This is a genomic window from Rhizobacter sp. P5_A1, assembly GCF_056400745.1.
Genome location: NZ_JBFUKR010000031.1, coordinates 1 through 55,309 on the forward strand (window position 1 = coordinate 1; position 55,309 = coordinate 55,309).

48 protein-coding genes and 1 pseudogene are annotated in these 55,309 nt (G+C 68.4%); 29 read left to right on the top strand and 20 right to left on the bottom strand.

Annotated elements, in window-relative coordinates:
* The 8 genes from AC1DTW_RS23890 to AC1DTW_RS23925 all read left to right on the top strand — a co-directional run.
* The coding region (locus AC1DTW_RS23890) for a serine/threonine-protein kinase (RefSeq protein ID WP_477983897.1) at positions 1-984 on the top strand (984 nt) is incomplete at its 5' end.
* Between the two features lie 32 nt (positions 985-1,016).
* The gene (locus AC1DTW_RS23895) at positions 1,017-1,799 is read left to right on the top strand and encodes a Stp1/IreP family PP2C-type Ser/Thr phosphatase (protein ID WP_477983943.1); all 783 of its coding nucleotides are present in this window, start codon (positions 1,017-1,019) and stop codon (positions 1,797-1,799) included.
* 51 nt (positions 1,800-1,850) lie between these two features.
* Positions 1,851-2,528 (top strand): FHA domain-containing protein, encoded by a 678-nt coding sequence (locus AC1DTW_RS23900; RefSeq protein ID WP_477983898.1) that lies wholly within the window; start codon positions 1,851-1,853, stop codon positions 2,526-2,528.
* Between the two features lie 117 nt (positions 2,529-2,645).
* Positions 2,646-4,925: a CHASE2 domain-containing protein gene (locus tag AC1DTW_RS23905; RefSeq protein WP_477983899.1), complete on the top strand. Its 2,280-nt coding sequence runs from the start codon at positions 2,646-2,648 to the stop codon at positions 4,923-4,925.
* Positions 4,922-5,716 carry an MBL fold metallo-hydrolase gene (locus AC1DTW_RS23910; RefSeq protein WP_477983900.1) on the top strand — a complete coding sequence of 265 codons (795 nt, stop codon included), beginning with the start codon at positions 4,922-4,924 and terminating at the stop codon, positions 5,714-5,716. The genes AC1DTW_RS23905 and AC1DTW_RS23910 overlap by 4 nt, the downstream gene beginning before the upstream one ends.
* Positions 5,717-5,896: 180 nt before the next feature.
* Positions 5,897-6,400, top strand: a complete 504-nt coding sequence (locus AC1DTW_RS23915) for a pilin (RefSeq protein WP_477983901.1) — start codon at positions 5,897-5,899, stop codon at positions 6,398-6,400.
* A gap of 96 nt (positions 6,401-6,496) precedes the next feature.
* Positions 6,497-8,182: a Wzy polymerase domain-containing protein gene (locus AC1DTW_RS23920; protein WP_477983902.1), complete on the top strand. Its 1,686-nt coding sequence runs from the start codon at positions 6,497-6,499 to the stop codon at positions 8,180-8,182.
* A 215-nt stretch (positions 8,183-8,397) separates the two neighbouring features.
* On the top strand, positions 8,398-8,898 hold the full coding sequence (locus AC1DTW_RS23925) for a pilin (protein WP_477983903.1): 501 nt from the start codon (positions 8,398-8,400) through the stop codon (positions 8,896-8,898).
* Between the two features lie 17 nt (positions 8,899-8,915).
* On the opposite strand, the gene AC1DTW_RS23930 is transcribed toward AC1DTW_RS23925, so the two are convergent.
* Positions 8,916-10,502: a capsular polysaccharide export protein, LipB/KpsS family gene (locus AC1DTW_RS23930; RefSeq protein WP_477983904.1), complete on the bottom strand. Its 1,587-nt coding sequence runs from the start codon at positions 10,500-10,502 to the stop codon at positions 8,916-8,918.
* A 34-nt stretch (positions 10,503-10,536) separates the two neighbouring features.
* Positions 10,537-11,574 carry a phytanoyl-CoA dioxygenase family protein gene (locus AC1DTW_RS23935; RefSeq protein WP_477983905.1) on the bottom strand — a complete coding sequence of 346 codons (1,038 nt, stop codon included), beginning with the start codon at positions 11,572-11,574 and terminating at the stop codon, positions 10,537-10,539.
* Positions 11,575-11,695: 121 nt separating this feature from the next.
* Here AC1DTW_RS23935 and AC1DTW_RS23940 point away from each other — a divergent pair, with 121 nt between their 5' ends.
* Complete coding sequence (locus AC1DTW_RS23940; RefSeq protein ID WP_477983906.1) at positions 11,696-12,400, top strand: class I SAM-dependent methyltransferase; 705 nt, start codon at positions 11,696-11,698, stop codon at positions 12,398-12,400.
* Positions 12,401-12,404: 4 nt separating this feature from the next.
* Here the strand turns inward: AC1DTW_RS23940 and AC1DTW_RS23945 are convergent, their stop codons facing one another.
* The 11 genes from AC1DTW_RS23945 to pseB are packed head-to-tail and all read right to left on the bottom strand — an operon-like array spanning position 12,405 to position 23,833.
* Positions 12,405-13,694 (bottom strand): hypothetical protein, encoded by a 1,290-nt coding sequence (locus AC1DTW_RS23945; RefSeq protein ID WP_477983907.1) that lies wholly within the window; start codon positions 13,692-13,694, stop codon positions 12,405-12,407.
* Between the two features lie 55 nt (positions 13,695-13,749).
* Positions 13,750-14,697: a UDP-glucuronic acid decarboxylase family protein gene (locus AC1DTW_RS23950; protein WP_477983908.1), complete on the bottom strand. Its 948-nt coding sequence runs from the start codon at positions 14,695-14,697 to the stop codon at positions 13,750-13,752.
* A gap of 32 nt (positions 14,698-14,729) precedes the next feature.
* Complete coding sequence (locus tag AC1DTW_RS23955; protein ID WP_477983909.1) at positions 14,730-15,563, bottom strand: glycosyltransferase family 2 protein; 834 nt, start codon at positions 15,561-15,563, stop codon at positions 14,730-14,732.
* Complete coding sequence (pseI, locus tag AC1DTW_RS23960; protein WP_477983910.1) at positions 15,563-16,609, bottom strand: pseudaminic acid synthase; 1,047 nt, start codon at positions 16,607-16,609, stop codon at positions 15,563-15,565. The genes AC1DTW_RS23955 and pseI overlap by 1 nt, the downstream gene beginning before the upstream one ends.
* Before the next feature lie 12 nt (positions 16,610-16,621).
* The gene (gene pseG / locus AC1DTW_RS23965; protein WP_477983911.1) at positions 16,622-18,091 is read right to left on the bottom strand and encodes a UDP-2,4-diacetamido-2,4,6-trideoxy-beta-L-altropyranose hydrolase; all 1,470 of its coding nucleotides are present in this window, start codon (positions 18,089-18,091) and stop codon (positions 16,622-16,624) included.
* Positions 18,081-19,367, bottom strand: a complete 1,287-nt coding sequence (locus AC1DTW_RS23970) for an aminotransferase class III-fold pyridoxal phosphate-dependent enzyme (protein WP_477983912.1) — start codon at positions 19,365-19,367, stop codon at positions 18,081-18,083. The genes pseG and AC1DTW_RS23970 overlap by 11 nt, the downstream gene beginning before the upstream one ends.
* Positions 19,364-20,047, bottom strand: a complete 684-nt coding sequence (locus AC1DTW_RS23975) for a class I SAM-dependent methyltransferase (RefSeq protein ID WP_477983913.1) — start codon at positions 20,045-20,047, stop codon at positions 19,364-19,366. The genes AC1DTW_RS23970 and AC1DTW_RS23975 overlap by 4 nt, the downstream gene beginning before the upstream one ends.
* Entirely contained in the window at positions 20,044-20,805 is a 762-nt protein-coding gene (locus AC1DTW_RS23980) for a cytidylyltransferase domain-containing protein (RefSeq protein ID WP_477983914.1), read from the bottom strand. The genes AC1DTW_RS23975 and AC1DTW_RS23980 overlap by 4 nt, the downstream gene beginning before the upstream one ends.
* Positions 20,802-21,662 carry an aldo/keto reductase gene (locus AC1DTW_RS23985; RefSeq protein ID WP_477983915.1) on the bottom strand — a complete coding sequence of 287 codons (861 nt, stop codon included), beginning with the start codon at positions 21,660-21,662 and terminating at the stop codon, positions 20,802-20,804. The genes AC1DTW_RS23980 and AC1DTW_RS23985 overlap by 4 nt, the downstream gene beginning before the upstream one ends.
* A gap of 11 nt (positions 21,663-21,673) precedes the next feature.
* Positions 21,674-22,819 (bottom strand): UDP-4-amino-4,6-dideoxy-N-acetyl-beta-L-altrosamine transaminase, encoded by a 1,146-nt coding sequence (gene pseC, locus AC1DTW_RS23990; RefSeq protein ID WP_477983916.1) that lies wholly within the window; start codon positions 22,817-22,819, stop codon positions 21,674-21,676.
* Positions 22,820-22,828: 9 nt separating this feature from the next.
* Positions 22,829-23,833, bottom strand: a complete 1,005-nt coding sequence (gene pseB, locus AC1DTW_RS23995) for a UDP-N-acetylglucosamine 4,6-dehydratase (inverting) (RefSeq protein WP_477983944.1) — start codon at positions 23,831-23,833, stop codon at positions 22,829-22,831.
* Positions 23,834-23,949: 116 nt separating this feature from the next.
* Between pseB and AC1DTW_RS24000 the strand changes: the two genes are divergently transcribed.
* The 6 genes from AC1DTW_RS24000 (at position 23,950) to AC1DTW_RS24025 (ending at position 29,232) form a co-directional block, all read left to right on the top strand.
* Positions 23,950-25,083, top strand: coding sequence for an MraY family glycosyltransferase (locus AC1DTW_RS24000; RefSeq protein ID WP_477983917.1), 1,134 nt, complete (start codon positions 23,950-23,952; stop codon positions 25,081-25,083).
* A gap of 96 nt (positions 25,084-25,179) precedes the next feature.
* Positions 25,180-26,964: a PglL family O-oligosaccharyltransferase gene (locus AC1DTW_RS24005; protein ID WP_477983918.1), complete on the top strand. Its 1,785-nt coding sequence runs from the start codon at positions 25,180-25,182 to the stop codon at positions 26,962-26,964.
* A gap of 67 nt (positions 26,965-27,031) precedes the next feature.
* Positions 27,032-27,244 carry an AbrB/MazE/SpoVT family DNA-binding domain-containing protein gene (locus AC1DTW_RS24010; RefSeq protein ID WP_477983919.1) on the top strand — a complete coding sequence of 71 codons (213 nt, stop codon included), beginning with the start codon at positions 27,032-27,034 and terminating at the stop codon, positions 27,242-27,244.
* Complete coding sequence (locus AC1DTW_RS24015) at positions 27,244-27,621, top strand: type II toxin-antitoxin system VapC family toxin (RefSeq protein ID WP_477983920.1); 378 nt, start codon at positions 27,244-27,246, stop codon at positions 27,619-27,621. The genes AC1DTW_RS24010 and AC1DTW_RS24015 overlap by 1 nt, the downstream gene beginning before the upstream one ends.
* Before the next feature lie 122 nt (positions 27,622-27,743).
* Entirely contained in the window at positions 27,744-28,679 is a 936-nt protein-coding gene (locus AC1DTW_RS24020) for a hypothetical protein (RefSeq protein ID WP_477983921.1), read from the top strand.
* A gap of 13 nt (positions 28,680-28,692) precedes the next feature.
* Positions 28,693-29,232, top strand: a complete 540-nt coding sequence (locus AC1DTW_RS24025; RefSeq protein WP_477983922.1) for a nuclear transport factor 2 family protein — start codon at positions 28,693-28,695, stop codon at positions 29,230-29,232.
* A gap of 21 nt (positions 29,233-29,253) precedes the next feature.
* On the opposite strand, the gene moaC is transcribed toward AC1DTW_RS24025, so the two are convergent.
* Positions 29,254-29,760, bottom strand: coding sequence for a cyclic pyranopterin monophosphate synthase MoaC (gene moaC / locus AC1DTW_RS24030; protein WP_477983923.1), 507 nt, complete (start codon positions 29,758-29,760; stop codon positions 29,254-29,256).
* 75 nt (positions 29,761-29,835) lie between these two features.
* Here moaC and AC1DTW_RS24035 point away from each other — a divergent pair, with 75 nt between their 5' ends.
* The 3 genes from AC1DTW_RS24035 (at position 29,836) to pbpC (ending at position 39,484) form a co-directional block, all read left to right on the top strand.
* Complete coding sequence (locus AC1DTW_RS24035; RefSeq protein WP_477983924.1) at positions 29,836-31,410, top strand: M48 family metalloprotease; 1,575 nt, start codon at positions 29,836-29,838, stop codon at positions 31,408-31,410.
* Between the two features lie 68 nt (positions 31,411-31,478).
* Positions 31,479-37,373 carry an alpha-2-macroglobulin family protein gene (locus AC1DTW_RS24040; RefSeq protein ID WP_477983925.1) on the top strand — a complete coding sequence of 1,965 codons (5,895 nt, stop codon included), beginning with the start codon at positions 31,479-31,481 and terminating at the stop codon, positions 37,371-37,373.
* Entirely contained in the window at positions 37,370-39,484 is a 2,115-nt protein-coding gene (pbpC, locus tag AC1DTW_RS24045) for a penicillin-binding protein 1C (RefSeq protein ID WP_477983926.1), read from the top strand. The genes AC1DTW_RS24040 and pbpC overlap by 4 nt, the downstream gene beginning before the upstream one ends.
* On the opposite strand, the gene AC1DTW_RS24050 is transcribed toward pbpC, so the two are convergent.
* Positions 39,485-39,838 (bottom strand): phage holin family protein, encoded by a 354-nt coding sequence (locus AC1DTW_RS24050; protein WP_477983927.1) that lies wholly within the window; start codon positions 39,836-39,838, stop codon positions 39,485-39,487.
* Between the two features lie 185 nt (positions 39,839-40,023).
* On the opposite strand from AC1DTW_RS24050, the gene AC1DTW_RS24055 reads away from it, so the two are divergent.
* The 9 genes from AC1DTW_RS24055 to AC1DTW_RS24095 all read left to right on the top strand — a co-directional run bounded on the left by AC1DTW_RS24055 (position 40,024) and on the right by AC1DTW_RS24095 (position 46,874).
* The gene (locus AC1DTW_RS24055; RefSeq protein ID WP_477983928.1) at positions 40,024-40,788 is read left to right on the top strand and encodes an energy transducer TonB; all 765 of its coding nucleotides are present in this window, start codon (positions 40,024-40,026) and stop codon (positions 40,786-40,788) included.
* A gap of 14 nt (positions 40,789-40,802) precedes the next feature.
* On the top strand, positions 40,803-41,564 hold the full coding sequence (locus AC1DTW_RS24060; RefSeq protein WP_477983929.1) for a MotA/TolQ/ExbB proton channel family protein: 762 nt from the start codon (positions 40,803-40,805) through the stop codon (positions 41,562-41,564).
* Between the two features lie 11 nt (positions 41,565-41,575).
* On the top strand, positions 41,576-41,998 hold the full coding sequence (locus AC1DTW_RS24065; RefSeq protein ID WP_477983930.1) for an ExbD/TolR family protein: 423 nt from the start codon (positions 41,576-41,578) through the stop codon (positions 41,996-41,998).
* Positions 41,995-42,207 carry a hemin uptake protein HemP gene (hemP, locus tag AC1DTW_RS24070; protein WP_477983931.1) on the top strand — a complete coding sequence of 71 codons (213 nt, stop codon included), beginning with the start codon at positions 41,995-41,997 and terminating at the stop codon, positions 42,205-42,207. Before AC1DTW_RS24065 ends, hemP begins: the two co-directional genes overlap by 4 nt.
* Positions 42,208-42,334: 127 nt before the next feature.
* Complete coding sequence (locus AC1DTW_RS24075) at positions 42,335-44,641, top strand: TonB-dependent receptor (RefSeq protein WP_477983932.1); 2,307 nt, start codon at positions 42,335-42,337, stop codon at positions 44,639-44,641.
* Between the two features lie 26 nt (positions 44,642-44,667).
* The gene (locus AC1DTW_RS24080; RefSeq protein WP_477983933.1) at positions 44,668-45,357 is read left to right on the top strand and encodes a Fe2+-dependent dioxygenase; all 690 of its coding nucleotides are present in this window, start codon (positions 44,668-44,670) and stop codon (positions 45,355-45,357) included.
* A 46-nt stretch (positions 45,358-45,403) separates the two neighbouring features.
* Entirely contained in the window at positions 45,404-45,679 is a 276-nt protein-coding gene (locus tag AC1DTW_RS24085) for a PepSY domain-containing protein (protein WP_477983934.1), read from the top strand.
* A 7-nt stretch (positions 45,680-45,686) separates the two neighbouring features.
* Positions 45,687-46,253, top strand: coding sequence for a cytochrome b/b6 domain-containing protein (locus AC1DTW_RS24090; protein ID WP_477983935.1), 567 nt, complete (start codon positions 45,687-45,689; stop codon positions 46,251-46,253).
* A gap of 213 nt (positions 46,254-46,466) precedes the next feature.
* Entirely contained in the window at positions 46,467-46,874 is a 408-nt protein-coding gene (locus AC1DTW_RS24095) for an SWIB/MDM2 domain-containing protein (RefSeq protein ID WP_477983936.1), read from the top strand.
* A gap of 87 nt (positions 46,875-46,961) precedes the next feature.
* Here AC1DTW_RS24095 and AC1DTW_RS24100 read toward each other — a convergent pair whose 3' ends face one another.
* The 3 genes from AC1DTW_RS24100 to AC1DTW_RS24110 form a co-directional block, all read right to left on the bottom strand.
* Positions 46,962-47,567, bottom strand: a complete 606-nt coding sequence (locus AC1DTW_RS24100; RefSeq protein WP_477983937.1) for a 2-hydroxychromene-2-carboxylate isomerase — start codon at positions 47,565-47,567, stop codon at positions 46,962-46,964.
* Positions 47,568-47,630: 63 nt separating this feature from the next.
* The gene (pal, locus tag AC1DTW_RS24105) at positions 47,631-48,161 is read right to left on the bottom strand and encodes a peptidoglycan-associated lipoprotein Pal (RefSeq protein ID WP_477983938.1); all 531 of its coding nucleotides are present in this window, start codon (positions 48,159-48,161) and stop codon (positions 47,631-47,633) included.
* A 48-nt stretch (positions 48,162-48,209) separates the two neighbouring features.
* Complete coding sequence (locus AC1DTW_RS24110) at positions 48,210-48,716, bottom strand: MarR family winged helix-turn-helix transcriptional regulator (protein WP_477983939.1); 507 nt, start codon at positions 48,714-48,716, stop codon at positions 48,210-48,212.
* Between the two features lie 152 nt (positions 48,717-48,868).
* On the opposite strand from AC1DTW_RS24110, the gene AC1DTW_RS24115 reads away from it, so the two are divergent.
* Entirely contained in the window at positions 48,869-50,047 is a 1,179-nt protein-coding gene (locus AC1DTW_RS24115; protein ID WP_477983940.1) for a cation:proton antiporter, read from the top strand.
* Positions 50,048-50,217: 170 nt separating this feature from the next.
* A complete protein-coding gene (locus AC1DTW_RS24120; RefSeq protein WP_477983941.1) occupies positions 50,218-51,345 on the top strand; it encodes a YbdK family carboxylate-amine ligase in 1,128 nt (375 codons plus the stop codon).
* A gap of 10 nt (positions 51,346-51,355) precedes the next feature.
* On the opposite strand, the gene uvrA is transcribed toward AC1DTW_RS24120, so the two are convergent.
* The gene (gene uvrA, locus AC1DTW_RS24125) at positions 51,356-54,274 is read right to left on the bottom strand and encodes an excinuclease ABC subunit UvrA (RefSeq protein WP_477983942.1); all 2,919 of its coding nucleotides are present in this window, start codon (positions 54,272-54,274) and stop codon (positions 51,356-51,358) included.
* Positions 54,275-54,373: 99 nt separating this feature from the next.
* A pseudogene (locus tag AC1DTW_RS24130) lies at positions 54,374-55,309 on the bottom strand (hypothetical protein); the annotation flags it as partial.

A 55,309-nucleotide genomic window follows, 5' to 3' on the forward strand; every position in this document is an offset into this window, starting at 1 on the left:
GCGCCGGCCCTGACCGCCGCCGCGCCGGCGCTGCGCCCCGACCGCGCGACGCTCGGCCGCTACCGCATCGAACGCGAGCTCGGGCGCGGCTCGATGGGCACGGTCTATCTCGGTCACGATCCGCAGATCGGTCGCCCTGTCGCGATCAAGACGATGGCGCTGTCGCGCGAGTTCGAGGGCAGCGAGCTCGCCGAGGCGCGGGCGCGCTTCTTTCGCGAAGCCGAGATGGCCGGGCGGCTGCGCCACCCCGACATCGTGACGATCTTCGACGCCAGCGAGGATCAGGGCCTGGCCTTCATCGCGATGGAGTTCGTCGGCGGCCACGACCTGCTGCGCTACACGCTGCCGGGCAAGCTGCTGCCGGTGCCGGTCGTGCTGCGCACGCTGGCGCGCGTCGCGCAGGCGCTCGCGCACGCGCATGCGCAGGGCGTCGTGCATCGCGACGTGAAGCCGGCCAACGTGATGATCGATCCGTCGGCCGGCTCGGTGAAGGTCACCGACTTCGGCATCGCGCGCATCGCCGACGCCTGCCGCACCCGGACCGGCCTCGTGCTCGGCACGCCGTCGTTCATGTCGCCCGAACAGATGGCGGGGCGCCGGGTCGACGGCCGCACCGACCTGTACTCACTCGGCGTGATGCTGTTCCAGCTGCTCACCGGCGCGCTGCCGCACCGTTCGGAGTCGATGGCCGAGCTGATGAACCAGATCGTCAACGCGCCGGCCCCCGACGTGCGCAGCCTGCGGCCCGAGCTGCCGGAGGCGCTCGCCAACGTCGTCGCGCTCGCGCTCGAGAAGCGGCCCGAGGTGCGCTACGCCGACGGCCACCAGATGGCTGCCGACCTGCTCGCGGTTGCCGCGCTGATGGATTCGATGCCGCCGCCGCGACCCCCTCAGACCGGTGTGACCCACGAACCCGAAACGCCCGGATTCGAGGCCACGGCGAAGCTTGCCCCCGTCGATCCGAGGCACAATGCCGAGCTCTGAGCAGAGGTCTCATGCCTGCAAACGCCCCGTCCATGACACTCGAGTTCTTCTGCGCCACCGACACCGGCCGCGCGCGCAACAACAATGAAGATTCGGTCGCGGTGGACGAAGCCACCGCGCTCGTCGTGCTCGCCGACGGCATGGGCGGCTACAACGCCGGCGAAGTCGCCAGCGGCATGGCGACCTCGTTCATCAAGTCCGAACTCGGCCGCTGGCTCGCCGAGGCCTCCGACAGCGCCACCGACACCGATGTGCGCCGCGCGATGGACATCTGCGTCGACAACGCGAACCGCGCGATCTTCAACGCCGCCAACTCCAACCCGCAGTACGCCGGCATGGGCACGACGCTGGTCGTCGGCGTGTTCCGCGATTCGCGGCTGCTGATGGGGCATGTCGGCGACTCGCGCGCGTACCGCCTGCGGGCCTCGCGCCTGACCCAGATCACGCACGACCACTCGCTGCTGCAGGAGCAGATCGACTCCGGCCTGATCACGCCGGAGCAGGCCGCGTTCTCGGCCAACAAGAACCTGGTGACGCGCGCGGTCGGCGTCGAAGACACGGTGCTGCTCGAGACGCACCTGCACGAGGTGATGCCCGGCGATACCTACCTGCTATGCTCCGACGGCCTGTCCGACATGCTCGACGACGAGAGCATCGCGCAGCTGATGGCGGGCGTCGAGACGCTGCCCGAGGCCGCCAATGCGCTGATCGACGCGGCCAACGACGCGGGCGGCAAGGATAATATTTCGGTGGTGCTGGCGCGTGTCCGAGGGAGCGTCGGGCCGAGCCGGTCCTGGTGGCCGTTTCGCCGCTGAGGGGCGCGTACCGAATAGCGGGCAAAGACTTAGACACAAGAGGTCAAAAGCATGGGCAAACTGGTCGTATCGCTCGATGGTGTGGTGATCAAGGAAGTGCAGATCACCAAGGACAAGACCACGCTCGGCCGCCGTCCCTACAACGACATCGTGATCGACAACCTCGCCGTCAGCGGCGAACACGCGGTGCTGCAGATGGTCGGCGCCGATGTCTTCATCGAAGACCTGAACAGCACCAACGGCACCTACATCAACGGCAAGGCCATCAAGAAGCAGCTGCTCAGCCACAACGACACGGTCGAGATCGGCAAGTACAAGATCAAGTTCATGGTCGAGGACGGCACCGACTACGAGAAGACCATGATCATGAAGCCCGGTCAGCGCCCGCCGGCGCCTCCCGGCCAGCCGGGGCAGGCGCAGAACACCGGCTTCGGCGCATCGGGCTTCGGGTCGCTCGGCGCCTCGACGATTCCCGCATCGATCCGCGTGCTCAACGGCGCGGCCGCCGGGCGCGAGGTCGCGCTGACCAAGGTCGTCACGACGGTCGGCAAGCCCGGCGTGCAGGTCGCCTCGATCACGAAGCGGCCGGGCGGCTACGTGCTCGCGCACGTCGAAGGCGCGCTGCAACCCACCGTCAACGGCAACCCGGTCGTCGGCGAAACCGTGCACCTGAAAAACGGCGACGTGATCGAGCTTGCCGGCACGCAGATGCAGTTCGTGCAAGCCTGAGCAATGACGGCCCCTGGGCACCTGCGGCGCCGTCCCCCGAGGGGAGCTCAGGCCGCTTGGGGCGGCCCGGCGCTGGCCTGAGACGACCCGGGTCCGGGTCGTGAGCACCGCCGGCCAATGACCTCGCGCTCCGGCCTGTGGCGCGCACTGCGCGCGCTGCTGCTGCTTGCGGTGCTGCTCGCCGCGCTGGGCCACGCCACCGGGCTGCGGCCGCTGCGCTTCGTCACCGAGCTCGACCTCGCGGTCGCCGATGCGCGGTTGCGCGCGTTCATGCCGCGCAGCGCCGACCCGCGCATCGTCATCGTCGACATCGACGAGAAGAGCCTCGCCGAAGTCGGCCGCTGGCCCTGGAGCCGCGACCGCATGGCGGCGCTGGCCGACGAGCTGTTCGCGAACCAGCACGCCGCGATCGTCGGCTTCGACGTGCTGTTCGCCGAGGCCGACACCAGCTCCGGGTTGCCGGCGCTCGAGCGCCTCGCGACGAGCTCGCCGGCGATCGCCGCCGCGCTGACGCCGCTGCGCGCCGAACTCGACTTCGACGCCCGCTTCGCGCGCGCGCTGCAGGGCCGCAACGTGGTCCTCGGCTACTACCTCGCGAACGCCCGCGATGGCCGCCGCACCGGGGTGCTGCCGCCGCCGGTGTTCGATGCCGCGCTGCTGCGGGGCCGCCACATCGCGTTCACGCGCTGGGATGGTTTCGCCGCGAACCTGCCGGTGTTCGCGAATGCCGCGCCGATTGCCGGCTACTTCAACAACATGCCCGACCCGGACGGCCTGGTGCGCGCGGTCCCCATGATCAGCGAGTTCGACGGCCGGCACTACGAGCCGCTCGCGCTCGCGATGTACCGCGTCTACACCGGCGGCCCGGCGGTGTTGCCGGGCTTCCCGTCCGAAGGCTGGCTGCCGCGCGACTACAGCGCGCTGCAGCGCCTGCTGCTGCGGCAGGGCGCTGCGTCGCAGGCCATCGCCGTCGACGAACGGGTGCGCGTGCGGGTGCCTTTTCGCGGCCCGGGCGGGCCGCATGGCGGCTCGTTCGAATACGTCTCGGCGACCGACCTGCTGCAGCACCGCATCGCGCCCGATCACCTCAAGGACAAGCTCGTGCTGGTCGGCAGCACCGCGCCCGGCAACTACGACCAGCGCTCGACGCCGGTCGACGACGTCTATCCCGGTGTCGAGGTGCATGCGAGCCTGCTGTCGGGCCTGCTCGACAACCGCCTGCCGGTGCAGCCCGACTGGGCCAGCGGCTTCGAGGTGCTGCAGCTGCTGCTGATCGCGACGGTGCTCGTCTGGGCGCTGCCGCGGCTGCCGGCGGTGCGCGGCGCACAGCTCGCGGCGTTTCTGAGCGCGCTGCTGATCGCGACCAACCTGTGGGCTTATCGCGTCAACGATCTGCTGCTGCCGCTCGCGTCGGCGCTGCTGCTGACCGGGCTGATCTATTTCGGCACGACGATCTGGGGCTACATCGTCGAAGGCCGCAGCCGGCGCTCGCTGGCGCGGCTGTTCGGCACCTACGTGCCGCCCGAGCTGGTCGCCGAGATGGCGCGCGACCCGGGGCGCTACAACATGCGCGCCGAGAACCGCGAGCTCACGGTGATGTTCTGCGACATGCGCGACTTCACCCGCGTCTCCGAGCTGCTGCCGCCCGAAGACGTGCGCGGCCTCGTCAACAGCTTCTTCTCGACGATGACCGCGGCGATCCGCGCACAGCGCGGCACGCTCGACAAGTACATCGGCGACGCGATCATGGCCTTCTGGGGCGCGCCGCTCGACGACCCGGCCCACGCCGCGAACGCGGCCCGCGCGGCGCTCGCGATGACGCAGCGCCTGGCGGCGCTGAACAGCGACCTGCGCGCCCGCGGCCTGCCCGAGATCGGCCTGGGGATCGGCCTGAACACCGGCATTGTCTGCGTCGGCGACATGGGCTCCAGCATGCGCCGCAGCTACACCGTGATGGGTGACGCGGTGAACCTCGCGTCGCGCATCGAGGGGCTGACGCGGCACTACGGCGTCGATATTCTGGTCGGCGAAGCCGCCCGCGACGCCGCGGCCGAGCCCGCGCCGCTGGCGGCCGGCGAGGTCTGGCGCTGGGTCGAGGTTGACCGGGTTCGAGTCAAGGGCAAGCGCAAGCCCGTGACGCTTTTCACGCCGGCGTCGATACCCGCCGAGCGTGCCGCGCGGTTCGACGAAGAAATGCGACTTTGGCTGCTTGCGTTGGCCGCCCACCGGCTGCAACATTGGGATGCGTCGCAGACCCGCTTGCAGGGGCTGCTGACGGCGTATCCTGAGTCGCCCTTCGCCGGTCTGTACCGGCAGCTCGGCGAACGCACCGATCACTACCGCGCCACGCCTCCGCCCGCCGACTGGGACGGGGCCCACACCTTCGAGAGCAAATGATCCTCAACGTACTCGGATGCTCCGGGTCCATCGCCGCGGGCTGCAAGACCACGGCCTTCCTGCTCGACGGCGACGTGCTGATCGATGCCGGCACCGGCGTCGGCGACCTCGAGCTCGAGGCGCTGGCGCGCATCGACCACATCCTGATCAGCCATTCGCACCTCGACCACGTGCTGTCGATCGGGCTGCTCGCCGACGGCGTGATGCGCCTGCGCAGCGCCGCCGGCCGCGGGCCGATCCAGGTCCACGCGCTGCCCGAAACGATTGCGGCGCTGCGCACGCACATCTTCAACGGCGTGATCTGGCCCGACTTCACGCGCCTGCCCAGCGCCGAGGAGCCGATCCTCGAACTCGTGCCGTTCGCGGTCGGCGAGCTGCTCACGCTGGCCGGCAAGCGCATCGAGGTGCTGAGCGCCTCGCACACCGTGCCGGCGGTCGGCTTCGCGGTCGACATGGGCGAGGACCAAGGTCAAGCGCGCGGCTGGTGGGTCTTCACCGGCGACACCGGCCCGAACCCGGCGCTGTGGCAGCGGCTGCGCCAGCTGAAGGTCGCCCACCTGGTCATCGAGACCGCCTTCAGCGACGAAGAACGCCAGCTCGCGCGCATCAGCCGCCACCTGTGCCCTGCGGCGCTCGGCGTCGAGCTGGCGCAGCTGCCCGGCAGCGTCGACGTGCACATCACGCACATCAAGCCGGGCGAGATGGAAGCGGTGATGACGCAGATCGGGCAGCTCGGCAGCGCGCATCGGATTCACGCGCTGGCGACCGGGCAGGTGATGCGGCTGGGTTGATGCTGCAGCGCACTGTGACCTTTTGTGTCACCTGTGACGGCGATCGAACCAGCGGCAATGCCTGTGTGACTCTTTGTGTCAGGTCTGGAGCCGAATCACACGGCTTTTCGGGGGATTCGGGGTGGCACGGGCTCTGCATCCATGCTCCCTGCCTCACCCCCAAACCCTCAGGAGTCAACCATGAAGCGTCGCGTTCAAGCAGGTTTCACCCTTATCGAATTGATGATCGTCGTCGCGATCATCGGCATCTTGGCAGCGGTTGCGCTGCCGGCGTACCAAACCTACACCAAGAAGGCCCGCATGTCGGAAGTCATCTTGGCCGCCTCGCAGTGCCGCACATCCGTCAGCGAGGCGGTTCAGACGATGAACACCTCGTCGATCGGCTCGGCCAACGGCTGGGGCTGCGAAGCAAACGTAGGCGGTGCTGGCAGTGCGCCGACGAAGTATGTGTTGAGCGTTGAGACCACCGCAAACGGCGTCATCACGGTGAAGACGACGAGCGGCACCTTCGGCGACGCGACGCTCGACGGCAAGTCGATCACGCTGACACCGTACGCCGACGTCGGCGGCGTGACCGCCATCAAGGTCGACACTGCAAGTAACCATCAAGGGTCGCAGATCGCGATGTGGAAGTGCGCTACGGTCGACGTGCCTGCGCAGTTTCTCCCGGGCTCCTGCAAGTAAGCAGCGTCAGCGCGGCCGCTTGACGGTCGCGCGTCGCAAAAGGGCGCCAATGGCGCCCTTTTGCACTTTCGAACTTCTCGCGGAGCTAGAACCCCGGTGCAAGCACGTCGTTCCGTTCTCCCGCAGTCCGTATTTCTGCTCGGCTGTTTGACCCTCGGGCTGTCCTGGCAGCTGCCCGGGCACTATCCCCCCTGGGTCGCATTCCAGCAGGAGTTGTGCGCTGCAGCGGGCGGAGCACTGATTGCCTGGGCGGTCGCAGCCATGTCGCCTCGAGTCATTTGGCCACGGCTCGCGATGCTCGCGCTGGGCATCGCTAGCGTGCCGCTGCTGCAGCGTGGGTTCGGGCTCATACCTTTCAATTCGACGGCAGTGCTTGCGGCCTTGTACTTGCTTGGCTTCGCGCTCGCTTTGGTGACCGGCGCAAGCCTCGCACGCTTGGGTCAGGATCGAGCGCTGGTGCCGTCGATCATGACCACACTGGCCGTTGGCGCGTGTGTCGCCGTCGCGCTGGCTCTGATGCAGTGGCAATCGGTCGGAATGCCCAATCTTTGGATCGCCGACCTGTCCGCGGACGCCCGACCATTCGCCAACTTCGCTCAGCCGAACCACTTGGCGACCTTGCTTGCGTTCGGTGTCACAGGGTTCGTGTTTGCCTATGAAACCCGACGAATCGCGGGCTTGGCCGCAGGCTTGGGTGTCGCGTTGCTGGCCTTTGGTCTAATCATGACGCAGTCACGCACCGCTTGGTTGTTCGTCGGCGTCGCCATTGCCGGTAGCCTCCTCATGCGCCGGCGAGTGGGATTGCGCACGTCGTCCGCGGCGCTGGGCATCGCCGCCGTCTTGTTCGTGCTTGGGGTGGCTCTCTGGGGTCCGTTGAACGACTTGTTGTTGCTCAGCGGCAGTCCCTCGCTTCAGCTGGGGCGGGGCAGTCGCCGCGAACTGTGGCCCATGATGTTGGCCGCTACTTGGTACAGGCCATGGTTCGGCTACGGGTGGACCCAGTCTGGCCAGGCGCAACTCACGACAGTGCTGGACTTTCCGCCGATCCACGAATACGACAAGAGTGCCCATAACGTGGTGCTTGACCTGCTGTTGTGGAATGGTTGGCCGCTGGGCCTGCTCATAGCGGCGGGACTCGGGTGGTGGTTTGTGTGTCGGCTGCGGTCCTGTAGCGGAGGCGCGAACTGGGCGGTTCTGCTTGCCGTGGCCACCGTGTGGTTGCACGCGCTGGTGGAGTACCCACTCAACTACGCCTACTTCCTGATTCCGGCTGGGATCCTCATGGGCATTGCCGAAGGCGGCGAATCGGCTGATCCGTTGCCGGCTGCCCCGCGCGCGACCCTCATGTTCCCCCTCGCGATCGCTTGCGCGGTGATGGCATGGGTGACGATGGAGTATGTTGAGGTCGAAGCGTCCACCCGCGTGCAGCGATTCGTCGCTACACGCGTCGGACTCGATAAGGTCAGCAGCGCACCGCGTCCGCAGGTTCAACTTCTGGATGCGGAGCTTGCGCTACTCGACTTCGGGACGGCGCAGCCCCGTACCGGCATGAGCGAAGCGGAGCTCGATGTCATGAGGCGCGTGGTCGAGGCGAATGCGTTTCCGGGAGCCCTCTTTCGCTACGCGTCTGCGTTGGCGTTGAATGGGCATTCAAGAGAGGGCGTCATCATCTTGGAGAAATTGTGTGGGCTCCATTCGCCGAAGTACTGCATGGAGGCAAAGGTTGCTTGGCAGGCCTTGCAGCAAATTCACCCGGAACTCGCGTCCGGAGATTCGCGTTGACGACGTGCGGACGGGGATTGGGCGCGCAGCCGCGAGCGGCCGGTATGGCAGATCAAGTCACTTCGCCGCGATGCGCCTGCCCGCGCCCCGCGGCAAACGCTAGATTGTGACAATTTGCGTCGGGTTTTCTGGCGAAAGTCGCGCGGAAATGCAATCCACTGCTCGGCACGGCCTTCGCGTGTGAAAGCACACTCCAGTACCTAGAAGGAATCTTCATGAAGCGTGCTCAACAAGGTTTTACGCTAATCGAGTTGATGATCGTCGTCGCGATCATCGGCATCCTGGCGGCGGTTGCGTTGCCAGCGTACCAAACCTACACCAAGAAGGCCCGCATGTCGGAAGTCATCTTGGCCGCCTCACAGTGCCGCACGTCCATAACCGAGGCGGTCCAGACAATGAACACGAGCTCAACCGGATCTGTCAACAACTGGGGCTGTGAGGCCAACGCCACCGGTGCTGGCAGCGCGCCGACGAAGTATGTGCTGAGCGTGGCCACCGACGCAAACGGCGTCATCACGGTGAAGACAACGACGAACACCTTCGGCGACTCGACGCTCGACGGCAAGTCGATCACGCTGACGCCGTACGCCGACGTCACCGGCGCGACCCCGATTAAGGTCGACACTGCAAGCAACCATCAAGGGTCGCAGATCGCGATGTGGAAGTGCGCTACGGTGGATGTGCCTGCGCAGTTTCTCCCGGGCTCCTGCAAGTAGACGGCAAGGTGCGAAAGCTATCGACTGCCCACCGGCCACAAAGACCGCAGCTGACCGATAGATCGAGCCCACCACCGCCGGCGCAGTGGCGACGACACCGCGCGCTCCGGCGTGGACGTTTGAGCGGCAGTCAACAGAGCGGCCCAGTCGCGCTGCGCGATCTGCGCCAGAACGGCATCTTCTTCGCTCGTACTCGGCGCGAAGCTCGCATCTTCGGCCTCCAAAGTCTGGCTACGCAGCAAGCGCTCGATCTTGTCCGCATCGCCCCCGCCAGGGTAAGAGAAATCCACCGCAGAGGTGCTCAGAACATGGGAGGTGAATTGAGGGGCGCGCCCCACCATGCAGTAGCCAAAGCGCAGTGCGCGGCGGGCGATCTCGTCGCTGGTCGCTGCACGTTCGAAAGTGGTCTGCAAGGCGTTCATCGCCAGGCCGGTCACCCCCGCCACCGAATAGGCGCGATCTGCATAGCCGGCCGCCTGATACCAGGAAGGCCCAATGGCAATGACTTGCTTGCCTAGTACGCCGGCCTCGAGCCCTGCGCTGCTCCCGTTCACCACGACCGCGTCTGCCTCCTCGATCAATCCCAGCGTGCTGGCGGGGTCGGCGCTCGCGACGACGTGGACGCCGCGGTCGGTTGCCCACTCCGTGTAGTAGCGTTCCGGCCGTTCGCCACTGGCGTGGCCAATACTCTCACCCCAGTTCGGGTGGCAGCGCAGCACGCAATCGGTGGCCCTGAGATTCAGATGCGACATTACGGCGTCGAGTGCAGCCGTTGGTTCTGTCCAGGCCGTTGCCCAATCCGGGTGACCGTGAAACTCGTTTCGGCTGCTTGGCAGCATCAGTACACGGGGTCCGCTGCCGCGGCGGGGCCAAGGTGTGCGCATGGCCTGCTGGTTGTAGGCGCGCCATTCGGTGGTGTTGACGCGCAAGAAGCGCGAGGCCACATGACGTGCAATGCGCGCCGCCTGGGGCGCCGTCAGCGGCAACTCGCTGTATTGAGCCACCAGCCGGTCGATTGACTGCAGTCCGAGGCAATCTTCGCCAGGCAGCAACTGGATGCCGTCTCCAAACCAAGAGCGTTCGACTGAGACATAAGGAATGCCGGCGTCGCGTGCTGCTTCGAGAACGGCGCGGGTAACGTCCATGCGGCCGTTGAACAGGTACACGCCATCAAGGCACTCACGCTCGATCCAGCGGAGCGCCGCCGCGTACGTCCGTGCGATGGCCGGCACCAGCGCGTCGGCAGTGCGCTGTGCCTGCTCGCCAGCGAACTCGGCGGGAGTCTCGAAGCGCCATAACGTGTTTGCGCTTGAACGCGCCCACGCTGCGAATCGCGGTTCAACTGACGAGCGGCGGTCGGCGAGAGCGCCGATGCCTGTGACGCCGTGAGCCGCAAATGAACGGCTGGCGCCAGCGCGGCACTTCAGGCATTCCCACCAGGCCGCGTTGTCGGGCCGCATCTCACGCGAGTAGCAACTGGGCAGGTCGCCGTCGCAGGCGAGAAAGCGAACCTCATGACCCGCCTGCTGCGCCAGCAGCGCCAGGTAGTGCATGTGTTCCACGTGCGGTCGCCACGCGTAGAGGCTTGCGAATCCGATGCGCATGTCGACGGTCAGGCTGTGAGATGAAATCGTCTACTCATGCGGAGGAGCCGCCGGCATCGTCAGCGAATGAGAAGCGCGTGTAGTACCCCGGGCATGCCGATGCCTGCTCGCGCCAAAAGTTGCTGACGGGCACACGCAATGTCTGATAGCTCTGCCCGAACAGTGCGGACGTGTATTCGAGTTGCAGGATCAATCGGTAGCCGCTCTTCAGGGGTTTGCCTTTGTGGAAGCCGGAGGTGTCGACCGCCATTCCCACACCGCGGGCAGCGCAGATCTCGACCTCACGCGCTGAATCGTGCTGCGACAGGACTGCAAAATCGCTGTGGCGCCCGTCCTTCCAGAGCGCTGTCGGACGGTCTCGATGGCTCGCACGGATGTAGCAGTGCGGCCCCGTTTCCGGTGTCACATCGGTCAGGTAGAAGAAGACCTTCAGGAACTGTGGCCGATCCATGTCGAAGTGATAGAGCTGCGCCGCTTCCGAGTTTGCCGGACCAGGAGCCGGAGCGCTCCACCACATGGCGATGAGATCGTTGACAGGTTCGCAGCCCAAGTAGCGACGTGCCAGCTCGCGCAGCGACGAGTCCGCGAGCAGACGCTGCACGATCGGATGCTCTACCAGGCGATATTCCGGCAGGTTGTACTTCACGGCCCTCGGGGCGGCTGGATCGAACTGCGCCAGCAATGGGCCGCTGACGGGTGTTGGAATCAGGTTCCCAGGGGTTGCGAGCGCGAACGCGGTCAGCTCGTCGCATTCCGCCTCGCTCAGTAGAGAGCCGAGGACCACGAAGCCGTCGCGTTCCAAGTCAGTGATGCGCGAGCTGAGCTCGGCGTGTGGGAGGTGGCCCAAGACGCCGGGCCACTCCGTCGCGACGGTGGATGTCTTCCCCAGCAAGCGGACAAGCAGCCGGTTCGACCGTCCCCGGGTGATGCAGTAGAGTCGCCTCATGGCCCAGTACGAGGGCCATGGCGTCTTTCCAGTCGCACGGAAGACCAGCACGCCCAGCGCCAACAAGGGCCAGTGCACCAGCCACCCACACGCGCGGGTGTAACTCAGATCGCGCATCCACTGCATTGAGTTTTCCGGCCCATCCGTTCAAACCAGAACGATAACGCACGGCACATCGAACGAGCCAACGAACCGTATGCCAAATCCAAGTCAAGTTCGGCGCGTGAAGGGCCTGTTGCGACACACCTTGGACCAGTTGCTGCTGGTCGACCTGATCCGGTATGCCGTGGTTGCTGTCCGCTACCTGTGGTTTGTGCAGCTGCGTCATCGGCTGGCGACGTACGACCCGAATACCACCGTCAGCTCCCCAGTGGCGTCGAACACCGTGTCCCACAATCTGAAGGGCTTGCGAGACTTGGCGGTGAATCGCTCACATCTGTTGGTGCGGCCGCTGTCGGTGATCGAAGCCCTGCCGGTCGAGGCGCGCGTGCTCTCGATCGGGCCGCGCACAGAGGGGGAGCTGTTCAGCCTCGCCGCACACGGCTTCGTATGGCGGCAGATCACCGGGCTGGATCTGATCTCTTATTCTCCGCGGGTGCGACTCGGCGACATGCACGACACGGGACTCAACGCCGATCACTTCGACGCAGTGATTCTCGGCTGGGTGCTGGCCTACAGCGAGGACCCCCGCCGCGCCGCTCAGGAGGTGGTCCGCATTACGCGAGCCGGCGGCGTTGTCGCGATCGGAGTCGAATACAGCCCCCTATCGCAGGAGGAAATCATCCGCGACGTGGGCTATCTACCAGGCGCAAGGCATCGGATCGCATCGTGCGATGAGATTCTCGGTTTCTTCGGTGCAGCCGTGGGTCATGTGTACTACAAGCATGAAGTTGCTTCGAGCGACCAGGGCCAAGACGGGGCCCTTTGCGTAATCTTCTCGGTATGCAAGTGAACCATCAGCCGCGCACGGCCGCGGCTTCGGCCGCCGCTCGGCGGGTGGCCTGCATCACCGAGGCCGCGCTGGCACCGTGCGAAGCGAAAGCGCTGGCCATCGCGAGCCATGCCAGCGACAGCGACGTGGGAGCCGACGCAGTCGCATGTAGATAGAGTCCGTATCCCACGAGAACCGCGAGAAGCGCCGAAGCCTGGCCCGCAAGCAGGGTCGACTCGCGCTCGATCACGATCAGCAGGCTCGACCAGAAGTCGGCCAGGCGGAACAGGCTTGCAAGTAGCAGCGGCAGCATCAATGGTAGAGCGGCGCTGTACTGCGGCATCCACGATTCGACGGCGTAGTTGAGCATCCACAGTACCGGCGCGAGTGCCGTCCCGCCGGTCAGAAGCAAGCCGAAAGTCAACAACCGCGTCAACCGGTAGGCGCTGGCTTCCTGGCCGTGCGCCCGCCGCTGCGCGAGCAGTGGCAGCAGGCTTGAGTTCAGCAGGCTCTGAAACGATTGAGCGACCACAAGCGCGAGCCAGGCGAAGGCGTACTGCCCGAACGCCGGCTTCGGCAGAACCTCTGCGGCGATCCAGCGGTCCACGTTTAACGACAGGAAGATGGCGATCGTGCTCGCCAGAAGCGTCAACGCGCGCGTCCAAGGCATGGGCGCGGCATCCACTCGCGCGGCGCCAAAGAGCCAACCCCAAGTCAGGTTCGCGAGCCGCAGTGCACGCTGCGCGGTCAGCGCTACGAACAGCATGGTCAGGAGAATCTCGACCAGTGCGATGCCCGTTGCGCCGGCTCCGAGGCCGGCTGCGGCAGCGCCGGCAAGTGCCACGGAGGCACTGCGCGCCAGCATGTCGCGAGCGTAACGCGTCATGGCGAGCCGACTGCGGCTCTCGAAAGCCGCGAGCAGAAACAGCTGCTGACTCCAACCGTGAACGAGGCCCAGAGCCAGCTCCTGAGGTGACAGATCGAACATCCGTGTTCCCAGTAGGACCGCCACTAGCCCGATGGCCGCGACCAACGTCGTCAGAGCCGCCGTGCGAGCCAGCAGCCACAAACCTCTTCGCGCGCGGCCACGAGCGAAGAGGGCGGGCAGGTCGCGGCTTGCCACGGCCTGCAGGCCGAGGCTGCCAACCATTCCAAAGGCCGTCGATACGAGCAACATCTTCGACAGTGACCCGAATGACTCGACGCCGGTCAGCTGTGCATAGATGAGGAGCTTGGCAAATGACACCAACGCGGCCAAACCGAGCAGCGGGACATACGAGAAGTGGCGCGCGCCACGTGAGAGAGTCGTGCGCATCAACTGCCAGGACCCCGGCTCAATGGAGAGAGCTGGCCCGCGTCAACCACGACGCTCAGGCGGCCAGCCGCTTGCGAAAGTAATCGATCGTCTCGCGCAGCCCGTCCTCCAGCTCGACTTTCGGTGCCCAGCCGAGCGCCTGATGGGCCAGCCCGATATCGGGCTGACGCTGGCGCGGGTCGTCGGCAGGCAGTGGCTTGAAGCTCAACTTGGAGTGACTCCCTGCGAGGCGAATCACCGTCTCGGCCAGTGCCAGCATCGTGAACTCACCCGGATTGCCGATATTGAGTGGGCCTGTGAATTCGGCGGGTGTGGCCATGAGGCGCACCAAGCCGTCGACCAGATCGTCCACATAGCAGAAAGAGCGAGTCTGCTGCCCGTCGCCGTAGATCGTGATGTCTTCACCACGCAGCGCCTGCACGATGAAGTTGCTGACGACGCGGCCATCGTTCGGATGCATGCGCGGGCCATAGGTATTGAAGATGCGCGCTACCTTGATCTCGAGCCGATGTTGTCGCCAGTAGTCGAAGAACAAGGTCTCCGCGCATCGCTTGCCCTCGTCGTAGCAACTGCGAATGCCGATCGGATTGACCCGGCCCCAATAGTCTTCTGTCTGCGGGTGCACCTCAGGGTCGCCATACACCTCGGAGGTGGATGCTTGCAGGATGCGCGCCTTCAGCCGCTTGGCCAACCCCAGCATGTTGATCGCACCATGCACGCTGGTCTTGGTGGTCTGCACCGGGTCGAACTGATAGTGTACGGGGCTGGCGGGGCAGGCGAGGTTGTAGATTTGGTCGGTCTCCACGTACAGCGGAAACGTCACGTCATGGCGCATCAGTTCGAAGCGCGGCTGTCCGATCAGGTGTTCGACGTTGCGGCGCGTGCCGGTGTAGAAATTGTCGACGCAGACCACGTCGCGCCCCTCGCGCAACAAGCGCTCGCACAAGTGCGAGCCGAGAAAACCCGCACCCCCGGTCACGAGACTCGAATCGCCTTCACGCATGGTGCATGGTCCAGGTTAAGAGCTGGCTCGCCTCACAGGCGGCCGCGCCATACGCGCAGGTATATGGCTTGAAAAGCGTAGCTTGCCATGAGCATGGGCGCCGCCAGCGGAAACAGCCACATCTGCCTGCGTCGCGAAAAGTGCCGCCGCAAGGCTCCCATTGCGCGCCGCGCCATGCGGAGCTTGCGCGCCGACAGCGAGCTGGGGAGCCGCCGGTAGTCGACCAGCGGCAGCTCGATCTTCACGACCTTTGCTCCGCGCTCGATCAGCCGCAGCCACAGGTCGTAGTCTTCGACAGCGACGAGCTCGCGCGTTGTGTCGAAGCCGCCTGCTTCGGCGATGAGAACTCGCCGGCACAGCACGCTCGAGCCGGGAATGATGTTCTTGCCGAGCAGGCGCCACAGCCCGATACGCTCGACGCACAACCGGCGGGTGGGGTCTACCGGTTGATATGGTGCCGGTGGCCGCGGCGGCGCGAAATCGCGGATCGCCGTGCACACGAGGTCGGCCGATTCTGCCTCGGCGACGCGCAACTGCAGTTCCAGCTTTTGTGGATGCCACAGGTCGTCGGCGTCGCAGAACGCGACCCATGTCGTTCGCGCCTGCGCCAATGCGAAGTTGCGCGGACCGGCCGGCCCACCGCTGTTCGCGGGCAGCCGCAGATGGCGGATGCGCGTGTCACGCGCCGCGAACTCGGCGATGATGCGCGCGGTGTCGTCGGTCGATGCGTCGTCGGCGACCAGCACCTCGGTCGCCGCATGCGTCTGCGCCTGTATCGATTCCAGCGTCTGCGCGATCCACTCGGTGGCGTTGAAGGCCGGCACGATCACCGTCACGTCCGGCAGGGCTGAAGCGGTGACGCCCATCAGCCCAGCAGCTCCCAGGCCAGGGGCGTGCCCGCGTCCACGTCGCGATTCACGCGCCGGCCGAGCACCTGCCCCAGGTGCTTCGGCGGCAGGCCGAAGCCGGGCCGCACGGCCCGAACGTTCTCGCTGGTCAATAGGTCACCGGCTTTCACGTCGCGCGCGATGTACAGGCTGCGCCGGAACGCCTTGGACTTCTCTTCGGCCACGGTCGTACCGTAACGCACCTGTCCGAGACCTTGCCAGGCCCGTTCCGTCTCGATGCGCAGCGAAGCGAACTCGTCCGGCTCGAGCGAGAAGGTCGAATCGACCCCGCCGTCGGCGCGGCGCAGCGTGAAGTGCTTTTCGATCACCGTGGCGCCGCAGGCGACCGCCGCCACCGCCACGCCACAGCCCATCGTGTGGTCCGAGAGGCCGACCTCGCAGCCGAACAGCTCGCGCATGTGGGCGATGGTGCGCAGGTTGGAGTTCTCCGGCGTGGCCGGGTAGGTGCTCGTGCACTTGAGCAGCACCAGCTCGCGGCAACCTGCATCGCGCGCCGCACGGACGGCTTCATCGATCTCGGCCACACTCGCCATGCCGGTGGAGATGATCATCGGCTTGCCGGTGGCGGCCACGCGGCGAATCAACGGGAGATCGGTGTTCTCGAACGATGCGATCTTGTAGGCCGGCACGTTCAGCGATTCGAGGAAATCGACTGCGGTCTCGTCGAAGGGCGTGCTGAAACAATGCACCCCGAGCGCCGCTGCGCGCTCCATGATCGGGCGATGCCACTCCCACGGCGTGTGTGCCTCTCGGTAGAGTTCGTGCAGTTGCCTGCCGGCCCACAGGCTGCCTTCATCCTCGATCACGAAGCCGGGCTTGCGCACGTCCAGCGTCATGGTGTCGGCGGTGTAAGTCTGCAACTTGATCGAGTCTGCGCCGGCCTGTGCGGCGGCCTCGACGATCTGCAGCGCGCGCTCCAATGATTGGTTGTGATTGCCCGACATCTCGGCGATGAGATAGGGGCGGTGATCAGGGTCAACGGGACGGGACGCGATGGTGATCATGCGAGTAATACCTCAGACCAGCCGCTTGGTCAGCCGGGGTGCGTCGCCATCGTACCCGGCGTTGCGGAACATCCGAAGGGAAGCCGTGTTGCTTGGTACAACGTCGGCCTCGATCCACGTGGTCGCCGGCCAGGCGACCTGCAGCGCCGCCTGGCCACAGTCGAGCAGCACGGGCCCCAACCCCAGACCCAGCAAGGACGGGTCGAGGTAGATCGACACGCGGGCAGCGTGCTGCGCGGGCAACGCGTCAAAGCGGACCACGCCTACCGCGTGGCCACCGACACGGCCGATGAGCAGCACCCGGTCGGGCGAGTCGAGCGACGCGGCGTACCAGCGCCGGTGCTCCTCGAGGTTGATCGGCTCCGAGTGCAGCGACACCGTGCGCACCGCCGGGTTGTTGCGCCAAGCGAGCACCAGATCGCACTCGGCCGGCCCGGCACGCTGCAACTCGAGGCGCGTCGCCAGCATCCCTAGTGCAACGCGAAGTGCCCCGCGTCCATCGACCAGCTCGCGCGAGCGCGTCGCCAGCACTTCACGATGTCGCGGATCATCGATGAGCGCACCGATCGCCCGCGACAGCGCGGCGCGGTCCGAGAGTGTGCCGTCGAAGGCTGCGACGATGCCGCGCCTTGCCACGGTCGGCAGCACGGTGTCTTGGTTGGCGGCCAGGCTCATCGCCAACGCGGGTGCGCCGATGCAGCAGCGTTCCCAGGTGGCGCCACCGCCGGCGCCGATCTGCAGATCGTGGCGGGCGTGAAAGGCCGCCAGATCGGGTAGGTCAACACTGAGCCGCGCCGAGGGGTCGGCGTATACCTCTGCCGCGAGCCCGTCCAGATGCGGATTGGCAGACGTGCTGACGACTTCGATTGGTCCGTCGAAGACACTGCGGCAGGCCTGGAGCGCCGTGATAGAGGCTTGGCCAGGATCGCTGCCGCCCATGAAGATGCCGACGCTGCGCACACGCGGATGAAACTGGTAGCGCGGTGCGCTTTCATAGGTCGGGTCGAGCAGCGCGTAGCGGCAGCCGCTCAGCAGGCGCGTCCGAGGCGATAATGACCTCGCGTGTTTCGCACACGAGTCGTCATGCTCATTGGGGTCGACCAGCAGATCGGCTCGCAATGGCCGATTCGCGAGGTCGTCGATCACCGCGACGCGCGCGCCTTGTGCGGCCGCCGCTTCATGCCAGCGTGCATCGAGCATGTAGTCGTCGACGACGACCCAATCACAGCCTCGCAACACCGCGAGCGAGCGCTCAGCATCCGCCGAAGCGGCCAGCGCCTCGCCGATCTCATGCACGGGAAATCCGCGATCGCGCACCCAGGCATCGAACGGTGACGGTGCCGAGGGCAGCGCGAAGGCAACCCTCGCGCCCAGCGTACGCAGGCGCAGTGCCAGCGAGAGGCAGCGTCGCACGTGACCCGCGCCAACCGTCTCGGAAGCGACGGTTCGAATCAGGATCTGGGGCGCGGCGCTAGCGGACACGGAACAGTGGCTCGAGCGGCTTGCCGCGCAGCTGCTCGCGAAGCCTGCCGTCAGACAGCGCGCGCGCCAGCAAGGTCAGGGTCTCGTCATAGGCCCGCAACAGCGCATCGATATCGGCGTCGCTGTGCGCATAGCTGAGGTTGTGGCTGCCGAGCGTAAGCACGCCACGCGCCAGCATTTCCTGCATCAGCAGCGTCTTGACATCGAACACGCTCACCCCGGGCGCCTCGCGCAGATTTAGGAATGTCCAGCTGGGGTGGCCGGACGCCGTCGCCAGATGACTCAGGCGATGCCGCGTGATGAGCTCGGCGAGTCGCGTGCGCAAGTCGGCGCCGCGCCGTTGCAGCGTTGCGATGACCGGATCCGTCCGCAGCTTGCTCAGGGTTGCCTTTGCCGCCGCCAGCGACAGCGTTTCGCCGCCAAACGTGAAGGAAAAGAAAATCTCCTCCATCAGCTTCATCACGTCGCGTCGACCAGCGATGGCAGACACCGGGTAGCCGTTGGCCAATCCCTTGCCGAAGGTGGCAAGGTCGGGCGTGACCCCGAAAAATTCCTGCGCGCCGCCGTTGGCGAAGCGAAAGCCTGTGATGGTTTCGTCGAACACGAGGAGCGCGCCGTGGCGATGCGCCAGATCACGCACACCCTCCAGGAACCCCGGCTCGGGCTCGGCCACGTTCATCGGCTCGAGGATGACCGCCGCGACACCGCCCGCGTGTTGATCGAACACCGCCTGCAGCGACGCGAGGTCGTTATAGCCGAAGGTGTGCGAGAGGTCGCGCACCGCCTGCGGTACGCCACGATGGCGCGCGGTCGTGCCGATGTACCAATCCTGCCAACCGTGATAGCCGCACACGGCCACGTGGTCGCGGCCGGTGTAGGCACGGGCCAGGCGGATGGCCCCTGCGGTAGCGTCCGATCCGTTCTTGCCGAAGCGCACCATCTCCGCGCAGGGCACCATGTCGCAGATGAGCTCGGCCACTTCGGCCTCGATCGGATGCGGCAACGAAAAGATCACGCCCTGCTTGAGCTGGGCCTCGACCGCTGCGGTGACATCCGGGTCGTTGTAGCCGAGAGTGACCGAGGCCAGGCTGTTGACGAAGTCGATGTACTCGTTGCCATCCAGGTCCCACACGCGCGAACCCTGCCCATGCGTGATGAAGTAAGGCGAGACGCCGTGCGGGTACTGCGTGCGGCTCTTGCTAAAGGTCTGGCTGCCGAGCGGAATGACGCGCTCGGCACGCTCGAGGTAGGCCTCGGATTTTTTGTAGCTTCTCAAGCCGGTGTCTCCATGGGTTGCGGCCAAGCGGCCGCGTCGTCCTTGCGCAGCAGCCAGAAACCGATGCGCTCGTGCGGATCGTCGTGCCAACCGAGGCCGGCGTGCGAGGCGGACCATTTCTCTGCCACTCGATACGCGGGGTGGCCGAGGAAAAGGCGGGAGTGGTCGGCCTTCCACGACCACAGCCCTTCGTGGTGATGGTAGGGCTTGCGTTGCGGCGCGTCGGGATCGAAGTCGAGTATCGCGAGCCAGCCGCGGGGCTTCAGCACGCGGTCGGCTTCGGCCACGCAGCGCCAGAGCAGGGGCCGGTCCACCAAATAGAGGCAGAAGCCGAATAACACCAGATCGAAGGCGTGGTCGTCGAAGGGCAGCGCGTCGGCCGTGGCCACGCGAAGGTCCAGCGCCGGCTGCGCCGCGCGGCCCGCTGCGATGGCGGCGGCAGAGGGGTCGATGCCGGCGGCGTTCAGCCGGCCTTTGGCAGCGAGAGCGGCGAGGTGGCTGGCGTTGCCGCAGCCGATCTCGAGCACCGAGTCGCCGTCGCGCAGTGCAGCGGCGAGGTGGTTCACGACCTTATCGCGTATGCTGCTCGGCGCATTCAGGTGGGCCTCGTTGCGGCTGAACCATGCGTCGCCTTCGCCGCCGAGAAAGGCGCTGCGCTGCGGGACGGGGAGGTCGCTCATGACGTCGGGTCGGTGGCCAGCGACTGGGCGTAGCCCTCGTTGCGCTGATGGCGATTGATCTCGGCCAGCTGCGGTTGGCGCTCCAGCGCGCGCAGCAGGTCGTAGCGGTCGAAGCCCGTGGGGCCGGGCACGCCGGCCGCACCCAGAAGAGCATTGAGAAAGCGCAGATCGTCTGGGTAGTCCACGGTCCAGCGCAAGGACGACAAATCGACCAAGGCGCGCAGATGCATGGAGCGAAAACGCTGCGAGTGCTCGCGCAGAAACGGGGTCACATGCTCGCGTTGCGACGGCAGACGGGCCTCGCGGTCGGCGGCGTCGAGTGCGCTTCGACTCATGGCCTCGACGTCCAGGCCGTCCGGCCACATCGGCGGGTTGCAGTTGGACGCGTAGTCCGCGCTGCCCGAGTGAAGGGCTTCGACCACGGCTTCGATCTGATCGGCGTCGATCAACGGACAGTCTCCGGTCAGACGCACCACCGTCTCGGCCGCAACGGACTGTGCGGCGCCGGCGAAGCGGGCGAGCACGTCATCGAGCGGTCCCCGATGCACCCGGACATGGGCGCGCGTTGCCAGATCGACCAGCGGGTCGTCGCTGGAATGGTCGCTGGTCGCCAGGACCAGGTCGTCGAGGCACCGGGCTTGGCGCACGCGTTCGACCATGAAAAGAATCAGCGGCAGACCGCCCAGCGGCTGCAACACCTTGCCGGCAAAACGGCTGCTCGAGCACCGCGCCTGAATGATGGCCACGGTGCGGCTCATTGCGGGGAGCTCCAACGTCGCGGGTCGATCACCCCCGGGTCGTCCACCGCCAGCTCGGGTGCGTGCAGCGGATCGGCGCGCTCCCAAGCGTCGACAATCTGCGCAAGTTGTGCTGTACTGTCCACGCCGATCACGCAGCCGCTCGCGCCGGGCAACCCGCGCGCGATGGAGAGTGCGGCCGACAAGGGCGAGAGGTCCCGCTGCGCGCACCATGCGTGCCAGCGCGCGAGCGCCGGGCCGGCGGCCGGCAGCTTTCGCTGTGCCGCATCGATGGGCATCAGCAACAGCCCTTGAAGAAATGCCGAACGCACGAAGAGCGCGATGTCGCGACCGAGCTGCGGATTCGCTGACATGCGCTGATCGAAGGCGTTGCCAGGCAACTGCGCTTGCGCGATGCCGTACTGCTTTGCCAGCGCCGCAAGTTCATCCGGCGCATAGACCGAGACGCCCGGACGCAGCTGCGGCCCGCAGGCGGAAACGAGTGCTGCCCAAGCGGCCTCGCCATGCGGCAACGCGAGCGCGCGGGCGTCGTGCAGCAACACGGCTTCGAGGTGGTCCCCGAGATGTCGGCGCGCGATGTCGACACTGCGGCGCACCAGCGCGGCCGCTTGGGCGGTGCCAGCGTCGCTAGGCGGCGCCGGGATCTTCGTCGTAACCCGCCAACGTGCGCCGGTTGGGAGCAGGCGCGCCAGCCGCGGCTCGATGTCGCCATACGCTTGGGCGGTGTCGAGTTGCGTGATGCCGGCGTCGCGTGCGCAGGCCAGGATGTCGCGCACTTCGCGCTCTGCCACCGGCCCCGCGGCACCGGCAATGCCGTACGCGAGACCGAACTGTGCAGTACCGAGGACGAGTTCCACGCCGTCCGCCCTCAGCGCAGCGCTGTCTGCAGCGTGTCGACTACTTCGTCCTGCTGCGCCTCGCTCATCGCCGGGAACAGCGGCAGCGACAGAGCGCTGCGATACCACGCTTCGGCCTGCGGAAAGTCCCCCGGCGCGAACCCGCGGGCATGCCAGTAAGGCTGCAAGTGGATCGGGATGTAGTGCACCTGGACGCCGATACCCGCGGCACGCATGCGGGCGAAGACGGCGGCGCGATCGATCTGCGGAGCCAAGCGAACAGCGTACAGGTGCAGCGACGATTGACGATCCGACAGCCGCGTCAGCGCCTGCAGCGGCAGACCAGCCAGTAGCCGGTCGTAGCGCGTGGCGAGCCGCTGCCTTGCCGCGAGAAAACCGGGCAGCCGATCGAGTTGCGCGCAGCCCAGGGCGGCTTGCAGGTCGGTCATGCGGTAGTTGAAACCGAGGGCGACTTGCTCGTAGTACCACTCGCCGGGCGACACGCTTTGCATCAGCGCCGGTTCGCGCGTGATTCCATGGCTACGAAGCAGGCGAAGTTGCTGCACGAGACGTTCGTCGCGCGCCAGCACCATGCCACCCTCACCGGTGGTGATGATCTTGACAGGGTGGAAGCTGAGCACAGCGAGATCTGCATGCCGGCTGCCGACCGGGTGGCCTTGCAAGCGCGCGCCGACCGCATGCGAGGCGTCCTCCAGCAACGCGAAGCCATAGCGATCGGCCAGCTCGCGCATGCCCGGTAAATCGGCGCTCTGGCCGGCAAAGTCGACCGGGATCACCACGTTCGGCAGGGTTCCGTAGCGCCGTGCAAGCTCGAGTTTGTCGGCCAATGCCGCGGTCGACAGGCAAGCGGTGGCGGGGTCGATGTCGACGAAATCGAGCTCGGCCCCGCAATAGTGAGCACAGTTGGCCGAAGCGACATAGCTGATCGGGCTCGTCCAGACCCGCGAGCCTGCGCCAACGCCGAGCGCGAGGCAGCCCAGGTGCAAGCCAGCCGTGGCATTGGCCACCGCGACCGCGTGAGGCACTTGGTGCAGCTCGGCGACGCGTTCCTCGAATCGAGGGACCATCGGCCCCTGGGTCAACCAACCCGAGCCCAGCACCTCTTGCACGGCGGCGATCTCGTGCGCGGTGATGTCCTGCGTTGAATAGGGAATCATCGCCGGGCCTCAGCCTCCTGGCGGCAGGCTGTCCAACAAGCTGCGCAGCGCGCGCTGGTCGAGGAATACCGGGTTGGTTCCGGAATCGTATTCGAAGGCCTCGTTGACAGACGAACCATCTTCCCCCATGGCATTCGGGTTGTAGCGTGGCTGGGTCTGAAACGAAATCGACGGTTGAATCACAAAGTGATCCGCGAACTCCAGCGTCAGCCGCGCATCGTCGCGCGTCACCATCACTTCGTGCAGCTTCTCGCCCGGTCGCACGCCCACAACCTTGTGCGCCACCCCGGGGGCGATGGCTTCGGCGAGGTCAGTGACGTGGGCCGATGGAATCTTTGGCACGAAGATCTCGCCGCCGGCCATGCGGGCGAAGCACTTGATGACGAAGTCGACGCCCTGGTCGAGGGTGATCCAGAAACGCGTCATCCGCGGGTCGGTGATCGGCAGCTCGGTCGCGCCGCGTGCGAGCAACCCGCGAAAGAAGGGCACCACCGAGCCGCGCGAGCCCATCACATTGCCGTAGCGCACCACCGAGAACCGAGTCGGGTTGGTGCCGACCATGTTGTTGGCGGCCGAGAACAGCTTGTCGGAGGCGAGCTTGGAGGCGCCGTACAGGTTGATCGGGTTGGCCGCCTTGTCGGTCGACAGCGCGATGACCTTCTTCACGCTGCAGGCGATCGCCGCGTCGATGACGTTCTGCGCGCCGTTGACGTTGGTCTTGATGCACTCCATCGGGTTGTACTCGGCCGCCGGCACATGCTTGAGCGCGGCGGCGTGCACCACGTAGTCGATGCCCGACATCGCGCGCGCCAGGCGCGGCGCGTCGCGCACGTCGCCGATGAAGAAGCGCATCGCCGGGTGGTCGAACTCCTGCTGCATCTCGTACTGCTTGAGCTCGTCGCGCGAATAGACGACGAGACGGCGCGGGCGGTGATCGCGCAGCACCGTTCGGAGAAAGGCCTTGCCGAAAGATCCGGTTCCGCCGGTGATCAGAATGCTTTGGTCTTCGAACATGCGGGCTGCAGGTGGGCTGTGGAGTGGCACGTTACACGATTTCCCCGCTGCCGAAACACGCTGCACGCCATGAAGCATCGTAAGCTGCGCACTTTTGCGGCAGCTGTACCCCTCGTATGACCAGCTTCGCGATCGCGTTCGCCTTCTCTTGCGTCATCTGCGCCTTTATCGTCCGGGCCTCACGTTCGCAAACCATGCCCTGGGACGATCACGAACTGACTGGTGCCCAGAAGTTCCACGCCCGCGCCGTTCCGCGGGTCGGCGGTTTGGCGGTGGCGCTCGGGCTCGTGGCACTGAACGCGTGGGTCGCCATCACCGGCCACGGCCCCACGCGCGAACTCTGGCTGATCCTCCTCTGCGGCACCCCCGCTCTGCTCGCCGGCCTGGCCGAAGATTTCACCAAGCGCGTCAGCGCTAGGTTCCGTCTCGCCGCCACGATGCTCAGCGGCCTGCTCGCCTTCTTCCTGCTCGGCGCGCAGCTCGAGTCAGTGGCGTTCCCGGGGCTGGACTGGTTGATGAGCTTCACCGCCTGCAGCCTGCTGTTCACGATGGTCGCGGCCGGCGGCCTGGCGAACGCGGTCAACATCATCGACGGCTACAACGGCCTGACGGCGGTGGTGGCGGGCGTGATCCTGATGTCGCTGGCCTACGTAGCCTGGCAGGTCGGCGACAACCTGATCGTCTCGGTCGCGCTGGCCGGTACCGGCGCGCTGGTTGGCTTTCTTCTGTGGAACTGGCCGCGCGGGCTGATCTTTCTGGGCGACGGTGGCGCGTACTTCGTCGGCTACCTGATCGCGGTGCTCTCGATCATGCTGGTGGCGCGGCACCGCGGCGTGGTCTCGCCGTGGTACCCGTTCCTGCTGTGCATCTATCCGGTGTTCGAGACCTTCTTCTCGATCTGGCGCAAGCGCGTCGTACGCGGCGCGAGCCCCGGGCTGCCCGATGGGCTGCACCTGCACATGCTGGTGTTCCGCCGCCTGGTGCGCTGGGCCGTGGGTAGGCGCGATGCCGCGAGCCTGACGCTGCGCAACAGCCTGACGGCGCCGTACCTGTGGCTGCTGTCGAGCATCGCATCGCTGCCGGCCACGCTGCTGTGGCGCAACCCGCCGGCGCTGCAGGCCGCGGTGGCGGTGTTCTGCATGCTGTACGTCTGGCTCTATCTTCGGGTGGTGCGCTTTCGCTCGCCGCGCTGGCTGGTGTTGCGCTCCAAGAAGGGCGGCCCGCTGAGCCGGTTTCGCGACGGGTGGTAGTCGCTGAGATCTTCGCGGATCCGGCCGCGTTCCTGTTGCTGGCTCGCGCCTAGATTGGGGCGGCATCGCAGGCTCGGAGGCGTGGACAATCCGCGCATGCCGACCCCCCGTACTTCGACCTCCACCGATCGCGACCACTCGACCGGGCTCGCCGTGTTGGCCGGCACCGCCATCGGCGTGCCGATGCTGCTGGCGTTCAACCTCCCGCCTTCCTCCACCTTCTTGAACCAGGCCGCAGCGTTGATCGGCTGGGGCAGCTTGCTGCTGGCGCTGGCGGGATTGCCGGACCGTGGCGCAGTGCCCCGGTCACGCGGGCTGACCGCCCTGCAATCGGCCCTCGCGCTGCTGCTGATCGCCGCGCTCGCCTCACCGCTCTGGGCGAGCCTGCCCTGGTCCCTGTCCCTCTCCGCCGTCGCATTGATCGCCGCCGCCGCACTCACCGCGCAGACCGGCGCCGCGCTGTCTTGGGGTGGCCTCGCCCTCCCAGCCTTCCGCGCCTTCTGCATCGGCATGGTCGTCGCCGGCACCTTGAGCAGCGTGGTCGGCATCGTGCAGGTCTTCGTTCCCGCCTGGGCCGACGGCAACGCGATCGCGCGCAGCTACCTCGAGGGCCGCGCGGTCGGCAACATGCGGCAGCCGAACCACCTGAGCAGCCTGTTGCTGTGGTCGATCGTCGCGGCGGTCTGGCTCGGCGAGGCGAGGGTGATCCGGCGCTGGGCGAGCACGCTGCTCACGCTGCTGTTCATCTTCGTCGTCGTGCTCAGCGGCTCGCGCACCGGGGCGCTGAGCATGGCGTTGCTGCTGGTCTGGGGCTTGATGGACAAGCGGTTCGCGCGCCCGGCGCGCTGGCTGTTGTGTCTGGCGCCGCTGATCTTCTTTGTCTGCTGGTACGGCACCGGCGCGTGGGCCGATCACACCCACCACGTGTTCGGCGGCGAGACGCGCTTCAGCGGCAAGGGTGACATCTCGAGCTCCCGCTACGGCATCTGGTCGAACACGCTGACGCTGATTCGCATGCATCCGTGGGCCGGTGTCGGCTTCGGCGAATTCAACTTCGCGTGGACGCTGACGCCGTTCCCGGGCCGGCCGGTGGCCTTCTTCGACCACACGCACAACCTGATCTTGCAGTTCGTCGTCGAGCTGGGCATCCCGCTCGCGCTCGCGGTGCTGGGGCTGCTGCTGTGGGCACTCGCGCTCGCGCTGCGCGGCGCGCTGCTGCCCGCGGTCGACGACAGCGCCGCGCCGGGCACGGCGCTGCTGCGCCCGGCGGCATTCATGATGGTGTTGCTGATCCTGCTGCACAGCCTGCTCGAGTACCCGCTCTGGTACGCGTACTTCCTGCTGCCGGCCGCGTTCGCGTTCGGGCTGTGCCTGGTCGAGCCCGGCGCCGCGCTGCTGCCAGATGCAGCCCCGGCGCGGTCGAAACTGCGGCCGCTCGTCGTCGCTTCGCTGGTGTTGATGATCGGCGGCGCGTTGTCGACCGCCGACTACGCGCGCGTCGTCGTGATCTTCGCGCCCGGCGAGGGCGCGTCGCCGCTCGCGCAGCGCATCGTCGACGGCCGGCGCAGCGTGTTCTTCGCGCACCACGCCGACTACGCCGCGGCGACGACGTCCGACCACCCGTCCGACGTGATGCCGGCGTTCCTGCGCGCGCCGCACTACCTGCTCGACGCGCGGCTGCTGCAGGCCTGGGCCAAGGCGCTCGACGAAGCCGGCGACACCGAGCACGCGCGCCATGTCGCGCAGCGCCTGCGCGAGTTCCGCAACGAGCAGTCGGCCGAGTTCTTCGCGCCCTGCGACGAGCCGCCGCCGACCGGCGAGAGCTTGCCGTTCCAGTGCCTGGCGCCGACCCGCGAGTTCAGGTACGAGGACTTCCGCTGAGGCGTCGTCGATCGCGTCGGGTGCAGTATTCTTACGGTTTCGCCATCGATATGGCAGAGGTAAGGCCGTGACCGTAATCGCTACGCTCTCTGGCAAGTTCCAGATCTCGATTCCCAAAGCCGTTCGCGAAGAACAGCGCTGGGCGGCCGGGCAGGAGTTCGTCTTCATCCCGAAGGGCAAGGGGGTGTTGCTGATGCCGGTGCCCGAACTACAGCAGCTGGCGGGCATCGTCAAGGGCGCCAAGACGCGCGCCATCCGCGATCGAAAAGACCGCTACTGATGCGGGTGGTCGACACCTCGGTATGGGTCGAATGGCTGATCGGCGGCCCGCTCGGCCGAAAGCTCGCCAAGGAGATCCCCGATCGGGCCGAATGCATCGTCCCGACGATCGTGCAGCTCGAGCTCTCGAAGTGGCTGTTGCGAGAAGCCGGCGAAGAACAGGCCGATCAGGTGATCGCCTATACGCAGAAGTGCGTTGTCGTCGCCTTGGATACGCACATCGCGCTGCTGGCTGCCGAGCTGCATCGCCAATACAAGCTTGCTACCGCTGATGCGATCGTCTACGCGACTGCACAAGCCAACGGCGCCGAGCTGCTGACCTGCGACGCTCATTTCGCGCGGCTGCCGGCAGTGTTGTATTTCGCGAAGACCGCATAGAGGCGCCCCCCAACTCGAGGGTGTTCAGCGGCGCACGGCCTGTGCGGCGCGCGTCCGGCCCGCTAACATCCGCCCACGCCGCCGGGCCCGCCGGTTACGCGAGCAACCACAGGAGAGATCGAATGAACAAGCACATTCCCCGCTGGGCGCTCGCCGCCGGCCTGCTCGTGGCCGCGTTCGGCACCGCCCAGGCCGGCACGGTCAAGCCCGACAGCGATGCCGTGATGCGCCCCACCGGCAAGGGCTACGGCGAGCTCGACGATTCGGCCGGCGCGGTCGGCCGGGCCAAGAGCGGTGGTGCGCCGACAGGCTCGAGCGGCATCGTTTACCACGGCGGCCCGCTGCTGAACAGCACGTCGGGGACCAACGTCTACTACATCTGGTACGGCAATTGGGCCGGCAACACCGCCACGACCATCCTCGAAGACCTGGCCCGCAACATTGCGCCATCGCCATACTTCAACATCAACACGACCTACTACGACGGCACCGGCAAGAAGGTCACGAACGCGGTCAACTACCTCGGCAGCACCACTGACGCCTACTCGCATGGCACGGCGCTGACCGATGCGGCGATCCAGGGGGTCGTGTCCGACGCGGTCAGCAGCGGGCGCCTCCCGAAGGACACCAATGCGGTCTACTTCGTGCTCACCTCGCAGGACGTCAATGCCACCTCGGGCTTCTGCACGCAGTACTGCGGCTGGCACACCAAGGGCACGATCGCCGGTTCGATCCTGCAGTACTCGTTCGTCGGCAACCCGGATCGCTGCCCCGCGTCGTGCAACGCCCAGACCACCGGCCCGAACGGCAACGCCGGTGCCGACGGCATGGCGAGCATCATCGCGCACGAACTCGAAGAGGCCGTGACCGACCCGCAGCTCAACGCCTGGTACGACCGCCGCGGCATGGAAAACGCCGACAAGTGCGCCTGGACCTTCGGCACCGAGTACACGGCGAACGGCGCGAAGGCCAACATGAGGCTGGGCACGCGCGACTTCCTGATCCAGCGCAACTGGGTCAACGCCGGCGGCGGCAGCTGCGCCGTGGCCTATCCCTGAGGCTCGCGCAACGATGAAGGGCGCGCCGCCCCGCCGCCACTGGATGCTCGGCGCGCTCGCGTCGGTGCTGACCTGGCCGGCGGCGAGCTTCGCGCAGGGCAGCACGGCCGTCCCGACCGTCACGCGCCTCGTCAAGGTCTTCCAGCAACTCGAGACGCAGTTCGCGCAAGCCGCTCGCGCCGGCGATACCGCGGCGCTCGAGGCGCTGCTCGCCGACGACTTCGAGCTGCGCGCCGCACGGCGGCCCGGCGAGCCGGTGGCACGCGCGCAATGGCTGGCCGCGATCCAGCAGCAGCCGGCGCCGGACGCGCGCATCGAGCAGATGGCCGCGCACGACCACGGCGCGATCGTCGACGTGAGCTTTCTGCTGCGGCCGGTCGCTGCCGGGCCGGCGAAGCGCGGCACCGAAGCGCCGCTGTTCATCGTCGACACCTGGGCCCGCGACGGCGATGCCTGGCGCCTCAAGGTTCGCTATGCCGGCGTGGTCGGCAGCAGCCCGCAGCGCGTGCCGGGCGAAGGCGCGGCGACGGGCGCGACGCCGAAGAAATACTGAGGCACCGAGCTCAGCGGCGCGCTACGCCGCGATCCAATCCCCCGACTTCCCGCCGTGCTTCTCGAGCACGCGAATCTCGCCCATCACCATGCCGCGGTCGGCGGCCTTGCACATGTCGTAGATCGTCAGCAGGCCGATCTGCACCGCGGTCAGCGCCTCCATCTCGACGCCGGTGCGGCCGAGCGTCTCAACCTGCGCGGTGCAGCGCACGCTGCTGCCCGGTGCATCGGTCTCGAACTCGACCGCGACGCGCGTGATCGGCAGCGGGTGGCACAGCGGGATCAGTTCGGCGGTGCGCTTCGCGGCCTGGATCGCCGCGATGCGCGCGACGCCGAGCACGTCGCCCTTTTTCGCCTCGCCGCGCTCGATCAGCGCCAGCGTCGCCGGCTGCATGCGGATCACGCCGCTGGCGCGCGCGATGCGGTGGGTCTCGCGCTTCGCCGAGACGTCGACCATGTGCGCCTGACCCTGCGCGTCGAAGTGCGTCAGCGGTGACGACGAAGGCGACGGGGGCGGGGTTGAACTCATGGCGCGAAACATCCTCGAAACGTTTGTGCGGCATGATAGCCACGCCCCCTTTTTCCGCCTCGTGAACATCCCCTCGTGCCGAACCGCTCGCCTCGCCTGCTGCGCCGATTGATCGCGTTCGCGGTCTCGTTCGCGCTGCTGTGCCCGGCCGGGCTGTCGCCGGCCTGGGCGCAGAACCAGCTGCCGGCGCTCGGCGATCCGTCCGGCGAAGACTTCAGCATCGCGACCGAGCACAAGCTCGGCGACGAGATCATGCGCGAGATCCGCGCCGACCCCGACTACCTCGACGATCCGATCCTGCTCGAATACCTGCAGTCGATCTGGCAGCCGCTGGTCGCGCAGGCGCGCATCCGCGGCAACCTGAGTCCCGACATCGACCAGCGCCTCGCGTGGGAGCCGTTCCTCGTGCGCGACAAGGAGGTCAATGCCTTCGCGCTGCCGGGCGGCTACGTCGGCGTGAACCTCGGGCTGCTCGCGTTGACGGCGACGCGCGACGAGCTCGCGTCGGTGCTCGCGCACGAGATGTCGCACATCACGCAGCGCCACATCGCGCGCAGCATCGGCAACGCGAAGCGCCAGTCGCTGCTGAGCCTCGCGGCGATGCTCGCCGGTCTTGTCGTCGCGAGCAGGGCGGGCAACAGCAGCATCGATGCGGCGCAGGCGGCGGTCGTCGGCGGTCAGGCGCTCGCGGTCCAGGGCCAGCTGAACTTCTCGCGCGACATGGAGCGCGAGGCCGACCGGGTCGGTTGGCAGGTGATGACCGGCGCCGGCTTCGCACCCGGCGGCATGGCCGCGATGTTCGAGAAGATGGAGCAGTCGGCGCGCCTGAACGATTTCGGCGGCTACCCGTATCTGCGCAGCCACCCGCTGACCAGCGAGCGCATCGGCGAGGCGCGCTCGCGCATGGGCGCGGCGCCAGCCGCGGCGCCGGTCAGCGTGCTCGAGCACACCGCCGCGCAGGCCCGTGCGCGCGTGATGATGGATGCGCGCTTCGATGCGCTGCGCCGCTGGCAGGCGCTCGACGGCGACCGCGTCGCGACCAGCGTTCCCGACAAGCTGCTCAGCGCGTACTCGAGCGCGCTCGCGTCGACCCTGCTGCGCGACTGGGCGCGCGCCGATGCATCGATCGCGGTTGCGCTCGGCCTCGTGCGCGGCAGCCCAAAGAGCGACGCGCGCGCCGAACGCGCGGTCGCGCTGCTGAACGTGCAATCGCTGCTCGCACGCGGCGACGTGACGCGCGCGAACGCCGCACTCGAGCCCTACCAGGCCGAGCACTCGCGCCCGGTGCTGCTGCTCCAGACCCAGGCGACGCTGGCCAGCGCGCCGGCGCCCGACAACGCCGCCCTGAAGCAGCGCGCCGAGCAGCTGCAGACCTGGGTCGCGACACAGCCGCGCGACTCCCTCGCGTGGACCGCGCTCGGCCAGGTCCAGGAGCGCCTCGGCCAGCCGCTGCGCGCGCTGCGCGCGGATGCCGAATCGCGCATCGCGCTCGGCGATCTGACCGGTGCCGTCGACCGGCTGCACGCCGGCCAGCGCCGCGCACGCAGCGGCGGCGCCGTCGACTTCATTGACGTCTCGGTGATCGACGCGCGGCTGCGCGATGTCGAATCGCAGATCCGTCAGCGCAAGGCCGACGAGAAGGCGCGATAGCGCGGCACCAGCTCTCAGCCTCTTAGACTCGCGGCACGTTGTTCGGCGTGCATCCGGGAGTCGAGAGAATGCGATCCATCGTCAGGGCCGCGGCCGCGGCAGGGCTGGTCTTCATCGCCGGCATCGCACAGGCCGCGACGATCGCCGGCGTCAGCCCGCAGGGTGAGGTCGCACAGGTGCGGCAGATCACCGTGAAGTTCTCGGAGGCGGTGGTCGCGTTCGGCGACCTGCGCCTGCCCGACCCGCTCAGCCTGAGCTGCCAGGGCGCCGCGCCGGCCGGCGCGGGCCGCTGGGCCAGCGACCGTGTCTGGCTCTACGACTTTCGCGAGCCGCTGCCACCCGGCACGCGCTGCACGCTGCAACGCCGCGCCGACTGGAAGCCGCTGAACGGCAGCCTGACCGGCACGACCGACTACGGCTTCAACACCGGCGGCCCGACGGTCGTCTCGACCCGGCCCTACGACGGCGCGCAGATCGAGGAGGACCAATACTTCCTGCTGCGCCTGAACGGCGCTGCCGTCGAGGCCAGCGTGCTCGCGAACGCCTGGTGCGAGGTCGAGGGCATCGGCGAGCGCATCGGCGTGCAGGTGATCGGCGGCGACGCGCGCGCGCAGCTGCTGAAGGCTCGCCGCATCGAGAAGAAGGAACAGATCGAGCGCGCGCTGATCCTCGGCTGCAAGCGACCGCTGCCGAACGCCGCGGCGGTGCGGCTGGTCTGGGGCAAGGGCATCGCCGCGAGCGCGAACCCGAAGATCGCGACGACGATCGAGCAACGTTTGCGCTTCACGGTGCGGCCGGCGTTCAGCGCCGAGTTCAGCTGCGAACGCGAGAACGCGAGCGCGCCGTGCCTGCCGATCCGGCCGATGCGCCTGCGTTTTTCGGCGCCGGTCGCGCGCGATGTCGCGGCCAGGGTTCGGCTCAAGCCCGCGTCGGGCGCCGCGCTTGCGCCGCTGTTCGACAAGGACGACAAGACGGTCGAGGTCAGCGAGCTCCGCTTCCCGACGCCACTGGCCGAGAGCGCCAGCTTCACGATCGAATTGCCGAGCGGCCTGAAGGACAACGCGGATCGCCCGCTGTCGAATGCCTCGATGTTTCCGCTCAAGGTCGCGACCGGCGACGCGCCTCCGATCGCGAAGTTCGCGGCCGCGCCGTTCGGCGTCGTCGAGCTCGCCGATCCGCTGCTGCCGGTGACGCTGCGGCACGTGCAAGGCGACCTGCGATCCGCGGCGAGCGGCGGCCAGCTGCGCGTGAAGCGGCTGCAGACCGATGCCGAGATCCTCGCGTGGTACGCCAAGCTGAAACAGTACGACGAGCGCCAGATCAGCGCGAAGGATCGCGGCCTGCCCGAGCGCGAGTGGTTCAGCGTCGAGACAGAAACCGACGCAAAGGGAAAGACGATCAAGCGCAAGACCGAGCGCTTGTTCGCGACGCGCGAGCTCTCGCTGCTGAACCAGGACGCCGCGGCGAAGCGCCTCGATCTGCCGCAGCTGGCCGGCGGCGATCCGCGGCCGTTCGAGGTCGTCGGCATCCCGTTCGCCGAACCCGGCTACTTCGTCGCCGAGATCGAATCGCTGCGCCTGGGTCAGTCGCTGCTCGACAAGCGCGCGCCGATGTTCGTGCGCACCGGCGTGCTCGTCACGAACCTCGGCGTGCACTTCAAGCTCGGGCGCGAGAACAGCGTGGTCTGGGTCACCACGCTCGACCGCGGCAAGCCGGTCGAGGCGGCCGAGATCGCCGTCAACGACTGCTTCGGCAAGAAGCTGTGGTCGGGCAAGACCGACGCGCAAGGCCTGGCCAAGGTCGGGCAGGCGCTCGATGCCGACTTCGAGGGCTGCCCGTCGGAGGCCGGCCTTTTCGTGACCGCGCGCAAGGCCCACGCGAAAGGCGTCGTCGACACCGCGTTCGTGTTCAGCACCTGGCAGAAGGGCATCGAGTCGTGGCGCTTCAACGTGCCGACCGGGCACGGCGCCGAACTCGACCTGCGCGCGACGACCGTGTTCGACCGCACGCTGTTTCGCGCCGGCGAAACCGTTTCGATGAAGCACTTCGCGCGCATCGAGACCTCGACCGGCCTCGCGAACGCGAAGCCCGACGACCTGCCGACGCGCATGAAGATCGTGCACCAGGGCACCGGCCAGTCGTTCGTGCAGCCGCTGAAGTGGAACGGCGCGCGCCATGCGATCGCGAGCTGGGCGATCCCGCCGGCCGCGAAGCTTGGTCTGTACAGCGTCGTGCTCGAGCGCGAGAGCGCGATTGAGAAACGGCGCCGCGAATGGACCAGCGGCGATTTCCGTGTCGAGGAGTTCCGCCTGCCGCTGGTCGACGCGCGCGTCAGCGGGCCGAAGGCGTTGGCCGTCGCGCCGAAGGAGCTCGCGATCGCGGTGCAGCTGAACTACTTCTCCGGCGGCCCGATGGCCCAGGTGCCGGCGCGCGCATCGGCGCTGCTGAAGACTCGATCGACCCGCTTCGACGGCTACGACGAGTTCTCGTTCGAAGCGCCGCGCGAGCCGGACAAGGCGCAGGGCAACAGCGGCGGGACTGACAGCGGCGACAGCGGCGATGAAGGCGACGGCGCACGCGACGCCAAGCTCGTCGCCGACAAGCTCGCGCTGACGACCGACCGCAGCGGCGCCGCGAGCTTCACGCTGAAAGACCTGCCGCCGATCACACGCCCGAGCGAGCTCAGCGCCGAGGTCAGCTACAACGACCCGAACGGCGAGGTGCAGACCGCGTCGACCACGATCCCGCTGTGGCCGAGCGCCGTCGTGCTCGGCATCAAGACCGGCTCGTGGGCGAGCAGCCGCGGCAAGGTCAAGTTCAGCGCGCTCGCGCTCGACACGGCCGGCAAGCCGCTGAAGGGCCAGACGATCGACGTGCGCGGGCGGCTCAGCCAGACGATCAGCACGCGCAAGCGCATGGTCGGCGGCTTCTACGCCTACGACAACCGCACCGAAGTGAAGGACCTCGGCGCGCTGTGCAGCGGCGCGACCGATGACCGCGGTCTGCTGTTGTGCGAGGCCGAACTGAACACCGCCGGCCAGGTCGACCTGATCGCCTCCGGCCAGGATGCGACCGGCCATGCGGCGCAGGCGGCGGCGAGTGTCTGGGTCACGAAGCAGGGCGAGCTCTGGTTCGCGCAGGACAACGACGACCGCATCGATGTGCTGCCCGAGAAGAAGCGTTACGAGCCCGGCGAGACCGCGAAGCTGCAGGTGCGCGTGCCGTTCCGCGAAGCGACCGCGCTGGTCGCGGTCGAGCGTGAAGGCGTGATGGACACGCGCGTCGTGACGCTGCGCGGCGACGATCCGACCGTCGAGCTGAAGATCGAGCCCGGCTGGGGCCCGAACGTCTATGTCAGCGTGCTCGCGCTGCGCGGCCGCATCCGCGACGTGCCCTGGTATTCGTTCTTCACCTGGGGCTGGCGCGAGCCGCTGAACTGGGTGCGTTCGTTCTGGTACGAAGGGCGCGAGTACCAGGCGCCGACCGCGATGGTCGATCTGAGCAAGCCGGCGTTCAAGCTCGGCGTCGCGGCCTTGAAGGTCGGCACCAAGGCGCACGAACTGCAGGTGAGCGTGACGAGCGACAAGCCGCAGTACGCGGTGCGCGCGAAGGCGGTCGCGAAGGTCAGGGTGCTGTTCGATGGCAAACCGCAGGCCGGCGCCGAGGTCGCGTTCGCGGCGGTCGACGAAGGCTTGCTCGCGCTGCGCAACAACGACTCGTGGGACCTGCTCAACGCGATGATCCAGCAGCGCGCCTGGGGCGTCGAGACCAGCACCGCGCAGGGCGAGATCATCGGCCGCCGCCACTACGGCCGCAAGGCGGTCGCGGCCGGCGGCGGCGGCGGGCGGGCCGCGACCCGCGAGCTGTTCGACACGCTGCTGCTCTGGAAGGCGAGCGTCGTGCTCGACGCGAACGGCGAGGCGACGATCGAGGTGCCGCTGAACGATTCGCTGACGAGTTTCAGGCTCGTCGCGATCGCCGACGCCTCGAACACGGCCGGCGCGCAGCGCTTCGGCACCGGCAGCACCGGCATCCGCGTCACGCAGGACCTGCAACTGCTCGCCGGGCTGCCGCCGCTGGTGCGCGAGGGCGACCAGTTCGGCGCGATGCTGACCTTGCGCAACACGACCGCGCGCGAGATGAAGGTGCATGCGAGCCTGCGCGGCACCGTCAACACGGGCAACGGCGGCGCCGAGATCGTGCGCACACCGCTCGCGCTGCCGGCGCAGGACGTGGTCATCGCGGCCGGTGCCGCGAAGGAGCTGGTCTGGCCCGTGGGCATTCCGGCCGATGCATTCAGCGTCACCTGGGAGGCGGCCGCCGACGAACAGGGCGGTGAGAAGGCCCGGGACCGCGTCAAGGTCACGCAGCTCGTCGCGCCCGCGGTGCCGGTGCGCGTGCTGCAGGCGACGCTGCAGCAGCTCGAAGGCACGCTGACCCTGCCGATCGCCACGCCGGCCGACGCGCTGCCCGAGGCGGGCGTCAAGCGCGGCGGCATGCTGATCGCGGTGCAACCGAAACTCAGCGGCGCGCTGCCCGGGATGCGCCGCTTCTTCGAGACCTACCCGTTCAGCTGCCTCGAGCAGAAGACCTCGAAGGCGGTCGGGCTGAAGGACCGGCCGCTGTGGGCGACGGTCGCGAACACGCTGCCGACCTACCTCGACAGCGACGGCCTCGCGAGCTACTTTCCGCCGCGCGTCGACGACGGCCCGCGCGGCAGCGATCGGCTCACCGCCTACGTGCTCGCGGCGACGCACGAGGCCGGCTTCGTGCTGCCGGTGCCGGCGCGCGACGCGATGCTGAACGGCCTGGTCGCGTTCGTCGAGGGCCGCATCGAGCGCAAGTTCTGGTCGCCGAAGGCGGACCTGGACGTGCGCAAGCTCGCGGCGATCGAAGCGCTGTCGCGCTACGGCCGCGCGCAGCCCGCGATGCTCGGCTCGGTCAACCTGGTGCCGAACACCTGGCCGACCGCCGCGGTGATCGACTGGCTGCGCATCCTGCGCCAGGTCGATGGCGTTCCGAATGCCGCGAAGCGCCTGACCGAGGCGAACCAGATCCTGCGCAGCCGCCTGACCTATGCCGGCACGACGCTGAAGTTCAGCAACGAGCAGGACGATTTCTGGTGGTGGCTGATGGACAGCGCCGACGCGAACGCCGCGCGGCTGATCCTCGCGGTGATCGACGACCCGGAGTGGCGCGACGACATCCCGCGCATGGTCGTCGGCGCGCTCGGCCGGCAACGCGCCGGCGCCTGGCTGACGACGACCGCGAACCTGTGGGGCTCGCTCGCGCTCGACAAGTTCTCGGCGAAGTTCGAGTCGCTGAAGGTCGCCGGCCGCACCGCGGCCACGCTCGGCGACAAGAGCGGCGCGATCGAATGGGCGACGAACCCGGGCGGCGCCTCGATGACGCTCGCGTGGCCCGCGCAACCCGGGCCGCTGAACGTCGCGCAGGACGGCAGCGGCAAGCCGTGGCTCACGGTGCAAAGCCTCGCCGCGGTGCCGTTGAAGGCGCCGCTGCGCGCCGGCTACAGCGTCGCGCGCAGCATCAATGCGGTCGAGCAAAGGGATGCATCGAAGGAGAAGACCGGTCGGTGGTCGCGCGGCGACATCGTGCGCGTGCGCGTCGAGGTCGACGCGCAGACCGACATGACCTGGGTCGTCGTCAGCGACCCGGTGCCCGGCGGCGCGACGATCCTCGGCTCGGGTCTCGGCCGCGACTCCGCGCTCGCGGCCCGCGGCGAGCGGCGCGCCGGCAGCGCCTGGCCGGCGTTCGAGGAGCGCAGCTTCGAGGCCTTCCGCAGCTACTTCGAGTACCTGCCGAAGGGCAGGCACGTGATCGAGTACACCGTGCGGCTCAACAACCCCGGCCAGTTCGCGCTGCCGCCAACACGCGTCGAGGCGATGTACGCGCCCGAGACCTTCGGCGAGCTGCCGAACGCGAGCGTGCAGGTCGCGCCATGAAGCGCTCGCTGCGCAGCGCGGGCGCGGCGGCGTTGCTGTCGTGCGCAGCGCTGGCGGCGCATGCGTTGCCGAGCTTCGCCGAAGTGCGGGCCGCGCACCGGCCATCCGACATCACGCTGACCGACCGCGACGGCGTCGCGCTGCAGACCCTGCGTGTCGACAAGCGCGCGCGGCGTCTGGCCTGGGTGCCGCTCGCCGAGGTCTCGCCGGCACTGCTGCAGGCGATCGTGCTCAGCGAGGACAAGCGCTTCTACGAGCACAGCGGCGTCGACTGGAGCGCGGTCGCGACGAGCGCGTGGGGCAACGCGTGGAACCGCAAGACACGCGGCGCGTCGACCCTGACGATGCAGCTCGCCGGGCTGATCGACGACGGCCTCGCGCGCCCCGACGGCGGCCGCAGCCTGCGCCAGAAGCTCGGCCAGGCGCTGACCGCGGCGCGGCTTGAGGCGAGCTGGAAGAAGAGCGAGATCCTCGAGGCGTACCTGAACTCGGTCGCGTTTCGCGGCGAGATCGTCGGCATCGATGCGCTGAGCCTGACCTTGTTCGGAAAGCACGCGAGCGGCCTCGGCACGCAAGAAGCCGCGCTCGCCACGGCGCTGCTGCGCGGGCCGAACGCGAGCGTCGAGACCGTCGCGCAGCGCGCCTGCGGCGTGCTGGCGCTGCAGCAGCTGCCGTGCAGCGGCGTCGATGCGCTCGCGACCACGGCGCTCGCGCGCAAGGGCGGCATGCCGCTGGGCGAGCAGCTGGCGCCGCACTTCGCGCGCCAGGTCGTCGCGGCCGACGGGCCGCCGGTGCAGCGCAGCACGCTCGATGCCGGGCTGCAGCGCGTCGCGGTCGCGGCACTGCGGCGCCAGCTCGGCGAGTTGAACGGCCGCAATGTCGAGGACGGCGCGCTGGTCGTGCTCGACAACGCGAGCGGCGACGTGCGCGCGTGGGTTGGGTCGAGCGGCGATCTGTCGGGCGCCGCGCAGGTCGACGGCGTGCTCGCGCGGCGCCAGCCGGGCTCGACGCTGAAGCCGTTCGTCTACGAGCTTGCGTTCGAGAAGAAGCTGATCACGCCGGCGAGCCTGCTCGACGATTCGCCGGCGCAGATCGCGACCACGAGCGGCCTGTACCTGCCGCAGAACTACGACCACGCGTTCAAGGGCTGGGTCAGCGCGCGCAGCGCACTCGGCGCGAGCCTGAACGTGCCGGCGGTGCGTGTCGGCGCGATGCTCGGTCCGGACGCCTTGGTCGCGCGCCTCAACGCGCTCGGCCTCGCGCTGCCGCAGCCCGGCGGTTTCTACGGCGATTCGCTCGCGCTCGGCAGCGCCGACGTGAGCCTGCTCGCGCTGACGAACGCGTACCGCGTGTTCGCGAACGGCGGGCTCTATGCGCCGGCGGTATTGCGCGGCCCGCAGCCCCGCCCGGTGCGCGTCGCCGCCGCGGCCGCCGTGTTCCTCGCGACCGACATCCTCGCCGACAACAACGCGCGCGTGCGCACCTTCGGCCTGGACAGCCTGCTCGCGACGCGCGGCTTCGCGGCGGTCAAGACCGGCACCAGCAAGGACATGCGCGACAACTGGTGCATCGGCTTCACCGACCGCTACAGCATCGGCGTCTGGGTCGGCAACGCGAGCGGCGAGGCGATGCACGGCGTCAGCGGCATCAGCGGCGCGGCGCCGGTGTGGCAGGCGCTGGTGCGGCAGCTGCACGACGGCCGGCCGTCGCAGCCGCCGCGTGCGCCGGCCGGTGTCGTCGGCACGCGCATCGTGTTCGACGGCACGCACGAGCCGGCGCGCGACGAGGTCTTCATCGCCGGTACCGAGCAAGCCGTGCAGCGCGCGGGCGCGCAGCTGGACCGCACGCAGCGCTTCGGCATCACGAGCCCGCGCGACGGCAGCATCTTCGCGCTCGACCCCGACATGCCGCCGGCAGCGCAGCGCATCAGCTTCGAGGGCGAGCACGGCGCGTGGTGGCTCGATGGCAAGCGGCTCGGCAGCGCGCGCCGCCTGACATGGGCGCCGTGGCCGGGGCGTCACGAACTGACGCTGCGCGGGCGCGACGGCCGGCCGCTCGAGACGGTGCGCTTCGAAGTGCGCGGCGCCGGGGTCAAGACGGCGCGGCGTTGATCAGGAGCGGGCGAAGATTCTTTCGATCGCGACGTCGATGACCATGCCGCACAGGCTGTACAGCAGCGAGCCGATCAGCGCCGCGACGAAGCCTGCGACATGGAAGCCCTCGAGCATCGACGCGGCGAAGTAGAACATCAGCGCGTTGATCACGAACAGGAACAGGCCGAGCGTGATCACCGTCACCGGCAAGGTCAGCAGCACCAGCACCGGTCGCAGCAAGGTGTTCAGCAGCCCGAGCACGAAGGCCGCGATCATCGCCGAGCCGAAGCTCTGCACCGTGACGCCGGGGTAGAGGTAGGCCACCAGCAGCAGGGCGGCGGCAAGCAGGAGCCAGCGGACGATGATTTTCATGGCCGCAAGAATACCCCGGCGTAATGCGCCACGCGGCGTGCGAGCCCGATGGCGCGTCGCATGCCGCCCACTTCGCCCGCGGTCCTCATCGTCGGGCAAAGAGCAGTAATAAGAATCGTTCGCATTTGTGTTAGATTTAATGCTCGTCAGCGAGCGATGTCGCTTCTGCGGCTGGCGACCCCTCGATGAATGTCCCGACCCTGCCCTTCGACAACCCGATGGCCGCGAGCGCCGCGTCCGCGCCGAGCCCGGCCGTCGCGCGCTTGCCGCCGCTGCCGCGCGGCACCGGCAGCGATGCACTGACGCCAGCGCAGCAGCGCCTGATGGTCGCGGCCATCGTCGCCGCGCATGCTGCGGGCGCCTGGGGCCTGATGCAGATCGGCGCGGTGCGCGAGGCGGTGCGCGAAGCGGCGCCGATGTTCGTCGACCTGATTGCGCCACCGGCACCCCAGGCACCGCCGGTGCCGCCACCGCCGCAGCCGCCGCAACCGATTCCAAAGAAGGCGCCGCCGCCGGTGCCGGTGATCGCCGCGGCGCCGAGTCCGGCGCCCAGCCCGTTCACGGTGCCGGCACCGCCACCGGAGCCGGTCGTCATCGCCCCGTCGCCGCCCGCGCCGCCGGTGATGGCCGCCGTGCCGGCATCGCCCGCGCCGCCAGCGCCACCGAAGGTCCTGCCGGCCTCGGCGGTGCAGTACCTGGACACGCCCGCGCCGGAGTACCCGCGCCTGTCGCGTCGCAACCTCGAGGCCGGGCGCGTGGTGGTGCGCGTGTTCATCGACGAGGCCGGCGCGCCGCGCCAGGTGCAGGTCGGCAAGTCGTCGGGCTTCGAGCGCCTCGACGCGGCGGCCCTCGCGGCGGTGCTGAAGTTCCGCTTCCGGCCGCCCACCGAGAACGGCCAGCCGGTCTCCGGCTGGACCCACGTACCGATCGATTTTGGTTTGGAGAGGTAGAGATGACCCCTGAAATGAACGCCGCAACCGCGGGCCCCGGATTCGGCCACTTCGTCGCCCAGGCCGACATCGTCGGCAGGACGCTGCTCGCGATCCTGGTGCTGATGTCGATCGCGTCATGGGCCATCATCGCGATCAAGGGCGCCTCGCTGCTGGCGCGAAGCGGCCGCAGCGCGAGCTTCCTGAACTTCTTCTGGAACGCGACCTCGCTCGATGCGGTCGCCGGCGAGATCGCGACGCATGGCGTGCGCGACCCGTTCTCGCACCTGACCGCGCACGCGATGCAGGCGCAGGCGCACCACGCGAAGTACGGCGCGGCCAAGCTCGAAGAGGCCGGTTCGGCGAGCGACTTCGTCACGCGCACGATCAAGAAGGTGCTCGACGAGGAAACCACGCGGCTCGAGAACGGCCTCGCGATGCTCGCAACGGTCGGTGCGACCGCGCCGTTCGTCGGCCTGTTCGGCACGGTCTGGGGGGTCTACCACGCGCTGGTGGCGATCGGCATGAGCGGGGCCGGCACGCTCGACAAGGTCGCAGGCCCGGTCGGCGAGGCGCTGATCATGACCGGCCTTGGCCTCGCGGTCGCGATCCCCGCGGTGATGGGCTACAACTGGCTGACGCGCGCGAACCGCGTGCTGGCGGCCAGGCTCGACGCGTTCGCGTACGAGCTGCACACCTTCGTCTCGATGGGCCAGGCGCTCGGCCACGGCGCGGCCGCCGAGCCGGCGCCGGCGAACGTTCGGCCGATGGCGGGCAGCCGCCCGGTCGCGGCCTAAGGAGCGACGCGATGGCCTTCGCCAGTTTCGACTCCAGGAGCGCCGGCGCGCCGATGTCCGAGATCAACATGGTGCCGTTGATCGACGTGATGCTGGTGCTGCTCGTGATCTTCATCATCACCGCGCCGCTGCTGACGCAGGCCGTCAAGCTCGAGCTGCCGAAGGCGAGCTCGCAGGTCAACGACCTGCGGCCCGAGAAGGTCGAGTTCTCGATCGACGCGACCGGTGCGCTGTTCTGGAATGGCGAACCGGTGACGCGCGCCGAGGCCGGCCAGCGCTTCGAGCTCGAGGGCAAGAAGGCGCCGCAGCCGGAAGTGCACCTGCGTGCCGACCAGGCCGTGGCGTATCGCTTCGTCGCGCAGACGCTCGCCGATGCATCGAAGGCCGGGTTGACGAAGGTCGGCTTCATCAGCGAACCCGACGCATCGAAATGACGACCGACCGCGGTGTGCCGCCCTCGTTCGCGCCGCAGTCGACCGACGGCAGGGCCGCGCCGCTGCCGGCCCGAACCGGCGCCACGCCGACGGTCCGCGTCAGCAGCACCCAGCTGTTCGGCACCGCGCTCGAGATCCAGATCGATCACCACGGCACGCTGTACCGCCTGAAGCAGACCGCGCTCGGAAAACTGATCCTGACCAAATAGCCAGCTCGCCATTCACTCACTGACCCGCACCAGCCCGCCGCCGCCAGCCCGTGCCTTCAACCCTTCATCCAAGGAAAGCACCGTGCTGCACCGACCGAAAACCACGCGTTCACCCAGAAAGAAGGCCATGCGCGCCGCAGGCCTGATCGAGCTGCCAACCCCTGCGCCGCCGCGCCTGCTGCCGCTCGGCGCGCTCGCCGCCGGGTTCGGCATGCTCGGCGGTGCCGCGTTCGCGCAGACCGCGCCGGCGCCGACGCCTGCGGCCTCCGCGCCGAAGGCCGAAACGACGCTGGCGCCGATCGCGGTCAAGGCCAAGGTCGAGACCGATGCGAACTCGGTTCGCGCGACCACCTCGACGATCGGCAAGGGCACGCAGGATCTGCGCGACATCCCGCAGTCGGTCACGGTGGTCACCGAGAAGCTGATCGAAGACCGCCGCATCGACACGCTGAAGGAAGCGCTGCACCAGACCGCCGGCGTGACCTTCCTGGCGGCCGAGGGCGGCGAGGAAGACATCCGCCTGCGCGGCTTCTCGCTCGCCGCCAGCGGCGACATCTACGTCGACAGCCTGCGCGACCCGGCCTTCTACGAGCGCGACACCTTCAGCTTCGACCGCATCGAGCTGCTGCGCGGTTCGGCCTCGATGTTGTTCGGGCGCGGATCGACCGGCGGCGTCGTCAACCAGGTCAGCAAGCAGGCCTTCCTGTCGAACGCGAGCCAGGTCGACTTCACGCTCGGCAGCGGCAGCTTCATGCGCTTCACCGGCGACTTCAACATCAAGCTGAGCGACACCTCGGCGGCGCGCATCAACGTGATGAACACGAACGCGAGCGGCCACGGCGGCAACGACAAGCTCGACAAGCAGGGTCTGGCGGCGACCTTCCGCTGGGGCATCGGCAGCGCCGACGAGTTCCATGTGTCGGGCTACTACCTGCGCAACGACAACGGCATCAACTACGGGCTGCCGTGGCTGCGGCGCGACGGCTCGCAGCCGCTCTCGGCGAGCAACCCGGCGAGCATCATCAAGGGCCTGGAGCCGACGAACTACTACGGTGCGGCCAGCGACCACAATGCCGGCGGCGCAGCGCTCGCGACCGCCGGCTGGACGCACCGCTTCGCCGATGGCGGCGAACTGAAGAGCGCGATCCGCCAGGGCCGCTACGACCGCGACCAGCGCGCCAGCACGATCCGCTTCGTCGCGACCGACATCGGCGAGAACAACATCAGCGACGCGACCCAGCTCCGGCGCGGCACCAACAACAAGGTGCAGGACATGACGACGACCTACGCCCAAAGCGACTACAGCAACCGGTTCGGCTGGTTCGGCGTCAAGCACGAGGTGCTGACCGGCGTCGATCTGGCCCACGAGGTCTTCCACAACGACAACGTCGCGGCCTTGCCGACCGGCGTGACGCTCAACAAGAACGACCCGTTCACGACGGTCGGCACGCCCGATGACGGAACCGGCGCGGTCGACGAGTCGCTGCGCATCAGGCGCCTGGACCGTGCGTTCGACGCGAAGGCGCTCGGCGTGTACTTTCAGGATCTGGTGCAGGTCGCGCCGGCCTGGAAGATTCTCGGCGGCCTGCGCTGGGACTACTTCAAGGGCGACTACCACCGCTACGCGACCGCGGTGTCCGCGACCACCCCGGTGATCGGCGCGGAGATTGCGCCGGCCTACGGCCGCTCCGACCATCTCTGGAGCAAGCGAGCCGGCGTGCTGTACCAGCCGAGCGACACGGCGTCGTTCCACTTCTCGTACGGCACCTCGTTCAACACCTCGGGCGACACCTACCAGTACGACAGCCAGACCAGCAACACGCCGCCCGAGAGCAGCGAGAACTACGAGCTCGGTGCGAAGCTCGACTGGTTCGATGGCAGGCTGAGCACGCGCGCCGCCGCTTTCTACAGCGTCAAGAAGAACGAGCGCAACCGCGACCCCGACAGTGCCGCGACGCAGGCCGTGCTGTCCGGCAAGCGCCACGCGGCGGGGCTGGAGTTCGACCTCGCCGGCCGCATCCTGCCTGGCTGGGAGGTGTTCGGCTCGTACGCGTGGACGCCGGTGGCCCGCATCGACGCCGGTGCGCCGGGGTCGACTCCCGGTGTCGGCGAAGGCGAAGGCACGCGCTCGGCCCTGACGCCGCGCCACAGCGGCACGATCTGGATGACCTACCAGTTCACGCAGAGCCTGCGTCTGGGCGCCGGCCTGAACGCGCGCAGCGCGCAAACGCCGAACCGCAACCCGGCCGGCATCGTCGCGCCGAGCTTCGTGACCGGCGATCTGCTGGCCGAGTACACGCTGAACGAGGCGGTCGCGTTCAAGCTCAACGTCGCGAACCTGACCGACAGGCTGTATGCCGATGCGCTGTACACCGGCCACTACATCCCGGGCGCTGGGCGCTCGGTCCAGCTCACGATGACCGCGCGCTTTTAGCTTCCGAGGCCTGAAGGCAAGACCGCATGCTGCTGCACGTCAAGGAAGTCCTGAACGCCGACGAGTTGCGCGAGGCGCGCGCGATCCTGGCGCGCGCGACCTGGGGCGACGGCCGCGTCACGGCCGGCGTGCAGTCGGCGCAGGCGAAGAACAACGAGCAGCTGCCGCAGGACGGCGCCGACACGCAGGCGCTGCAGCGCCTCGTGCTCGGCGGCCTGAACCGGCACGCGGTGTTCTTCTCGGCGGCGCTGCCCAAGCGCGTGTTCCCGCCGCTGTTCAACCGCTACAGCGGCCGCGCGAACGCGTTCGGCAGCCATGTCGACAACGCGGTGCGCTTCATCCCCGGCAGGCAGGGCGAGCGCGTGCGCACCGATGTCAGCTGCACGCTGTTCCTCGCCGACCCCGACGAATACGACGGCGGCGAGCTGACGATCGCGGACACCTACGGCGCGCCGCGCATCAAGCTGCCGGCCGGCGACATGGTGCTGTACCCCGGCACCAGCGTGCACCGCGTCGAGCCGGTGACGCGTGGGGCGCGCCTGGCGAGCTTCTTCTGGCTCGAGAGCATGGTGCGCAGCGACGAGGCGCGCCGGCTGCTGTTCGAGATGGACACGCACCTGATGCGCTTGCGCACGCGCGTCGGCGAAACCGATCCGGCCGTGATCGGTCTGACCGGCACGTACCACAACCTGCTGCGCATGTGGGCCGATGTCTAGGTCCCGCATCGCTTTTCCATCACCCACCACCCCGAAAGGACGAAACATGAAACCGACCCTCCTGATCGCCGCCGCCTTCCTGAGCCTGGCCGCCGCCGGCAGCGCGTACGCGCAGCACGCCGAGAAGTGCGAGCCGATCCCGAAGGAAGAATGGAAGCCGCAGGCCGAACTCGAACGCAAGCTGACGAACCAGGGCTGGAAGATCAGCCGCGTGAAGATCACGAACGGCTGCTACGAGGTCTACGGCAAAAACGAGACCGGCCGCAACGTCGAGCTGTTCTTCCACCCGAAGACCTTCGAGCTCGTGACCGCGCCGAAGTGATCCTCCCGTGACGCCGACGACGCGCGAGCGCGCATCGCTGCCGACACTGCGCGTCTGGGATCGCGCGGTGCGCGGGCTGCACTGGGCGCTCGTCGCGTCGGTCGCGCTCGCGGCGCTGAGCACCGTCGTGCTGTTCGGCGCGCACCAGCCGGCCGGCTACGTGGTGCTCGCGGTCGTCGTGCTGCGCAGCGTGTGGGGCGTGTTCGGCGGGCGCTATGCGCGCCTGCGTCAGTTCGTTCGCGGGCCGTGCGCAACGCTGCGCTATGCGCTCGCGGCGGCGCATCGCCGCGAGCCGCGCTTCCTCGGCCACAACCCGCTCGGCGGCTGGATGGTCGTCGCGCTGATGTTGTGCGTCGCCGCGCTCGCGCTGACCGGCTGGCTCTACACGACCGATGCGTTCTGGGGCGACGAGACCGTCGAGCGGATCCACCGCGCGCTCGCGTGGGCGCTGCTCGGGCTCGTCGTCGCGCACATCGCGGGCGTGATCTACGCCAGCGTTCGGCACCGCGAGAACCTCGTCGCAAGCATGTTGACCGGCCGCAAACGCGCGCCGCAGTCGAACGACATCGCGTGAGCCGGCGATCGAATGGGCGCATGCCCAGTGACGCCTCGCCACGACAAAGCGCTTCCCACCTCGAAGAAATGCGTGTTTCTCCCGTGAAAACTCTTTCTCTACACCCTTTGCAGGCATTACCATTCGCTCCGCACGGTGCTATGGAGAAATGAGAGTCCACGCGGCTCTCGCCCATCCCGGGCACATCAACAACTCTTGATGGAGAGAATCAACATGGCAACTGCGAAGAAGGCGCCCGCGAAAAAGGCGGCACCGGCAAAGAAGGCTGCACCGGCAGCGAAAAAAGCGGCACCTGCCAAGAAGGCCGCTCCGGCGAAGAAGGTCGCTGCCAAGAAGGCGGCGCCGGCGAAGAAGGCCGCTCCGGCCAAGAAGCGCACTCCCAACGCCGCCTTCATGAAGGCGATGACCCCGAGCCCGGCACTCGCTGCGATCATCGGCTCCAAGCCGGTGCCGCGCACCGAGGTGACGAAGAAGGTCTGGGAGTACATCAAGGCCAACAAGCTGCAGGACGCAGCGAAGAAGACGATGATCAACGCCGACGCCAAGCTGAAGGAAATCTTCAAGAAGGCGCAAGTCTCGATGTTCGAGATGACCAAGCTGATCAACGCTCATCTGAGCTGAGCGTCGGCGCGCTCTCGGGCGCTCTGGCAGAACGAAAAGCCGGTGCTTGCACCGGCTTTTTCACGTCTGGCGTTCGCGTGTGCGGGTTCAGCCGCGCGCCAGCCGGCGCTGCAGAAAATCGAGCCGGTCCTGGCCCCAGAACAGCTCGCCGTCGACGACGTAGCTCGGTGCGCCGAACACGCCGGCGTCGATCGCGCGCTGCGAGTCGGTCTCGTAGCGCGCCTGCACGGCCGCAGCGTGCGACGCGTCGAGCCGCTGCGCCGGCAGCGACTGTTCGGCGAGGATCGCGGCGAGCGTGCCGGCGTCGGCGATGTTGCGCTCCTCGGCCCAGACCGCGCGCAGCACGGCACCGGTCAGCGCCATCGCGGCATCGCTGCCGTCATGCAGGTCGACGGCGATGATCAGCCGTGCGGCGTCGTCGCATGCAACCGGGAAGAACTTCGGCTGCAGATTCAGCGCCACGCCGAGGTGCTCGGCGAAGCGCCGCAGCTCGACCAGTCGATAGGCCTGGCGCTGCGGCGCACGCCTGGCCAGCGGCAACCCGCCCGAGACCGGGAACACCTTGCCCCCGAGATCGACCGGCAGCACGTTGACGCGCGCGCCGGCGGCCTTCGCGATCTGCGCGAGGCGCGCGTGGCCGAGGTAGGTCCAGGGCGAATTCGGGGCGAAGTAGTAGTCGACGACGAGACTCATGCGATCTCCGGAAACGAAGCGCTCAGTCTAGCGATCCGCCTCCGGCCGCGTCGAAGGCGAGGGTCAGCGCTTCAGGTAGCGGATGTCGGCGCGGCGGTTCTCGGCCCACGCGGCCTCGTCGTGACCCTCGGCCTTCGGGCGCTCCTCGCCGTAGCTGACGGCCTCGATCTGCGCCGGCTTCGCGCCCATCACGACGAGCTGCTTCGCGACGATCTGTGCGCGCTTGTCGCCGAGCGCGAGGTTGTACTCGCGCGAGCCGCGCTCGTCGGTGTTGCCCTCGACGCGAATCTGCAGCAGCGGATGCGCCTGCAGGTAGCGGCCATGCGCCTGCACCAGCGGCTGGTACTTCGCGTCGATCACGAAGTCGTCGTAGCCGAAGTAGACGCTGCGCGCTGCGAGCTCGCTCTTCGGGTCGTCGAGCGGGTCGAGCGTGACGGTCGCGACCGTGCTCTGCGCGGTGCCGGTCGACGGCGGCGTCGCGGGCACCGACGACGCGGTCGAGACCGGCGCCTTCGGCGTGTCCAGCGGTGTGCTGCTGCAGGCGGCGAGCGCGGCCGCGGCGAGGATGGCGATCGAGAGAGACTTGTTGATCATCGGAAAACTCCTGGAGTGGCGAAGTGGCGAACGAGCCGGGCGACCCGCTCATTCGGTGAAGGGAAGCGGCCTCGCGGCCAGTGCCGGATCGAAGCCGCCCATGCAGTCGACCAGCACCGCGAGGCCGTCGTGGACCTTGCGCAGCTGCGCAGCGCTCATGCCGTCGAGCACGTTCGGCAGCAAGCCGCGTGCCGGCGCGGCGGCGCTCTTCAGCGCCCGGCGCCCGGCGGCGGTCAGGTGGATGTGCACGACGCGCTGGTCGCTCGGCGAGCGGCCCTTGCGCACCAGCCCCGCCGCCTCGAGCCGGCTCAGCAGATTGCTGACCGTCGTCTGATGCACGCGCAAGCGCTGCGCGAGTTCGCCGACGCTCAGCCCATCGGCTTGCGCGACCTCGTGCAGCGCCCACAGGCGCGCGCTGGGGATACCGGTGTTGCGCTCGATCTTCGCCGAGTGATTGCCGGCCAGCCGCACGACGACGCGCAGCTGCTGCAGCACGTCGAGCCCGACCGGCGCGCGGCGTCGCCGCGCGGGCCGGGGCGTCACATTCGATTTCATTTGCGCAAAGTATATTGCCGCAAATGCAATCGCACATGTAATGAGTTGCTTCGCAAAGCACTGCAATAGCCCCTTCTGCAAAATTGAGATGCATCGCGGTCGCCGGGGCGGGGTAGGCTGCGCGCCCAGAACAACAACGAGCGACTCTGCGCATGAACATCGATCTGCTCGGCCCGCTGGTCGCCTGGCCGCTGATGCTGCTTGCCGCGTGGCTTGCCGGCGAATGGGCCTTCCGCCACTGGAACGTGCCGCGCGTGTGCGCCTACGGCGTGGTCGGCCTGGTGCTCGGCGGTGCCGGCCTGTCGCAGAACGTCGCGTCGCAGGTGGCGCAGGGCTTCCTGGCGAACGTCGCCCTCGCGCTCACGCTGTTCGAGCTCGGCTACCGCATCAACCCGCGCTGGTTTCGCCACAACCCGTGGGTGCTGGGTGCTGCGATCGCGCAGGCGCTGCTGACCTTCGGTGCGGTGTTCTGGGTCGCCGGCCTGTTCGACGTGCCGATCGACCACCGCCTCGTGCTCGCGGCGCTGTGCGTCGCGAGCTCGCCGGCCGAGATCATGCGCGTCACGCACGAGCTGCGCAGTGCCGGCCAGGTCACCGAGCGGCTGCTGCACCTGTGCGCGCTGAACTGCCTCGTCGCGGTGCTGCTGCTGAAGCTCGTCGTCGGCTACTGGCATCTGGAGACCAGCGGCGAGCTCGGCAAGGCGGCGTTCAACAGCGTCTACGTGATCTGCCTGTCGCTGGTCGCCGGCGCGATCTTCGGCTTCGTCGCGCCGCTGCTGAACCGCCTCGCGACGAGCAGCCGGAGCACCACCGTGACCTTCGCGCTGCTCGTGCTGCTGTTGAGCGGCGCGGCGCAAAGCCTGCATCTCTCGCCGCTGCTCGCGGCGCTCGCATTCGGTGTCGTCGCGCGCGAGCGCCGCGTGATGCTGAGCCATGCGCAACGCAACTTCGGCGCGCTCGGCGAGGTGCTCGCGGTGTTCCTGTTCGTCTTCGTCGGCAGCCTGCTGTCGTGGAGCGGGCTGGTCGCGGGGCTGGTCCTCGGCGCCGCCGTGCTCGGCACGCGCAGTGCCGTGCACATGCTGATCAACGTCGGCGTCGCGCGCGCCAGCGGCACGACCTTGCGCAAGGGCGTGCTGACCGGCCTGACGCTGATGCCGATGTCGGCGTTCGCGCTGCTCTTGCTCGAGGAAAGCCGCCTCTACGGCTTCGATCTTGCGCGCGACAGTCTGCCCGCGATCGGCGGCCTGCTCGTCGTGCTCGGCGTGCTGGGCCCGCTTGTCACGCAGCGCGCGCTGATGCTGGCGCGCGAAGCGCATCCGGAGGAAGGTTGAAATGAGTCGTCGTCTGCGACAGGGGTCTGCTCTCGGCCCATTGCGGCTATTCGTGAGCGCCTGCCGCGAAGGCCACCCACGGCGGCGTTCCGGCGGTAGACCACTGTGGCCGCTCTCGCCTTTGCCGCTCCGAGGTCAGAAGGTCTGCGCAGCCTGGAGGAGTCGCTGACATGCCCCTGGGACCATTCGGAACATCGCAGGCCCTGACGCTCGGCGTCGAGCTCGAGCTGCAGCTCGTCAACACCGTCGACTTCGACCTGACCTCGAGCTCCAACGACCTGCTGGAGCTGCTTTCGCGCAAGCCCTTCCCGGGCACGGTCACGCCCGAGATGACGCAGAGCATGATCGAGATCGCGACCGGCATCCAGACGCTGCATGCGCCGCTGCTCGCCGAGCTGCGCGGCATGCGCGACACGCTGACCGCGGCCTGCGACCGGCTGAACATCGACATCGCCGGCGGCGGCACGCACCCGTTTCAGCGCTGGTCGGAGCAGCGCGTGTTCTCGAAGCCGCGCTTCCAGCAGATCTCGCAGCTCTACGGCTACCTCGCAAAGCAGTTCACGGTGTTCGGCCAGCATGTGCATGTGGGTTGCGCATCGGGCGACGACGCGCTGTTCCTGCTGCACTCGCTGTCGCGCTACGTGCCGCACTTCATCGCGCTGTCGGCCTCGTCGCCGTTCTTCCAGGGCGTCGACACGCTGTTCGATTCGGCGCGCCTGAACTCGGTGTTCGCGTTCCCGCTCAGCGGCCGCGCCCCGTTCACGCTGCGCTGGGACGACTTCGCGCACGGCTACTTCACGAAGATGGAAGCGACCGGCGTCGTCCAGTCGATGAAGGACTTCTACTGGGACATCCGCCCCAAGCCCGAGTACGGCACGATCGAGCTGCGCGTCTGCGACACGCCGCTGACGGTCGAGCGCGCCGCCGCGCTCGCGTGCTATCTGCAGGCGATCTGCCGGCGCCTGCTCGAGCGAGTCGAGCCGCCGCCGCAGGAAGACGACTACCTCGTCTACACCTTCAACCGCTTCCAGGCCTGCCGCTTCGGCCTCGACGGCACGATGGTCGATCCGCGCACGCGCGAGAGCCGCACGATCCGCGAGGACATCCTCGCGACGCTGCGCCATGTCGAGCCGCATGGCGCGGTGCTGCAAAGCCTGCCGGCGCTCGAGGAGATCGAGCGCTGCGCCGCGCGCGCCGGCAACCATGCGACGCACCTGCGCAAGGTGTACGCCGAGACGCGCAACGTGCAGAGCATGGTGCAGGAGGCCGCACGCGCATGGCGCGCCGGGCCGTCCTGAGTCGTCTCGCTCAGGCGCCGAGCAGCGGTTTCAGGTAGCGCCCGGTGAAGCTGTCCGGGTGCGCCGCCACGTCCTCCGGCGTGCCGGCGACCAGCACCGTGCCGCCGCCGGCGCCGCCTTCGGGGCCCATGTCGATGATCCAGTCGGCGGTCTTGATGACGTCGAGGTTGTGCTCGATCACGACGATCGTGTTGCCGGCGTCGCGCAGCTGGTGCAGCACGCGCAGCAGCAGGTCGATGTCGGCGAAGTGCAGGCCGGTGGTCGGCTCGTCGAGGATGTACAGCGTGCGCCCGGTGTCGCGCTTGCTCAGCTCGAGTGCGAGCTTGACGCGCTGCGCCTCGCCGCCCGAGAGCGTCGTCGCGCTCTGGCCGAGGCGGATGTAGCCCAGGCCGACATCGAGCAGCGTCTGCAGCTTGCGCGCGATGTTCGGCACCGCGTTGAAGTACGCGTGCGCGTCCTCGACGGTCAGGTTCAGCACGTCGGTGATGTTCTTGCCCTTGTAGAGCACCTCGAGCGTCTCGCGGTTGTAGCGCTTGCCGTGGCAGACGTCGCAGGGCACGTACACGTCGGGCAGGAAGTGCATCTCGACCTTCAGCACGCCGTCGCCCTGGCAGGCCTCGCAGCGCCCGCCGGCGACGTTGAAGCTGAAGCGCCCCGGGCCGTAGCCGCGTTCCTTCGCGGTGTTCATCTCGGCGAAGAGTTCGCGGATCGGCGTGAACATGCCGGTGTAGGTCGCCGGGTTGCTGCGCGGCGTGCGGCCGATCGGGCTCTGGTCGACGTTGATGACCTTGTCGAAGGTGTCCAGGCCTTCGATCGAATCGACCGGCTCCGCCTCGGCGTGGCTGTTGTACAGCTTGCGCGCGACCGTCGCGTACAGCGTGTCGTTGACCAGCGTGCTCTTGCCCGAACCCGAGACGCCGGTCACGCAGGTCAGCAGGCCGACCGGGATCCCGACGCTGACGTTCTTCAGGTTGTTGCCGCGTGCGCCCTCGATGCGCAGTGTCTGCGGCTCGGCCGTGTCGGCGAGCGTGTGGCGCCTGGCCGGCACCGCGATGCGCAGCGCGCGGGACAGGTACTGGCCGGTCAGCGAGTCGGGGTTCGCGGCGACCTGCTGCGCCGTGCCCTGCGCCATCACGCGCCCGCCGTGCACGCCGGCGCCCGGGCCCATGTCGATCACGTGGTCGGCGGCCAGGATCGCGTCCTCGTCGTGTTCGACGACGAGCACGCTGTTGCCGATGTTGCGCAGGTGGCGCAGGGTGCCGATCAGGCGCTCGTTGTCGCGCTGGTGCAGCCCGATGCTGGGCTCGTCGAGCACGTACATCACGCCGGTCAGCCCGGAGCCGATCTGCGAGGCGAGCCGGATGCGCTGCGACTCGCCGCCCGAGAGCGAATCGGCGTTGCGATCCAGGCTCAGGTAGTTCAGCCCGACATCGTTCAGGAACTTCAGGCGCGAGCGGATCTCGCGCACGACCTTGTCGGCAATCTCGGCCTTCGCGCCCTGCAGCGTCAGCGATTCGAAGTAGGCCAGGCACTCGCGCAAGGTGAAGTGCTCGACGCGGAAGATTGGCTCCTTCGCATCGCTCTTCGCGTCGACCAGGAACACGTGGCGCGCTTCGCGCCGCAGCCGCGTGCCGTCGCAATCGGGGCAGGGCTTCGCGCTCTGGTAGCGCATCAGGTCTTCGCGCACCGCCGCCGAATCGGTCTCGCGGAAGCGCCGCTCCAGGTTCGGCAGGATGCCCTCGAACGGGTGCGAGCGCTTGACGACGCGCGCCTTGCCGCGCCCGCCCCGGCCTTCGCTCTCGGCCGCGTAGACGAACTCGATGTCGGTGCTGCCCGAGCCGTGCAGCAGCACCTTCTGCGCGCCGGCGGGCAGCTCCTCGAACGCGCTCTCGATGTCGAACGCGTAGTGGCGCGCGACGCTCTCGAGCAGCGAGAACGTGTAGGCGTTGCGCCGGTCCCAGCCCTTCACGGCGCCGCTGGCCAGGCTCAGCGACGGAAACGCGACGACGCGGTCGGCGTCGAACACCGTCGTGTGGCCGAGGCCGTCGCAGGTCGGGCAGGCGCCGACCGGCGAGTTGAACGAGAACAGGCGCGGCTCTAGTTCGCTGAGCGAATAGCTGCACACCGGGCACGCGAACTTGCTCGAGAACAGGTGCTCCTTGCCTGAATCCATCTCGAGCGCCATCGCGCGCCCGTCGGCGATGCGCAGCGCGGCCTCGAAGCTCTCGGCCAGGCGCTGCTGCAGGCCGGGCTGCACTTTCACGCGATCGATCACGACGTCGATGTCGTGCTTCTCGGCCTTCTTCAGCTTCGGCACATCGGCCGCCTCGTACGCGGCGCCGTCGACTCGAAAGCGCACATAGCCCTGCGACTGCATCTCGGCGAAGAGCTCGCCGAACTCGCCCTTGCGGTCGCGCACGACGGGCGCGAGGATCATCAGGCGAGTCTCCGGCGGCAGCGCGAGCGCCGCGTCGACCATCTGGCTCACGCTCTGCGCCTGCAGCGGCAGGCCATGGTCGGGACAGAACGGCGTGCCGGCGCGCGCATACAGCAGGCGCAGGTAGTCGTGGATCTCGGTGACGGTGCCGACGGTCGAGCGCGGGTTGTGCGAGGTCGCCTTCTGCTCGATGCTGATCGCCGGCGACAGGCCCTCGATCACGTCGACATCGGGCTTGTCCATCAGCTGCAGGAACTGCCGCGCGTACGCCGACAGGCTCTCGACATAGCGGCGCTGGCCCTCGGCATACAGCGTGTCGAACGCGAGCGAGCTCTTGCCGGAGCCCGACAGACCGGTGATCACCACGAGCTGGTTGCGCGGGATGTCGAGGTCGATGTTCTTCAGATTGTGGGTACGCGCCCCGCGCACGCGGATCATCGTCGCTTCGAGCGACGACGGGGGCGCAGCGGCGGTGTCGGCAGAGTCGGGCATCGGGAAGGCGCGCAAAACCGACCATGATAACGGTCGGGCACGTCGCGCCCGGGCGGGTCGACTGCGGGCGTCTCAGGCGAGCGCCCTGGGGCCGTCATGTCAGCGGGTGGCTTCGTCGAGCGCCTGTTTCAACGTGTCGATCGCGGCGCGCGGCAGCTCGGCCCGCGACGCCGGCGCGAACCAGACCGCGTCGTCGGTGAGCCGCAGCATGGCGGCCGGCGCCGCGTCGTCGCGTGACAGGCGCAGCACGCTGCCCGGGTCGGCCGGCGCCGGTTCGGCGGCGCTGCGCCAGTGCACGGCGGTCGCGCGGTCGAGCTGCACGAGCCAGCGCTGCAGCGCGGGGGTCATCGCCTGCAGCGCACCACCGCGTTGCCAGGTCCAGCGCTCGGGCTGTGCGGCGACCGAGGCCAGCAACGCGCTCAGCGCCGCGGGGCGGGCCGGCGCGAGCGCGTCTTCGCGGCGCGGCGCGGCCGCCTTCGCCGCGCCTCGAGCGAGCGCTCCAGACGCGGTCGCGCTCGCTTCGTCGCGTGCCGTCGTGGCCATGTTGTCCGACGCGGGTGCCGCCTCGCGCCGTCGCTGCGCATCGGCTTGTGGCGGCGCCGGCGCTCGTGCAGGTGCAGGTGCCGCGGCCGGTGCGGCTTCGTCGGGAGCGCGTTGCTCCCTGAACGGCGCGGGCGCTTCGGGTTGCGGTTCAGCCTGCCGGACCGTCGGTGCCGGCGCCGCTGCGCGCCCCGGCGCGACGCGCGGCGCCGCTGGCTTCGGGGCCGCGCGCCGCGGTTCGGGCGCGCCATCGAGTTCGGCCTGCGCTGCGCCCTTGCGATCCGCCGCCGCGTCGGTCGGCGGTGCCGCGGTCGGAGCGGGCGTCGGCGCTGCACCGCTCGGCGCCGCGGTCGTTTCGCTGGCCGGCGGCGGCATGCGCGTCGGGTCCAGCGGCTGATCCCACCACAGGACGCCGACCAGCGTCGCGACCATCACGCTCGCGAACCCCGCGGCGACCGGCGGTCGCGCGAGCCAGGCCCACGCGGCGGCCCAGGC

Bases quoted from the DNA above. Each gene is read 5' to 3' on its own strand.
- AC1DTW_RS23895 (WP_477983943.1), top strand. From the start codon at position 1,017: ATGACACTCGAGTTCTTCTGCGCCACCGACACCGGCCGCGCGCGCAAC.
- AC1DTW_RS23900 (WP_477983898.1), top strand. From the start codon at position 1,851: ATGGGCAAACTGGTCGTATCGCTCGATGGTGTGGTGATCAAGGAAGTG.
- AC1DTW_RS23905 (WP_477983899.1), top strand. From the start codon at position 2,646: ATGACCTCGCGCTCCGGCCTGTGGCGCGCACTGCGCGCGCTGCTGCTG.
- AC1DTW_RS23910 (WP_477983900.1), top strand. From the start codon at position 4,922: ATGATCCTCAACGTACTCGGATGCTCCGGGTCCATCGCCGCGGGCTGC.
- AC1DTW_RS23915 (WP_477983901.1), top strand. From the start codon at position 5,897: ATGAAGCGTCGCGTTCAAGCAGGTTTCACCCTTATCGAATTGATGATC.
- AC1DTW_RS23925 (WP_477983903.1), top strand. From the start codon at position 8,398: ATGAAGCGTGCTCAACAAGGTTTTACGCTAATCGAGTTGATGATCGTC.
- AC1DTW_RS23930 (WP_477983904.1), bottom strand. From the start codon at position 10,502: ATGCGCATCGGATTCGCAAGCCTCTACGCGTGGCGACCGCACGTGGAA.
- AC1DTW_RS23935 (WP_477983905.1), bottom strand. From the start codon at position 11,574: ATGCAGTGGATGCGCGATCTGAGTTACACCCGCGCGTGTGGGTGGCTG.
- AC1DTW_RS23945 (WP_477983907.1), bottom strand. From the start codon at position 13,694: ATGCGCACGACTCTCTCACGTGGCGCGCGCCACTTCTCGTATGTCCCG.
- AC1DTW_RS23950 (WP_477983908.1), bottom strand. From the start codon at position 14,697: ATGCGTGAAGGCGATTCGAGTCTCGTGACCGGGGGTGCGGGTTTTCTC.
- AC1DTW_RS23955 (WP_477983909.1), bottom strand. From the start codon at position 15,563: ATGGGCGTCACCGCTTCAGCCCTGCCGGACGTGACGGTGATCGTGCCG.
- pseI (WP_477983910.1), bottom strand. From the start codon at position 16,609: ATGATCACCATCGCGTCCCGTCCCGTTGACCCTGATCACCGCCCCTAT.
- AC1DTW_RS23975 (WP_477983913.1), bottom strand. From the start codon at position 20,047: ATGAGCGACCTCCCCGTCCCGCAGCGCAGCGCCTTTCTCGGCGGCGAA.
- AC1DTW_RS23980 (WP_477983914.1), bottom strand. From the start codon at position 20,805: ATGAGCCGCACCGTGGCCATCATTCAGGCGCGGTGCTCGAGCAGCCGT.
- pseC (WP_477983916.1), bottom strand. From the start codon at position 22,819: ATGATTCCCTATTCAACGCAGGACATCACCGCGCACGAGATCGCCGCC.
- pseB (WP_477983944.1), bottom strand. From the start codon at position 23,833: ATGTTCGAAGACCAAAGCATTCTGATCACCGGCGGAACCGGATCTTTC.
- AC1DTW_RS24000 (WP_477983917.1), top strand. From the start codon at position 23,950: ATGACCAGCTTCGCGATCGCGTTCGCCTTCTCTTGCGTCATCTGCGCC.
- AC1DTW_RS24005 (WP_477983918.1), top strand. From the start codon at position 25,180: ATGCCGACCCCCCGTACTTCGACCTCCACCGATCGCGACCACTCGACC.
- AC1DTW_RS24015 (WP_477983920.1), top strand. From the start codon at position 27,244: ATGCGGGTGGTCGACACCTCGGTATGGGTCGAATGGCTGATCGGCGGC.
- AC1DTW_RS24020 (WP_477983921.1), top strand. From the start codon at position 27,744: ATGAACAAGCACATTCCCCGCTGGGCGCTCGCCGCCGGCCTGCTCGTG.
- AC1DTW_RS24025 (WP_477983922.1), top strand. From the start codon at position 28,693: ATGAAGGGCGCGCCGCCCCGCCGCCACTGGATGCTCGGCGCGCTCGCG.
- moaC (WP_477983923.1), bottom strand. From the start codon at position 29,760: ATGAGTTCAACCCCGCCCCCGTCGCCTTCGTCGTCACCGCTGACGCAC.
- AC1DTW_RS24040 (WP_477983925.1), top strand. From the start codon at position 31,479: ATGCGATCCATCGTCAGGGCCGCGGCCGCGGCAGGGCTGGTCTTCATC.
- pbpC (WP_477983926.1), top strand. From the start codon at position 37,370: ATGAAGCGCTCGCTGCGCAGCGCGGGCGCGGCGGCGTTGCTGTCGTGC.
- AC1DTW_RS24050 (WP_477983927.1), bottom strand. From the start codon at position 39,838: ATGAAAATCATCGTCCGCTGGCTCCTGCTTGCCGCCGCCCTGCTGCTG.
- AC1DTW_RS24055 (WP_477983928.1), top strand. From the start codon at position 40,024: ATGAATGTCCCGACCCTGCCCTTCGACAACCCGATGGCCGCGAGCGCC.
- AC1DTW_RS24060 (WP_477983929.1), top strand. From the start codon at position 40,803: ATGAACGCCGCAACCGCGGGCCCCGGATTCGGCCACTTCGTCGCCCAG.
- AC1DTW_RS24065 (WP_477983930.1), top strand. From the start codon at position 41,576: ATGGCCTTCGCCAGTTTCGACTCCAGGAGCGCCGGCGCGCCGATGTCC.
- hemP (WP_477983931.1), top strand. From the start codon at position 41,995: ATGACGACCGACCGCGGTGTGCCGCCCTCGTTCGCGCCGCAGTCGACC.
- AC1DTW_RS24075 (WP_477983932.1), top strand. From the start codon at position 42,335: ATGCGCGCCGCAGGCCTGATCGAGCTGCCAACCCCTGCGCCGCCGCGC.
- AC1DTW_RS24080 (WP_477983933.1), top strand. From the start codon at position 44,668: ATGCTGCTGCACGTCAAGGAAGTCCTGAACGCCGACGAGTTGCGCGAG.
- AC1DTW_RS24085 (WP_477983934.1), top strand. From the start codon at position 45,404: ATGAAACCGACCCTCCTGATCGCCGCCGCCTTCCTGAGCCTGGCCGCC.
- AC1DTW_RS24095 (WP_477983936.1), top strand. From the start codon at position 46,467: ATGGCAACTGCGAAGAAGGCGCCCGCGAAAAAGGCGGCACCGGCAAAG.
- AC1DTW_RS24100 (WP_477983937.1), bottom strand. From the start codon at position 47,567: ATGAGTCTCGTCGTCGACTACTACTTCGCCCCGAATTCGCCCTGGACC.
- pal (WP_477983938.1), bottom strand. From the start codon at position 48,161: ATGATCAACAAGTCTCTCTCGATCGCCATCCTCGCCGCGGCCGCGCTC.
- AC1DTW_RS24110 (WP_477983939.1), bottom strand. From the start codon at position 48,716: ATGAAATCGAATGTGACGCCCCGGCCCGCGCGGCGACGCCGCGCGCCG.
- AC1DTW_RS24115 (WP_477983940.1), top strand. From the start codon at position 48,869: ATGAACATCGATCTGCTCGGCCCGCTGGTCGCCTGGCCGCTGATGCTG.
- AC1DTW_RS24120 (WP_477983941.1), top strand. From the start codon at position 50,218: ATGCCCCTGGGACCATTCGGAACATCGCAGGCCCTGACGCTCGGCGTC.
- uvrA (WP_477983942.1), bottom strand. From the start codon at position 54,274: ATGCCCGACTCTGCCGACACCGCCGCTGCGCCCCCGTCGTCGCTCGAA.